This is a genomic window from Cupriavidus gilardii (assembly GCF_008801915.1).
Taxonomy (GTDB): Bacteria; Pseudomonadota; Gammaproteobacteria; order Burkholderiales; family Burkholderiaceae; genus Cupriavidus; species Cupriavidus gilardii.
In genome coordinates this window covers 227757-269776 of record NZ_VZOV01000005.1, presented here as the reverse complement: position 1 = coordinate 269776, position 42020 = coordinate 227757, and the positions used below count along the sequence as shown (strand labels likewise).

At 67.6% G+C, this 42020-nt stretch carries 30 protein-coding genes and 1 pseudogene (1 of these 31 only partly in view); 22 read left to right on the top strand and 9 right to left on the bottom strand.

Going from position 1 to position 42020, the window contains the following annotated elements:
- Window positions 1–300 precede the first annotated feature (300 nt).
- The 3 genes and pseudogenes from F7Q96_RS09720 (at window position 301) to F7Q96_RS09710 (ending at window position 6049) form a co-directional block, all read left to right on the top strand.
- Window positions 301–1686: pseudogene (locus F7Q96_RS09720) on the top strand (ISNCY family transposase).
- 743 nt (window positions 1687–2429) lie between these two features.
- Window positions 2430–5156 (top strand): DUF6351 family protein, encoded by a 2727-nt coding sequence (locus F7Q96_RS09715; RefSeq protein ID WP_144425949.1) that lies wholly within the window; start codon window positions 2430–2432, stop codon window positions 5154–5156.
- Window positions 5156–6049, top strand: coding sequence for an IclR family transcriptional regulator (locus tag F7Q96_RS09710; protein ID WP_144425948.1), 894 nt, complete (start codon window positions 5156–5158; stop codon window positions 6047–6049). The genes F7Q96_RS09715 and F7Q96_RS09710 overlap by 1 nt, the downstream gene beginning before the upstream one ends.
- A gap of 6 nt (window positions 6050–6055) precedes the next feature.
- On the opposite strand, the gene F7Q96_RS09705 is transcribed toward F7Q96_RS09710, so the two are convergent.
- The 5 genes from F7Q96_RS09705 to F7Q96_RS09685 all read right to left on the bottom strand — a co-directional run bounded on the left by F7Q96_RS09705 (window position 6056) and on the right by F7Q96_RS09685 (window position 9660).
- Window positions 6056–6346 (bottom strand): DUF1330 domain-containing protein, encoded by a 291-nt coding sequence (locus tag F7Q96_RS09705; RefSeq protein WP_053823888.1) that lies wholly within the window; start codon window positions 6344–6346, stop codon window positions 6056–6058.
- Between the two features lie 153 nt (window positions 6347–6499).
- On the bottom strand, window positions 6500–7297 hold the full coding sequence (locus F7Q96_RS09700) for a metallophosphoesterase family protein (protein ID WP_053824615.1): 798 nt from the start codon (window positions 7295–7297) through the stop codon (window positions 6500–6502).
- 2 nt (window positions 7298–7299) lie between these two features.
- Entirely contained in the window at window positions 7300–8280 is a 981-nt protein-coding gene (locus tag F7Q96_RS09695) for a diacylglycerol/lipid kinase family protein (protein WP_053823887.1), read from the bottom strand.
- A 52-nt stretch (window positions 8281–8332) separates the two neighbouring features.
- Window positions 8333–8824, bottom strand: a complete 492-nt coding sequence (locus F7Q96_RS09690) for a VOC family protein (protein ID WP_053823886.1) — start codon at window positions 8822–8824, stop codon at window positions 8333–8335.
- A gap of 161 nt (window positions 8825–8985) precedes the next feature.
- The gene (locus F7Q96_RS09685) at window positions 8986–9660 is read right to left on the bottom strand and encodes a glutathione S-transferase (RefSeq protein ID WP_053823885.1); all 675 of its coding nucleotides are present in this window, start codon (window positions 9658–9660) and stop codon (window positions 8986–8988) included.
- A gap of 188 nt (window positions 9661–9848) precedes the next feature.
- Here F7Q96_RS09685 and F7Q96_RS09680 point away from each other — a divergent pair, with 188 nt between their 5' ends.
- On the top strand, window positions 9849–10448 hold the full coding sequence (locus F7Q96_RS09680) for a TetR/AcrR family transcriptional regulator (protein ID WP_053823884.1): 600 nt from the start codon (window positions 9849–9851) through the stop codon (window positions 10446–10448).
- Window positions 10449–10572: 124 nt separating this feature from the next.
- On the opposite strand, the gene F7Q96_RS09675 is transcribed toward F7Q96_RS09680, so the two are convergent.
- Window positions 10573–11964: a sensor histidine kinase gene (locus F7Q96_RS09675; protein WP_053823883.1), complete on the bottom strand. Its 1392-nt coding sequence runs from the start codon at window positions 11962–11964 to the stop codon at window positions 10573–10575.
- 184 nt (window positions 11965–12148) lie between these two features.
- Here F7Q96_RS09675 and F7Q96_RS09670 point away from each other — a divergent pair, with 184 nt between their 5' ends.
- The 6 genes from F7Q96_RS09670 to F7Q96_RS09645 all read left to right on the top strand — a co-directional run bounded on the left by F7Q96_RS09670 (window position 12149) and on the right by F7Q96_RS09645 (window position 18461).
- Complete coding sequence (locus F7Q96_RS09670; RefSeq protein ID WP_053823882.1) at window positions 12149–12589, top strand: helix-turn-helix transcriptional regulator; 441 nt, start codon at window positions 12149–12151, stop codon at window positions 12587–12589.
- Window positions 12590–12665: 76 nt separating this feature from the next.
- Window positions 12666–13076 (top strand): VOC family protein, encoded by a 411-nt coding sequence (locus tag F7Q96_RS09665; RefSeq protein ID WP_053823881.1) that lies wholly within the window; start codon window positions 12666–12668, stop codon window positions 13074–13076.
- Window positions 13077–13392: 316 nt separating this feature from the next.
- Window positions 13393–14046: a (2Fe-2S)-binding protein gene (locus F7Q96_RS09660; RefSeq protein WP_212762891.1), complete on the top strand. Its 654-nt coding sequence runs from the start codon at window positions 13393–13395 to the stop codon at window positions 14044–14046.
- The gene (locus F7Q96_RS09655) at window positions 14043–15176 is read left to right on the top strand and encodes an FAD binding domain-containing protein (RefSeq protein WP_053823880.1); all 1134 of its coding nucleotides are present in this window, start codon (window positions 14043–14045) and stop codon (window positions 15174–15176) included. Before F7Q96_RS09660 ends, F7Q96_RS09655 begins: the two co-directional genes overlap by 4 nt.
- Complete coding sequence (locus F7Q96_RS09650) at window positions 15173–17467, top strand: xanthine dehydrogenase family protein molybdopterin-binding subunit (protein ID WP_053823879.1); 2295 nt, start codon at window positions 15173–15175, stop codon at window positions 17465–17467. Before F7Q96_RS09655 ends, F7Q96_RS09650 begins: the two co-directional genes overlap by 4 nt.
- Before the next feature lie 235 nt (window positions 17468–17702).
- Window positions 17703–18461 carry a MetQ/NlpA family ABC transporter substrate-binding protein gene (locus F7Q96_RS09645; RefSeq protein WP_390884868.1) on the top strand — a complete coding sequence of 253 codons (759 nt, stop codon included), beginning with the start codon at window positions 17703–17705 and terminating at the stop codon, window positions 18459–18461.
- 215 nt (window positions 18462–18676) lie between these two features.
- Here the strand turns inward: F7Q96_RS09645 and F7Q96_RS09635 are convergent, their stop codons facing one another.
- Window positions 18677–19456, bottom strand: coding sequence for a tetratricopeptide repeat protein (locus F7Q96_RS09635; RefSeq protein ID WP_226994926.1), 780 nt, complete (start codon window positions 19454–19456; stop codon window positions 18677–18679).
- Between the two features lie 46 nt (window positions 19457–19502).
- Complete coding sequence (locus F7Q96_RS09630; protein ID WP_053823877.1) at window positions 19503–21566, bottom strand: bifunctional 2',3'-cyclic-nucleotide 2'-phosphodiesterase/3'-nucleotidase; 2064 nt, start codon at window positions 21564–21566, stop codon at window positions 19503–19505.
- A gap of 309 nt (window positions 21567–21875) precedes the next feature.
- On the opposite strand from F7Q96_RS09630, the gene F7Q96_RS09625 reads away from it, so the two are divergent.
- The 12 genes from F7Q96_RS09625 (at window position 21876) to F7Q96_RS09570 (ending at window position 41957) form a co-directional block, all read left to right on the top strand.
- The gene (locus tag F7Q96_RS09625) at window positions 21876–22397 is read left to right on the top strand and encodes a sigma-70 family RNA polymerase sigma factor (protein ID WP_053823876.1); all 522 of its coding nucleotides are present in this window, start codon (window positions 21876–21878) and stop codon (window positions 22395–22397) included.
- Window positions 22398–22425: 28 nt separating this feature from the next.
- Window positions 22426–23457, top strand: coding sequence for a FecR domain-containing protein (locus tag F7Q96_RS09620; RefSeq protein ID WP_053823875.1), 1032 nt, complete (start codon window positions 22426–22428; stop codon window positions 23455–23457).
- A 106-nt stretch (window positions 23458–23563) separates the two neighbouring features.
- Window positions 23564–26023, top strand: a complete 2460-nt coding sequence (locus tag F7Q96_RS09615; RefSeq protein WP_226995072.1) for a TonB-dependent receptor — start codon at window positions 23564–23566, stop codon at window positions 26021–26023.
- A 21-nt stretch (window positions 26024–26044) separates the two neighbouring features.
- Window positions 26045–26779 (top strand): DUF4198 domain-containing protein, encoded by a 735-nt coding sequence (locus F7Q96_RS09610; protein WP_053823874.1) that lies wholly within the window; start codon window positions 26045–26047, stop codon window positions 26777–26779.
- Complete coding sequence (locus F7Q96_RS09605; RefSeq protein WP_053823873.1) at window positions 26780–27079, top strand: DUF3649 domain-containing protein; 300 nt, start codon at window positions 26780–26782, stop codon at window positions 27077–27079.
- A 71-nt stretch (window positions 27080–27150) separates the two neighbouring features.
- On the top strand, window positions 27151–28737 hold the full coding sequence (locus F7Q96_RS09600; protein ID WP_053824611.1) for a PepSY-associated TM helix domain-containing protein: 1587 nt from the start codon (window positions 27151–27153) through the stop codon (window positions 28735–28737).
- The gene (locus F7Q96_RS09595) at window positions 28734–29021 is read left to right on the top strand and encodes a DUF3325 family protein (protein ID WP_144425947.1); all 288 of its coding nucleotides are present in this window, start codon (window positions 28734–28736) and stop codon (window positions 29019–29021) included. The genes F7Q96_RS09600 and F7Q96_RS09595 overlap by 4 nt, the downstream gene beginning before the upstream one ends.
- A gap of 278 nt (window positions 29022–29299) precedes the next feature.
- Entirely contained in the window at window positions 29300–31561 is a 2262-nt protein-coding gene (locus F7Q96_RS09590; RefSeq protein WP_151022551.1) for a DUF6603 domain-containing protein, read from the top strand.
- Window positions 31562–31563: 2 nt separating this feature from the next.
- Window positions 31564–34110 carry a hypothetical protein gene (locus F7Q96_RS09585; protein ID WP_151022549.1) on the top strand — a complete coding sequence of 849 codons (2547 nt, stop codon included), beginning with the start codon at window positions 31564–31566 and terminating at the stop codon, window positions 34108–34110.
- Entirely contained in the window at window positions 34107–37937 is a 3831-nt protein-coding gene (locus F7Q96_RS09580; RefSeq protein ID WP_053823869.1) for a hypothetical protein, read from the top strand. The genes F7Q96_RS09585 and F7Q96_RS09580 overlap by 4 nt, the downstream gene beginning before the upstream one ends.
- A gap of 53 nt (window positions 37938–37990) precedes the next feature.
- Complete coding sequence (locus F7Q96_RS09575; protein ID WP_053824610.1) at window positions 37991–39553, top strand: hypothetical protein; 1563 nt, start codon at window positions 37991–37993, stop codon at window positions 39551–39553.
- Complete coding sequence (locus tag F7Q96_RS09570; RefSeq protein WP_170265918.1) at window positions 39546–41957, top strand: S8 family serine peptidase; 2412 nt, start codon at window positions 39546–39548, stop codon at window positions 41955–41957. The genes F7Q96_RS09575 and F7Q96_RS09570 overlap by 8 nt, the downstream gene beginning before the upstream one ends.
- 15 nt (window positions 41958–41972) lie before the next feature.
- On the opposite strand, the gene F7Q96_RS09565 is transcribed toward F7Q96_RS09570, so the two are convergent.
- Window positions 41973–42020 carry the 3' portion of a lysozyme inhibitor LprI family protein gene (locus F7Q96_RS09565; RefSeq protein WP_053823866.1) on the bottom strand. Its footprint extends 348 nt past the window's final position, so the window shows 48 of its 396 coding nt (coding positions 349–396); its start codon lies off the right edge, out of view — the gene reads right to left on this strand; its stop codon occupies window positions 41973–41975.

Genomic DNA, 42020 nt, shown 5'->3' with positions numbered 1-42020 from the left:
CACACGGCGCTCCCGGCATAGTCGCCGGCTGTGCCGTCATCGAAACTGCCAGCCTCCGAAAGGTAAGCGCCTAGGGGCGGGTAACAAATTTATGCAAAAACGGGTAACAAATTTATGCAAATTAACGCAAAGTGCGAACGCACTCCTGTCCGCGCAATGACTTCGAATTTTACATAAGAAGTATTATCGGCGGTACAGATGTTGGCCGTTTTTTCTAATGTCGTAGATGGGATAAATTCAAATGTCGCATCTGCCTGATCCTGCCACCCTGGCGGCGTTACAGCCAAGCTGGGGATTCATATGGGCCGAGCCGACACGATCACCATGACCATGCGGGAATTGGATCGGTGCAAGGTAGTCCAGGCGGTTGTCGAAGATGGCCTGATGGTGTGGCGCGCTGCTGAGAAGCTGGGCCTATCGAGACGCCAAGTTGAGCGGTTGGTGCAGCGATATCGGCAGGACGGTCCCGGTGGCGTCGTATCCCGGCGGTTTGGCCAGCCAGGTCACCATCAATTGCCGCCCGGCCTGGAATCGCGCATACGCGGCTTGGTCCGCGATAGCTACGCCGACTTTGGTCCAACCTTGGCTTGCGAGAAGCTACGCGAGCGCCATGGCATTGAGGTCTCTGCGTCGTGCGTACGCCGAATCATGATCGACGCCGGCTTCTGGGTCCCGAGGAAGCTGCGCGCGCCCAAGGTTCACCAGCCGCGGCACCGGCGCGCCTGCCTGGGCGAGCTGATCCAGATCGATGGCAGCGACCACCGGTGGTTCGAGGACCGGGGGCCGGCCTGCACGCTGCTGGTCTACGTCGACGATGCGACCGGGCAGCTGATGCAACTGCTGTTCGTGCCAACCGAATCGACGTTCTCGTACTTTGCGGCCACGCGGGCCTATCTGGAGCGGCACGGCAAGCCGGTGGCGTTCTACAGCGACAAGGCTGGCGTGTTCCGGGTCAATGCCAAGGATGGGCCGGATGGGCGCGGCTATACGCAGTTCGGGCGGGCGCTGTTCGAGCTGAACATCGACATCCTGTGCGCCAATTCGAGCCAGGCCAAGGGGCGCGTCGAACGGATGCATGGCGTGCTGCAGGACCGGCTGGTCAAGGAGCTGCGGCTGCGCGGGATCGACACGCCTGCAGCCGCCAACGCCTACGCCCCGGCCTTCATGGCCTAGTTCAATGCGCGCTTTGCCAAGGAGCCCAGAAGCGCGTTCAATGCGCACCGGCCGGTGCGCACCGATGAGGACCTCGAGCGGATCTTTACCTGGCGCGAATGGCGCAAGGTATCGCAGAACCTGACGTTGCAGTACGACAAGGTCGTGTATCTGCTGCAGGACTGCGCGGCGCATCGCAAGCTGATTGGCCGGACCATCGAGGTGGCCGAATACCCGGATGGGCGGATCGAGTTATGGGCCGATGGGGCTGCCCTTCCCTACAGCGTGTTCGATCCGCGCGAGACGATCCGACAGGCGGACATCGTGGAGCACAAGCGACTGGGGCACGTGCTGGAGATTGCGGCGCGGGTGCAGGCGTTGCGGGAGGATCGGCAGACGGCAGGCCCGTCCAGGACGCTCAATGGGGGCGCGGCCACGGCGATGAAGCCCACGCCGGGGGCCAAGCGCAAGCGGCAGATCAATCGGCTGGATCTGGACAGGGCGATCGCGGGGTCAACCGCCCCACCCTGTTGAGACGGCGCCGAGACCGGCCAGCTTGACTGCGTTACGTCTGACCCCGAAAGAAAAAAGCACGATCGGACTGACATTTGAAAGTAGCCAGCGGTCACACCTTTGAAAACCAGCTGGACAACAGATGTCAGGCATGAATAGAAGTGTCCGCTTCAAGAGGATTAGAGATGTCCGCTGTTGCTCAATGGCTCAATGACCGACACCTGGAGCTTCTCGCCCGGCGTCCGGAGATTGCCGTGGGCGAGCCAGAATCCATTGGCGCCGATAATACGAGGCGCCATAAATTGAATAATGGCCTGACCAATTCACATCGATATCGATGATTTTCGAACGTTGAATCGGAAAACCATATCCAGAACTTGCCGTCGCAGCAGTCCAACGGATCACGCGGTATTACCGAATAATCGACACCTATATATTCGGCCGTACTGTTTTGTCGTGTCGGCGCCCCACCCCTGCGGCCAGCGACCCGGCAATCCTCCAAGCTCAAACCGACACAAGACGCCGCCCACATGCCCTAGCGGTTCCCCCGGGATCATTGAACCATGCCACGCAACATTACTCCGTTGCATGGAATATATTCCAATTTGCAATACAGGTATCGGTTCGGGTGTTCCCCCATTGAGAACTTCCCCAAGGTTTATAGACTGAGGCGTCTGATAATAACAATGCGTGATGAATATTCCGTACCACGGAATATTCGGGACTATCGGGGTCGGCTTTCACTAGAAAATGAGGAGACAACCATGGATTCGCAAAGCGCCCCGCAAACAGAGGGCAATCGATCTGTCCGACCGAAAGGCCGACGTGGAACCCGGACCGCTGTGCCATTCGCTGTCCTGGCATCGACGGCGCTGGTGCTTGCCGTTTCCGGATGCGGAGGGGACCGTGACGAGCCGGCGAAACCCGCCAAGCCGGCCATTTCGGTGAAGAGCCTGTCTTCGCCCGAGGGCCTGGTCAGTGGCGACGACACGCTGATCGAACTTACCCAAGCCGATGGCGGCACGATCGGCGACGCGAAGGTGAAACTGAACGGCGTCGATGTCACGGCGAGCTTCAAGCAGGATGCCGGCAGAAAATCGATGCTGGGGCTGGTGTCCGGGCTGAAGCAGGGCGAGAACAAGATCGAGGTCACCGATGCGGCCGCCGATGCGAAAGTGCGCGGTTCCTTGACGCTGACTGCCTTCCCGATACAGGGGCCGATTCTCTACGCGCCTCAGGAAGGCAGCTTCCACTGCCAGACGGACACGTTCGCCGTCTATCCGGGCGGCCCGACGCTCACATCCGGTCCGAATACCGATCCCAATTGCGCTGCCCCGACCCGGGTCGATTGGGTCTATCACGATGCGACAAAGTCTGGAACCGCGGTCTGGCAGCCGTACGACCCGGCGAATCCGCCCGCCAATGTAGAGACAACCACGCTGCTCGATGGCCGAACCGTACCCTACATCGTCCGACTGGAAACCGGCGTCATCAATCGAGGCATATACCAGATCGCCGTGCTGGGAGATCCGGTGAAAAATCCGAATCCCAGCGCGTTGAATCCGCCCGGTAATTTCAACGGGCGGCTGGTCTACCCGTTCGGGCAGAGTTGCGGTGGCGGCTGGTACGTTCAGGGTAGATCGATGGGTCCGGTGGGAGGCTCGAGCAATTCCGCCAATGGCGCAGCCGGGGATTTCAACGCCTTGAACGACTTGCCGCTCAGCAAGGGTTTCGCGGTAGCCAATTCCACGCTGAATTATTTCGGCCAGAACTGCAACCACATCATCTCGGCCGAGACCATGATGATGGTCAAGGAGCGATTCATCGAGGCAAACGGGCCGGTGTTGTACACGATGGGCTGGGGTTCCTCCGGATCTGCCATGCAACAGAGCATGATTGCCGACACCTATCCAGGACTGCTGGATGGCATCGTGATGTTGGCCGGCTTTCCGGATAACGGCGGCCCCCAAAGCATGGAGGGCCGTCTCTTCTACAACTTCCAGCTCAATCATACGAAAGGCGGGACGACGCAGAACGGCACTTACTCCCCTGTTCCCAACAGTCCTTACGATCCGACTTACGACAACGCCACCGCCGCGGCCAGAGCCGCGGATCCGACGCTGCTGAACTGGACCAACGCGGAGATTGCCGCAGCCTCCGGTTATGGCACCTATCACAGCGTTCGCCAGCAAGCCAGCTTCTGGGCCGCGCGAACCGACTCGGTGCTGAGGCCGGCCAACCAGGGCGATCGCGACAACGTGATGGGCGGTGCCGGAAACAGTTCCGTGTTCAATGCGGTCATCGGCAATGCGGAGAAGTACAGCCCCGCCAACGTGGTCACCAGCGCTCCCATGGGCGTCCTGCCAGCGCCCCCTGTCAGTCTGCTGCCACCCAACCCCACCGGGCTTCGGCCTAACGTGAACGATCACAACAAGAATATTCTTGGCGTCGATCCTTCGACCGGATTCGCACGATCGTTCACCGGCAACGTCGGCGTACAGTACGGGCTAAATGCACTGAACACCGGCCTGATCTCCATGGCTCAGTTCATCGACCTCAACCGCAAGATCGGCGGCCAGGACATCGACGGCAATCTGCGTACGGAGCGCATGCGCGCGGACCCCGAGGCGCTCAAGCGCGCCTATCAAACGGGAATGATCATGTATGGCGGCGCCGGGCTTCGCAGCACCGCCATCCTGAACCTCGATGGCTTGAACAACGAGTTCACGGGCGCTGGTGACATGCATCTGAAGTTCTTCCACTTCATTGTCCGCGCTCGCATCGCGGCGGCGACGGGCCAGTTCGCGAACCATGTCATGTGGACGGGAACGGCCAATGTCGGCAGCTTCGCGCATGATCCGAATGCACACCACACGATGCCCGTCCAGGCTCCGCGCCCGGCTCACACCGGGCGGTCGTTGCCGGCGATGCAGAAGGCGTTTTTCGGCATGGACCGATGGCTGACGGCGGTAGTCAGCGACCGCAATGCCGATTCGCGCGCAGCAAAAGTCGTTCGAAACAAGCCGGCGGACATCGTCGACGGCTGCTTCGGTGCCACTACGGCTGGCGCGGCCGATGACTTTATCGCGGAGCCGCAGCAATTTGGCGGTTTCAGTACCGTGTTCCGCAAAGGCAATGGCAGCATTTCGCCGGCCGGAATCGTCGAGGTCAGCGAAACGCCGTCGCGCTGCAATTCGATGTTCCCTGCTTCCTCGTATCCGCGCTTCGAGGCCGGCGAACCGATCCATGCCCGCACCATGCAATGCCAGCTCAAGGCCGTGTCGGTCAGCGACTACGCGGGTTACGCGGAGCGCAATCCGTCGTGGACCGGCTCGCAGCGCGAAGCCGATCTGGCGGCGCTGCGCGCGGTGTTTCCCGGCGGGGTCTGCGACTACAGCAAGCCGGGGGAGCAGGAGCAACCGCTGGCAGGGACATGGATCCGGATCACGCCTGACAACGGGATGGTGATCGGGCATCCGCTCGCGCCGTGATGTTGGGGCGCGGCGGCGCCGGATCGCACCGCCGCGTCGCTGCATTTCCCATCGGCAATGATCTGGAGGAGTGGATGGGCCGCAGACGAATCGATCCAGCCGCCGCAAGCGATCCCGCGGCGGATCCGCGCTTCGTGACCGCGCTGGCACGCGGGCTGGAATTGCTGCGATGCTACCGGCCCACCGACCGCTGGCTCGCTCACCAGGAACTGGCTCGTCGAACCGGGCTGCCGTCCGCCACGGTCTCACGCCTGACATTCACCTTGTCGGCTGCCGGATATCTGAAACATCGCCCTTCCACTGGCGAGTACGCCTTGGCGCCAGGCGTCTTGTCGTTGGGCTTCAGCATGCTGACCAACTTCGACATCGGGCGTTTGGCTCGTCCCTACATGGAGGCGCTCGCGGAACACACGCAGTCGGCGATCTCGCTCGGGGTCAGACACGAAGCCTCGATGGTTTATGTCGCGCACTGCCGCGGCACGGCAAGGCTGATCCTGGGGCTCGACGTCGGCACGCGAATCCCGCTGGCGGTCACGGCGATGGGCCGGGCGATGTGGTCGGCCTCTACGGCAGGCATGCGCGAGATGATCAGCCGGCGGCTGCGAGCAGCCCAGCCGGCCGAATGGCCCGCGTTGCTCGATGGCCTGAAACGCGCAGAACGCCAGGTCGCGGAGCGTGGCTATACCAGTTCGGAGTCCGAGTGGGAACGGGAGATCGCTGCCGTCGGTGTTGCCATCGACCTCGGAGACGGCCGGGAACCATTGGCGCTGACCGTCGGCGGCCCCTCCTCCCGTCTGCATGGCACTCTACTACATGACGACTTCGCGCCCGCGCTGATGAACACCGCATGTGCGATCGTCGCTTCCATCCAGGCCGCCGAGTGGGAGGACTAACGGACGTCATTCGTATCCTTCAATGACGACGAGATCCGCCTGGGAATACGGTGTTCGCAGCGCAATCAATGCCTGATATTCCGGGGATTCGTAGCACTCCAGCGCGCGCTGGTAGCTGTCGAATTCGAGCACGACCACGCGCGATCGAGGTTGGCCCTCGACGACGGTCTTTTGTCCATTCCGGACCAGAAAACGGGCGCCGAATTTCTCGAATACCGTCTTGTTTGCAGCGATGTACTGTTGATAGCCTTCCATATCGGCGATATCGACCATCGCCACCCAATAACCCTTGGCCATACCTTCCTCCGAGTTTGAATTGTCGCGTCAGGCCGCGCGCCACCGCTGCCGGCGGAGCCGCCGCACGGGCTTCCCGATCAGTCTATGCCGAGTCTCGGAAAAGAACAGGCACCTGGGCGCCGCGAGAGGGTGCCCTGCCGTTTCGCCGGCTCGCTAGCGGCTCAGTGCCAGCACCATGCTTTGCACGGCGGCGAAGGCCTTGTCGCGCCGGTCATAATCCCAGCGCTGAACGGCGCAGCCGACGTGCCCATCGTCGACGTGGTACTCGATCACGTTCACCGAATTCGGGATGGATCCGCGGACCCGGTGCGATACCGCGGTTCCCGCTTGCACCGCCCAGGCACGGCGGCCCGAATTGGCGAGCAGCGGCGCCACATACGGAAGGTGTACATGCCCTCCCAGCACGATGTCCATGCCGGCATCCACCCATGCCGGTACGGCCGCTTCGCGGCCGATCAGCAGATTTCGCGTATCCGACTCGACGACCGCGCGCACCGGTTGATGGACAACGACGATACGTAGCTGGTGCGGGTGGGCTTGGCGCAGCTGCTGGCAAACGCGGTCGATCTGCTCGCGCGACACCTCGCCGTTCTTGTGTCGCGATGGCCGGGTCGTGTTCACGCCGATGGCAAGAACGCGTTCATTGCTGAAGACCGGCTCCAGCACCATACCGAGCGCTCGCTTGTAGCCGCCGTACGGATTCAGCATCCGAGCCGCCACGTTGAAGAGCGGAATATCGTGATTGCCCGGGATGACCAGCGTCGGCAGCCCCAGCCTGCAGAGAAACGCGCGCGCCGCCGCGAATTGGCCCGTTCTCGCCCTCTGCGTGATATCGCCCGACAGCACGACGACCTCTGGCATCAACTCGCGCGCCAGCGACAGCACGGCCTCCACGACCGGCGCTTGCTCGGTACCAAAATGCGTGTCGGACAGGTGCAGGACGCGAGCCACGCTCATGAGCGATCCAACCGGCTTGTGTCCCGCGGCACCAGCAATTGCAAACGCTTCGGCGATACCGAAAAGTGCAAGGGCGTGCGAGCCCAGTGGATCTCGCCGTCCATCGCCACCTTGATGCGCCGGCGCCCGCGCACGCGCACCGTCAGCGATTCAAAGCTGAAGCTGATGACTCTGGAGGTATCGCCCAGCCGGCCGATCGCACCCATCAGCAGCAATCCATACAACGCCAGCGTGCCGACTGGTTTCGCAATCATGGCGACAAGGCGATTGTCTTCCAGGTGGACAACCTCGGGAATGCCGACCTGCTCCAGCTGCAGGCTGTTGTTGCCGACCACCAGCGTCGGCGTTCGCATTACCTGGTGTTGGCCGTGGGACAGCAGGTCCAGCGTCAGCTGCGCCGGCGCGCGCGCCAGTGTGACGAGCGCCGACAGCAGCGCGACCCAGCGGCGCCGACCGAGCATTTTCTTGTAGACCTCGCGGTCTTCCAGCAGTTGTGGATACAGCCCCAGACTGGCATTGACCAGGAATGGCCGGCCGTCGAGCAGGCCGACCTGTACCGGTTCGATGCGGGCGTCCAGCACGCTGGCCAAGGCCTCGTCGGTTTCCCCCGAGATGCCGTAGGTGCGGCCGAAGTAATTGAACGTGCCGCGAGGCAGGATGCCGAAAGGCAGCCCCGTCGGCAACACGGCTGCGGCCACCGCGTTCAAGGTACCGTCGCCGCCCGCGGCGACCACGATGCCGCTCTCCTGCCTGGCACGTTCGACCGCGATCTGGGCGAACTGCGGCAACTGTTTGGGCCGGTCCACTGCGAAGATGGTATAGGCGCGCCCTGCTTCGCTCAGTCGCTGCTCGATCCTGGCGCGCGTCTCGATCGCGTCGCCGCTGCCGGAGCCGCCATTGAATACGACGAACAATGGCTCATTGCCAGTCAGGCGGGCAACGGATTCGGTCAGCGGCGAAGCGTCGGCGTTCGGCATGGTCAAAAGATGCGGGCAGGCAGTGTCGCGGCCCGAGTCCGGTCCTTTGACATCAAGCGTCAGACCGGCCGAGCCGTGCCGCCTCGATCGCCGCGATGTCGATCTTCTTCATCGTCATCATCGCATCGAATACGCGCTTGGCCGCCGCACGATCCGGGCCGGTGACCGCGTCAGTCAGGGCGCGCGGGCTGATCTGCCATGACAATCCCCACCGGTCCCTGCACCAGCCGCATTCGATTTCCTGTCCGCCATTGCCGACGATCGCGTTCCACAAGCGGTCGGTTTCGGCCTGGTCGTCGGTAGAAATCAGAAACGAGAAGGCCTCGTTGTGTTTGACCTGCGGGCCTCCGTTCAGTCCGACGCAAGGAATGCCGATCACCGTGAATTCGACCATCAGAACATCACCCTCCTTCCCGGACGGATAATCGCCCGGCGCCCTGTGGATGGCGCCGACCGCGCTGTCGGGAAAGGTTTGGGCATAGAAGGTAGCGGCATCGAGCGCGTCGTTGTCGTACCACAAGCAGATCGTGTTCTTGCTGAGCATGTCGTGTCTCCTGGAGCGTCAAGAATCCGCCATCCGACGCTGCGTTCGCGGCGGCCGCTGTCCACATTGGTGGGCCGGTCTATCGGATGGAACGGATGCCGTTGTCGGGCCCTGCCACTGTCGCACACTCTCGCGACAGGAGCGAGGCCAGCGCTCCACCATCACGGCTGCGATCTTCGAGCCGATGCGCGGGACAGCGCCGAGAACACCGGCTGGCTGCCGACCGTTGGGCGCTGCAGCATTCTCGCGTACCAGGCTCGCAATGCCTCGCACTCGGCAGGCACCGGCAGCTTGACCAGGGCGGCAAAAATCAATCCCCCGATCACCGCGATATCCGCCATCGAGAAGGCCTCGCCAGCGACATACGGCTGCCGTTTCAGGACCGAGTCGAAATAGTGCATGCCCTTCACTGCCTTGTCGCGCTGGCGCAAGCCCCATTCCGCGTTTTGATAGATTTCGACATCCGGCCCCAAGCCCGGGGTGGCGTGATGGAAATAGACACTGATGGCATCCAGCAATTCCAGTTCGGCGCGTTTGTTCATCATGTGGATGATGCCTTTTTCGCGCGCCGTCCGGCCGGTCAGAGTCGGTTGGCCATCGACTGCGTCCAGATATTCGGTGATGGCCGTACATTCCGCTATGCACGTGCCATCGCCAAGCTCCAGTACCGGCAGTGTGCCTGAGTAATTCCTGGTGGCAATGAACTCCGGCCTTTTGTGCTCGCCCTGGTAAAGATCGACCATCACGAATTCGACACGCGACTGAAGGTTCTTTTCGGCCAAGGCAATGCGAACGCGCGTTGGATAAGGCCCAGTCGGGAAATCGTAGATCCGCATCGGGGATATCGTTGCGGCGGTGGTACTGCCGGGATGGGAAGTCACGATTGCCGTTCTCCAAAATGAATCGCATGTCGGATGGAGGATGCGTTGACCCTCCGCAGTCTATCTACCTAACGATCGTTAGGTTCGACAATAGAAGGTACAATGCGGCACGTCAAGAACGTGCGGATGGAGAGAGGCAAACCATGACAAGGCACACGAGCGCGAGCGGGACCGCTGGCCCGTCCCCTGGCTCCAGGGAGCGGATCCTGACCGCGGCCACTCACATCGCGCAGGCGCACGGCTACGGCGGCTTGAATTTTCGGGATCTCGCGGAGGCGGTGGGCATCAAGGCCGCCAGCATCTACCACCATTTCGATGGCAAGGCCGATCTTGGCGCGGCCGTAGCGCGGCGGTATTGGCAGGGCACAGCGGACGCTCTTGAAGAACTGCTGGCAAAATCGCCGGATCCGCTATCGAGCCTGCATCGCTATCCCGAGTTGTTTCGCAAGGCGCTCGAAAGCGGCAATCGCATTTGCCTATGCAGCTTCATGGCCGCGGAAACGGATGACCTGCCGGAAGTGGTGAAGGCCGAGGTCAAGGCCTTTCAAGACGTGAACATTGCCTGGCTGACCAAGGTGTTGTCGGCAGCGGCCGTAGTGGATCCGGCTCAGAGCGGCCAGCGGGCACGCGCCATCTTTGCCGCCATTGCGGGCGCTCAACTCGTTGCAAGAAGCCATGCCGACATTGCTGTGTACGACGCGTTGGTCGACAGTTTTCGAAGCGCTGGTCTTCTACCGGCATAGCGTCTTTTCTGCTGGCTGAACGAATCGGGCCGCACCCATTTGCACAGCCCGTTTCATCGCACATCCGGCCCATGGAAGGCTGGCGATACGTGTTCGGCTACCTCTGCCAGCACCTCGTGCACGGTCACCCGGTGGCGGCCGTGGCCGGATTCGCCGCGGGCGGTGCGGTTCGCAGCGGCAATACCACCTTCGCGACGAGCCCCGGCCGGCCATCCGCGCGCCCCGTCAGTTCGACGCGGCCGCCCAGGTTCGCTGCAATCGTCTGCACGATGGCGAGTCCGAGTCCACTACCCTCTTCGTCGGTCGCCCCGCCGCGATAGAAACGCTCGAATACCCGCAGGCGAGCAGTCTCCGGGATGCCCGGCCCGCTGTCTGCCACTTCGATCACGACATTGCCGCTGCCACCGCCACCGCCACCGCCACCGCCTTCGCCGCGGCGCACGCTAAGGTCTACCCGCCCTCCCCGGCCGCCATACCGGATGGCATTGTCCGCCAGGTTCTTGATCAGCATGCGCAGATCCGTCTCCGTGGCGGCGAGCCGCACGTCGTCCAGCCGCTCCACGCCCAGGTCGACGCCGCGGTCAATGGCGAGCGGCAGCAGGTCGGTCACGACATCGGTGACGACAGCGGCCACCGCCACGTTGTCCAGCGCCCGCGGCGTGCCGATTTCCGCGCGCGCCAGTTCGAGCAGCCGGGTGATCAAGGCCCCGGTGCGCCGGATGCCGCGGCGCAGTTCTTCGAGTTGCTGGTCGATGTTGCCGCGCGGCGCCTGCATTAGATTCTCGACCTGCAGCTGGAGGGCCGTCAGCGGCGACCGCAATTCATGCGCGGCGTTCGCGATAAAGGTGCGCTCCGTGTCGATCAGGCCGGACAGCCGGACCATCATGCGGTTGACCGACTCCAGAAAGGGCCGCAGCTCCTCCGGCGCGGTGCCGATATCGATCGGCTCCAGGTGATTGAGGTCGGCCTGCGCGACGCGCTCGCCGATCACGCTCAACGGCCGCAGCGCGTCCCTGACGCTGACGCGGATCGCCCATATCAGCACCGGCAACAACAGCACCACGGGAACCGCGGCCCATGCCGCCACCCGCCGCGCATTGGCCGCGCGAACGGCACGCTGCTGGGCAATCTGCATGTAGGCATCGCCGGCCTGCATCGCAAACACGTCCCAGACGATTCCGCCGGCCTCCACGTCGGAGAAGCCCAGCGGCGCCCGCGGCAGCAGTACCCACGGCGCGCTGCTGTGCCCGGGGCGGACGCTATCCTCCGGCCCCCAGGTCTGCACCAGGACAGGCGGCGCCGCCGACGGCCCGCCGTGGGGCGGTGCCGGCATGACCGGCGGCGCCGCGCGGATCGCTGCAGCGGCGTGCCGCAAGTCGTCGTTGAACTCGCTGGCCAGCTGGCGGACCACGATCCACGCGCCCAGCGCGCCCAGAAATCCGACAAGGAGCGCCAGGCCGCCGAGCGACAGGCTCAGACGGCGGTGCAGCGATCCGACGGCAGCGGTCTTGGCCATATCCGACTCCGGTCCGGTTCACGGCCGCAGTGTCGGCGATCGGCTCTCCGATGCCAATCGGGTTGGCCCCGCGCATTGCGCCAGAGCGGGCGCAATCTCGGGCCTGAAAGCGGCCCTGAAGGCGGATCCGATGTGTTTGAGCCTCGAGGTTGAGCCCCGGCGTTGCGCATGGCACGATACCGCGATGCCCGCCGCCGCCCCCGATACCACGCTCCGAGACCTCGCACGCCTGCGCCGCGTTCGCGACCGCATCGACCGCGACTACGCGAAACCGCTCGATGTCGAGGCGCTTGCCCGGGGCGTCCACATGTCGGCCGGCCATCTCAGCCGCCAGTTCCGACAGGCGTACGGCGAGTCGGTCTACTCCTACCTGATGACCCGGCGTATCGAGCGCGCGATGGCGCTGCTGCGCCGCGGCGACCTGAGCGTGACTGAGGTCTGCTTCGAGGTCGGATGCTCGTCGCTGGGCACGTTCAGCACGCGGTTCAGCGAACTGGTCGGTGTCTCCCCCAGCGTTTACCGGCGCGACTGGGCCGGCGAAGCCGAGGGCATTCCGGCCTGCGTCGCCCGGCAGGTGACGCGACCGATCAGGAATCGAGAAGCGACGGAAAAAGAGCCCGTCTAGACTGGCTCACATGGCTTCGAGCCCACGCCGCGACGGCGCGGCCGACGCCTGTCCTCAAACACCATGGAGCCTGATCTTGGACATCACCATCCACTCGACCTTCCTGCCCCACACCGACCCGGAGGTCTCGCTGGCCTTCTATCGCGACGCCCTGGACTTCGAGGTGCGCAAGGATGTCGCCTTCGGCGGCCATCGCTGGATCACCGTCGGTCCGAAGGGCAAGCCCGACACCGCCATCGTGCTGTACCCGCCCAATGCCACGCCCGGCGTCACCGACGACGAGAAGCGCACCATCGCCGAGATGATGGCCAAGGGCACCTTTGCGATGCTGCTGCTCGGTGCCGCGGACCTCGATGCGGTGTTCCAGCGTTTGCAGCAGTGGGACGCGGAGATCGTCCAGGAGCCGACAGACCAGCCCTATGGGGTACGCGACTTCGGTGCAAGAGACCCGGCCGGCAACATGATCCGGATCCAGCAGTTGAAGTGAGGTCGAATGGGCCGCGCATCCTGATTGCTGGATGACTCGCCGCCCCCCGGGCACCGCCCTCCTCCGGCGACCTTGCTTCGGCGCCTGACGTTTTTACCAACGGCGACGCGTCAAGATTGCATCGCCACGCCATATCGATCGCCCCACGGAAGCGGCCCCCGGATGTAGCGCGACGCACGTTTGCGCCGATTCGGGTGCCGGTCCGGCGGCTTGTCGCCATTGTCCCTGCCTTCCGCCGCATTGGCGCAGCCCTTGCGTGGCCGCCCAGAGTGCTCCGCCTTGTCGGGGCCCTGATGGCGACACACGGAGGACCGACATGCTGGCACCCGAGCCCAAACCGATCACCCGCTCCCCGCAGAACGAGCCCCGCCCGGTGCCCTCGCGGCTGCCGGTACGTCTTCGCATCAATGGCGCCGATTACACGTTGCACGTCGAGCCCTGGGTCACGCTGCTGGACCTGCTGCGCGAGCAGTTGGACCTGACCGGCACCAAGAAGGGCTGTGATCATGGCCAGTGCGGCGCCTGCACGATTCTTGCGGACGGGCGCCGCATCAATGCCTGCCTGGCGCTGGCGGTCGCCTACGACCAGGCCGACATCACGACCGTCGAAGGACTCGCCCGGCTTGCCGGCGACGGGGGCGCGCTGCATCCGTTGCAGCAGGCCTTCATCGAATGCGATGCGTTTCAATGCGGCTATTGCACGCCGGGCCAGCTCTGCTCGGCCGCGGGATTGCTGAACGAAACCCCGCCGCGCAACGTGCCGGAGATCCGCGAGCGCATGAGCGGCAATCTGTGCCGCTGCGGCGCCTATCCGCAGATCGTCGAGGCGGTGTCCCGGGTGGTGCTGAACGGCCGCGCACGGGATGAAGGCGCACGCCAAACGGAAAACGCAGGCGAAACCGCCGGCGAAACCGCCGGGATTCCTGCCGGCGCAACGCCGTCATCGGCAACACCGGAGCAGACGCCATGAACCCGTTTCGCTATGAACGCGCCGACACCATGCCGGTGGCGCTGGCGCTGATCCATGAGGCGGCCGAGCGCGCGTCGGGCAATGCGTCCGCACGCTGCCTGGCGGGCGGCACCAATCTGGTCGATCTGATGAAGGTCGACGTGATGCGCCCTGCCACGCTGGTCGACCTGGGCCTGCTGCCGCTGGCCGAGATCGAGGCACAGCCCGACGGCAGCCTGCACCTGGGCGCGATGGCCCGCAATGCGGACACCGCGGAGCATCCGCTGGTGCGCGAGCGCTATCCGCTGCTGCGCGCCGCCATCCTGGCCGGAGCCTCGCCGCAGATCCGCAATATGGCGACCAACGGCGGCAACCTGCTGCAGCGCACGCGCTGCTACTACTTCTACGATGCCGGCGTGCCGTGCAACAAGCGCGCGCCGGGCACCGGTTGTCCGGCCGCGAGCGGGCTGGCCCGCCAGCACGCGATCCTCGGCGCCAGCGAGCACTGCATTGCGACCCACCCATCGGATATGTGCGTGGCGCTGGCGGCGTTGGATGCGACCGTCCATGTCGAATCGGTCAGCGGCACGCGCGAGATTCCGTTCAGCGAATTCCATCGCCTGCCCGGCGATCGGCCGGACATCGATACCACGCTGGCGCCCGACGAGATCATCACGCATCTGTCGCTGCCGCCGGCCGAAGCCTTCTCCGCGCACAGTTGCTATCTGAAGGTCCGCGAGCGCGCCTCGTACGCCTTTGCGCTGGTGTCGGTGGCGGCGGCTCTCGATCTGGAGGCCGACGGCCGCATCCGCGCCGCCCGGCTCGCACTGGGCGGCGTCGCCCACAAGCCCTGGCGCGACACCGAGGCCGAGGGCTTGCTGGTCGGCAGGCCGGCGGACGCCGAAGCGTTCGCCGAGGCGGCCCGCTTCGTGCTGCGCGATGCGCGAGCCTGGGGCGGTCCGGCGCTGCCGGAAAGCTGGGCGGCTAGCCCACCCGACGGCGGCCCCAACAACGGCCCCAACAGCGGCCCAAATAACGGCTTCAAGATTCCACTGGCCGAGCGCGCGATCGTGCGCGCGCTGGAAATGGCGGCCGCCGGCATCCTGACCAACACCGGTCAGGACGCATACCGCGAGGAGGCGCTGGCATGACCAAGACCGTGCTCGAACCGATCGACGAAAATCAGCAGCCAGTGGCGTTGCCCGGCTCCGGCCAATCGGGGATCGGCACGCCGACGCCCCGCATCGACGGCGTCGCCAAGGTCACCGGCCACGCTCGCTATGCGGCCGAGCATCCCGCGCCGGATCTGGCCTATGGCGTGGTGGTCAACAGCACCGTTGCGCGCGGCCGCATCGTGTCGATCGACGCAAGCCAGGCGCTGGCAGTGCCCGGGGTGATCGACGTGATCACGCACCAGAACCGTCCCAAGGTCCGTTCGCTGCGGCTGTTCTACAAGGACATGACGGCGCCGGCCGGCTCGCCGTTCCGGCCGTTGTACGACGACGAGATCCACTACAGCGGCCAGCCGGTCGCGCTGGTGGTGGCGGAGACCTTCGAGCTGGCGCGCTACGCCGCGATGCTGGTCCAGGTCCAGTACGAGGCCGCGTCGCACGAAACGAACCTGCTGGCCAACTTGCAGCACAGCCACGAGCCGTCCTCGCTGAAGGCCGGCTATTCGCCGACGCCGAAGCCAAAGGGCGACGCCGATGCGGCCTTCGAGGCCGCGCCGGTCAAGATCGATGCCGAGTACTACGCCGGCGTCGAGCACCACAATCCGATGGAGATGCATGCCAGCACCGTGATACGCGACAGCCGCGGCCATCTGTTGATCCACGACAAGACCCAGGGCTCGCAGAACTGCCGGTGGATGGTGTCGCGCGTGTTCGGCCTGCCCAAGCGCAAGGTGGTGGTGCGCAACCAGTTCGTCGGCGGGGCTTTCGGCTCGGGGCTGCGGCCCCAGTACCCGCTGCTGATGGCGGTCATGGGCGCGCTGAAGCTGCAGCGCTCGGTGCGCGTGGTGCTGACCCGCCAGCAGATGTTCACCTTCGGCCATCGTCCGGAAACGTGGCAACGCGTACGGCTCGCCGCGGACACCGAGGGCCGGCTGAAAGCCGTGATCCACGAGGTCGCCGCGGAGACGTCGCGGCATGAGGACTACGTCGAGGTCGTCGCGAACTGGTCCGGACAGCTCTACGCCAGCGAAAACGTCCGCCTCGAATACCGGCTGGTGGATCTCGATCACTACACGCCGATGGACATGCGCGCACCGGGCGCCGCCCACGGCGTGCATGCGCTGGAAGTGGCGATGGACGAGCTGTCGTACGCGGCCGGCATCGACCCGCTGGCGCTGCGGCTGGCCAACTACGCCGAGCGCGACGGCAACAAGGGCCTGCCCTTCTCGACCAAGTCGTTGCGCCAATGCTATGACGAGGGTGCCCGGCGCTTCGGCTGGAACGAGCGCCCGCTGCAGCCGCGCTCGATGCGGGACGGCCACGAGTTGATCGGCTGGGGCATGGCCACGGGCACGTGGGACGCGATGCAGATGGCCGCACGCGCCAGCGCGACGCTGCATGCCGACGGCCTGCTGGAGGTCGCCAGCGCGGCCAGCGACATCGGCACCGGCACCTATACCGTGATGACGCAGATCGCGGCCTCCGCGATGGGCCTGCCGCTGGAACGGGTGGTGTTCCGCCTCGGCGATTCCGAATTGCCGTTCGCGCCGATCGAGGGCGGCTCCTCGCATGTGGCGACCGTCGGCTCCGCCGTCGATGGGGCCTGCGAACGCCTGCAACGCCAGCTGTGGCGCCTGGCCCGAGGGCTGCGCGACAGCCGCTTCCAGGGCTGCGGCTTCGAACAGGTGGCATTCCGTGACGGCATGATCTGCCTGCGCGCCGATCCCGCCGTCGCGATGCCGCTGACCGATGTGCTGTCGGCCCACGGCAAGGACAAGTTGGGCGTGCGCTATCTGCTGGTCCCCAATCTCGCGGAACAGAAGAAGACGGTGCGCGCGGTCCATTCCGCGGTGTTCTGCGAGGTACGCGTCGACGAGGCGCTGGGGCTGGTGCGGGTGATGCGCGTGGTCAGCGCGGTGGCCGCCGGCCGCATCGTCAATCCGCTGACCGCCCGCAGCCAGGTGATCGGCGGCGTGGTCTGGGGCATCAGCCAGGCGCTGCACGAGGAAACCCATGCCGACCACGCGCTGGGCCGCTTCATGAACCACGACATCGCCGAGTACCACGTCGCGGCCAACGCCGACATCCGCGATATCGACGTGGTCTTCATCGAGGAGGACGACCGCATCGTCAGCCGCATCGGGGCCAAGGGCGTCGGCGAGATCGGCATCGTCGGCGTCGCGGCCGCGATCAGCAACGCGATCTTCCATGCGACCGGCAGGCGCCTGCGGACGACGCCGATGACGCCGGACAAGGTGATGGCGCGGTAGGTCGGCCCCCGGCACAGCCCGTTCGTTGCGCATATGCGCTCGCCGCATATGCGCATGCCAATTTGCAGCTTCGCTCCCGTCTCGCCCGTCCCTACAATGGGCCGGCATGTTCCCCGGCGCAGCCGCGCCGCCGCGGAACAACACGCAGAACAGAATCGAGAACCAACGGGAGAATTCGATGCGAGTCGCAAGCCGAGTCCGGATACTGGCCACCCTGTTGCTGGCCTTCGGCGCCATGCAGTCCGTCTGCGCGGCGGACCCTGACAAGAAGGAAATCCGCTTCGGCGCGACCGCCGGCCCCTATGCCGACCAGATCCGCTACGGCATCAAGCCGATTCTCGAAGGGCGCGGCTACAAGGTGACCATTGTCGAATTCAGTGACTACGTCCAGCCAAACCTGGCACTGGCGGACGGCGCGCTCGACGCCAATGCCTTCCAGCATTCGGTCTATCTGAAGACCTTCTCCGCCGACCGCAAGTTGCAGCTGTCCGAGGTGATCCACGTGCCAACGGCACCGATCGGCATCTACAGCCGCAAGCACAAGGCGTTGAGCGACGTGAAGCCGGGGGCGACGGTCTCGCTGCCGAACGATCCGACCAATCTCGCACGCGCGATCGCGATCCTGCAACAGATCGGCTGGGTCACGGTCAAGCCCGGCACGGACGCGGTGCGTGCATCAGAGCGGGACATCGCCGGCAATCCGCACAAGCTCAAGCTGGTGCAGCTGGAAGCGGCGCAACTGCCCCGCTCGCTCGATGACGTCGACTATGCCTTCGTCAACGGCAATTTCGCACTGGCCTCCGGGCTGAAATTGACGTCGGCGCTGGCGTTGGAAAAGATCCCCGACTACTACATGAATCTGGTGGCCGTCAAAACGAGCGATCTGAACAAGCCCTTCGTTGCCGATATCCGCGATGCCTACCGCTCTGCCTCGTTCAAGGCCGTGACGCAGCAGCGCTTTGCCGGCTTCGTGCTGCCGGCATACCAGAAGTAGCGCACCGTCGCGGCCGCGTCGGGCTGGCGGGACAGCGCGCCGCCAGCAGCGGCCGAACCGCGACGGCCGTCAGCACCAGCGAGATCATTGCCAGCGCGACCACCGTATTGGCTGACACCGGCTGCCGATAGACGAACGTCGCCACGACGAACTGCGTGGTCGGCAGGCTGAACTGCAGCGGGCCGCTGATCGACAGTGTGCAATCCGGGGCGGTTTCAGGGCTTGAGAGCCGGATGCTTGAGCGCGTGCGCCGTCTCGACCAGATGGAAGCGGAAGTTGCGCTCGTCGGGGTCGAGGCCCAGCTCGCCATGGCGGTAGGCGATGGCGAGCGCCTGGATCGATTCCGGGTGATCGCGCTCCGCGGCAGCTTCGTACCAGGCCACAGCCTTGTCGTCGTCGCGCGCGACCCCGCTGCCCTCGCGATAGGCATTGGCCAGCATGAACATCGCCTGCGCCACCCCGCCTTCGGCCGCCACCGTGAACCAGCGCGCCGCTTCGGCGGGGTTCGGCTGCGCGCCGTAACCGCCGCGATGGAGCAGGCCCAGGTAGTAGGCCGCGCCGACATGGCCCGCCTCTGCCGCGGCACGAAGATGCCGCCAGGCCGCCTGATGGTCGGGCTTGCCGTTTACCGCCGCGCCGCCGTCGCCGCCAGCATCGCCAAGGAACGCGGCCTTGCCGAGCACGAAATTGGCACGCGCGTCGCCCGTCGCCGCCGCGCGCTGCAGCCACCGGCGTGCCTGTTCTCGCTCCGAGGCATTTGGCCGCGACAGCAGCGTTTCGCCCAGCGCGGTCTGCGCGGCCACCTCGCCGCGCTCGGCCGCGGCACGCAGCGAGGCCAACGCGTCGGGATCGGCGGCCGCCGTGGCCAGGGTCTGCCATTGCGTGAGCTGCATCCGCCGGGCATCGTCATGTTGCGCGGCATGATGGCGCCAGACCGCTGCGCCGGCGACGCAGGCGCCCGCCAGCAATACCGCGGCCGTGGCGATGACAGGCAACGGATTCAGGCGGCGCCACGCGAGCGGCTTGCCGCCGCCCCGCCACTCAACTGTTGAGGTCGATCGCATATTTCGCCAGGTTCTTGCCGGAGCCGTCGTCGGCGCTCTCCAGCGTGATATTGGACAGACCGGCGGCCTGCGCCTGCGGCAGCTGCCCCGGCGCGGAACTGAACACCACCTTGCCCGCGGTCGCGACCTTGGTGAAACGCCAGCTGCGTGCCGAGCCGTTGGCGGCACGGGTGATGGTGCCGATCTTCTTGATGTAGGCAATCAGCACGTCGCGGTTCGCATCGGGCGAGGCGTAAACGGTCTTGCTGCCGTCCAGCCCCGGAAAGTTGCCGCCGCCGCTGGCGCGGTAGTTGTTGGTGGCGACGATGAACTGCTGGCTGGCGGTCACCGGTGCGCCGAGATAGCTGAGGTTCTTGATGCGGCTGCCGACCGGCTGGGTCACGTCGATCTCGTAGCTCAGGTCCGCGCTGGTGAACATGTCGAAGTTGTAGCCCGGGAAGCTGCTGATCAGCTGCTGCTCGGTGCTCGCCGTGGTGCTGATCTGGTTGAAGCGGCGAGCCGCGGTCTCGAGCCAGGCCTTCATCTCGTCGCCATTGACCTTCACCGCGTAGACCGTATTCGGATACAGGTAGAGATCGGCGGCGTTGTTGATGGCCAGGTTGCCGGCCTGCACGTCCGTGTAGTCGCTGCCGCCGCCGAAACCGCTCTTGAACGGCGCCGACACCGACAGCACCGGCAGCGACGCCAGGTCCGGCAGGTTGGCGGCGATGTAGTCCTTGACGTAGGCCGCCTGGGCCTGATTGACGATCTGGATCGCCCCTGGATCGCCGACGTCCGCGAAGTAGCTGTTCATCCGGTAGTCGGTGGTGCCGATCGGCGTCTTCACGTAGGCGATGGTGGCCTGGTGCTCTGCCTCGATGGCAGCGGCGACCTCCGGGTCGGCCTCGACATAGGTCTTGTCGGCCTTCTGGATCGAGCGCGCCTGCACCGTGGTCGCATTCTTGTCGACCGTCCAGCGCGTGCCGTCATGGGCGAGTTCGAGCTTGATCACGCCCAGGTGCTTGCCCCAGTAGTTCGCCATTACCGTCGGCACGCCGTTGACCAGCCCCCTGGCCTTGTCGACGCCGGGCAGGTTGAACTGCGCCACGGTGCTGTTGGCGTCGGGGAAGATCTGGTGCGAATGCCCGATCAGCATCGCATCGACGCCGGGCACCTTCGACAGATGCCAGCTCGCGTTCTCCATGTTCGGCGAATACGTCGACGCATCGAGGCCGCCATGCGAGATCACCACCACCAGGTCGGCGCCCTTCGCCCGCATTTCGGGGATGTACTGCTCGGCGGCTTCCCTGGCGCCGACCGTGTAGACCTTGCCGTCGAGCCAGCGCTTGTCCCAGGTCATGATCGCCGGCGGCGCGAAGCCGATGATGCCGACCTTGACGGGCACCGTCACGGCCTTGCCGTCGGGCGCGGTGGCGCTCAACTGCCGCGTGATGATCGTGTAGGGCTGGAACAGCGGCGCCTTCGACTTGACGCTGTAGACGTTGGCCAGCACCTGCGGAAAGGTCGGGCCCGCGCACGCGGTCTGCGCGGCCGGCTCGGGCAGCCCGTCGACGTTGAAGCGGTTGCCGGTGACCTGGTTCAGGAACGGCAGGCCGTAGTTGAACTCGTGATTGCCGATACCGCCGCCATCGAACCTGGCCGCGTTCATCACCTTGTACATCGCCAGCGTATCGCCGCACGACAGCGGGCTGACCTGCGCCTGGTAATCGGCCAGTGCGGTGCCCTGGATCGTGTCGCCGTTGTCCAGCAGCATCGTGTTGGGGAATTCGGCGCGCGCCTGCTTGATCAGCGTCGATACGCGCTCGAAGCCCATGGTCTGGTCTTCGGCCAGCTTGAAATAGTCATAGCTGCGCACGTTGCTGTGCAGATCGGTGGTCTCCAGCAAGGCCAGCGTGGCCCGGGTGCCCGGCGCGACCGCGGCCGGCGGCGGCGTGCCCGGACCGGGATTGCCCGCGCCATCGTCATCGGAACCGCAGGCAGCCAGCACGGTAACGGTCGCCAGGGCCGCCAGCCTGGCCAATGTGGATCGGAGTGGGGACACGGGTCTGCTCCTTCGCTGGGTGAGAAGCCGAAGATTGTCGCGGCCAACTATGGCGGCGGCATGGCAGAAATGTGGCAGCCGGCGGACGGTGCGCGATCCGGCTCCCTGCCCTGCCTCGTCCGCGCGCCACACGCCTCGCGCCCCAGACCCATCGCGCCTTGACAGATTTCGTTTAACTCTGTTTTTAATAATGATTACTATTTGCATCATTCTGTTTTCGTCACCTTTCCTTGCCATTCCGCCTTCCGCTCTGCCGTGTCCGCCTCCGCCCCGCCGGAGCGGCGGTCGAGCGGAATCTCCTGCTGCAACATGCCTACGCCGGTCTGCCTGCCACCCACGAGCATCGAGTCGCTGTATTGCGACCACCATCTATGGCTCAAGGGCTGGCTGCACCGGCGCCTGGGCAGCGCCGAGCAGGCCGGCGACCTGGCGCACGACACCTTCGTGCGGCTGCTGAACAGCGATCGGGTACCGAGCCGGCTCGACGAGCCCCGCGCCTACCTGACCACGGTCGCGCAGCGCCTGGTGTCCAACCACTGGCGCCGCGAAAAACTCGAACGCGCCTATCTCGAGGCCCTGGCGCAGGCGCCAAGCCGCGTCGAACTGTCGCCGGAGGAACGAGCGATCCTGCTCGAGACCTTGCTCGAGCTCGATTGCCTGCTCGACGGCTTGCCGACGATCGTCAAGGAGGCCTTCCTGCTGTCCCAGCTCGACGGGCAGACGCACGCCCAGGTCGCGCAGGCGCTGGGCATCTCGGTCCCGACGGTCAAGCGCTATGTCGTCAAGGCGCTGCAGCGATGCTTCTTCGCGGACCTGTCGTTCGTCGGATAACGACCGCATCAACCCGGATATCGCCGCCTTGGCTTCGACCTGGTACCAGACCACCGCCGACGCCGCCAACGTTCCGGCCGACGTGGCCGAGCGCGCGCTGGAATGGCTGCTCGAACTGCAGGGCGAGGACGTGGCGCCCGAGGTCGTCGAGGCATGGCAGCGCTGGCGCGCCGCGCATCCCGATCACGAGCGGGCCTGGCAGCGGATCGAGTCGGTCAAGGACCGGCTGCGGCCGCTATCCTCGCCGGTGACCGCCGATATCGCGCGGGCCGCGCTCGCCCCGCCGCGTTCGCCAAAGCGCCGGCGCGCGGTCAAGGTGCTGGCGGTCTCGCTGTTCGCTGGGGGCCTCGCCTGGAGCGCGCGCGACCATACGCCGTGGCGCCAATGGGCGGCGGACCATCGCACCGCGGTCGGCGAGCGCCGTTCGCTGGTGCTGGCGGACGGCACGCAGCTGTGGTTGAACACCGCCAGCGCGATCAACATCGAGTTCGACGCCGCGCAGCGGCGCGTCAGGCTGCTGGCCGGCGAAATCCTGATCGCCACCGCGAAGGACGATGCATCGCCATCCCGGCCCTTCCTCGTCGAAACGGCGCAGGGCACGGCGCAGGCGCTCGGCACGCGCTACGTCGTGCGCCAGCGCGGCGACGATACCGACGTCAGCGTGTTCGAGGGCAAGGTCGAAATCCGCCCCAATGGCAACGGCAACGATGGCCGCTCGATCGTGCTGCCGGCCGGCTATCGCGCCAGCTATACGGCGGACAGCATCACGTCCCCTGGCCCGGCCGAAAGCGACGGCGCGACCTGGGCCGAAGGCTTCATCGTCGCCCGCAGCATGCGGCTGGACGATTTCCTTGTGGAACTGGGCCGCTACAGCCACGACGCGTTGTCCTGCGACCCGGCGCTGGCGGGCCTGCGCGTGTCCGGCTCGTTCCCGCTCGACGACATCGGCAAGGTATTGAGCGCGCTGGGCACGACGCTGGAGGTCCGCACCGAAGTGGTGACGAGGCTGTGGGGGCGACGAGAGATCCGGCTGACGCGGGGCCCGGCCGCAAGGGGGTAGTCCACGACGATCCGAAAAAAAATTTGCCGCGAGCTGATCCGTTTTGGTTTTTCGCGGGTCATGGAGGTGAGCACTCCAACTTCTCCTCCTTCAGAAAGGTCAGATCATGGCTTCCCTCCGGGTCCACGTCACGGCGCCGACGCGCCAGCCCACTCACCGATTCCGGCGCAAGTTGCTGGCCCGCGCGGCGCGGCAGATCGCCTGCGGCGCCGCCATGGTCCTGCCGGCGCTGTCCGTGCCGGCCATCGCCCATGCGCAGCCTGCCTCCGCAAGCCGCAGCTATGACATCCCGGCCGGCACGCTCGAATACGCGCTCAGCCGCTTCGGCCGCGAGGCCGGCATCATGCTGTCGTTCAAGCCCGAACTGACTGCCGGCCGCAGCAGCGCCGGCCTGCAGGGCAACTACACGGTGCGCCGCGGCCTGGACACGCTGCTGGCCAACTCCGGGCTGGTGGCCGTCGAGCAGGCGAACGGCACCTACGTCGTCAATGCCGCGCCGCGGTCCGCGGATACCGGCGATGGCGTCGCGATGCTGCCCACAGCGACCGTGGTCGCATCGGCCAGCGACGGCGCGCTGCCGGCGCCCTATGCCGGCGGCCAGGTCGCGCGCGGCGGCGGCCTGGGCGTGCTGGGCACGGCCGACGTGATGGACGTGCCGTTCAGCACCACCAACTACACCGCCGAGATGCTGCAGGACACCCAGGCCCGCACGCTGGCCGACGTGGTCGTCGGCGAGGCTTCGGTGCGCACGCTGACATCGAGCGGCGGCTTCGGCGAGGACTTCCAGATCCGCGGCTACACCGTATCAAGCGGCGACGTCGGCTTGAACAGCCTGTACGGCATGGCCTCCGCGAGCCGGATGCCGGCGCTGATGATGGAGCGCGTCGAGGTGCTCAAGGGCCCGGGCACGCTGATGTACGGCATCGGCCCGAACGGCAGCATCGGCGGCGCGATCAATGTAGTCACCAAGCGTGCCGGCGACGAGCCGCTGACCCGCCTGACCGGCACCTTCCAGAGCAAGTCGCAGCTCGGCGTGCAGGCGGACATCGGCCGCCGCTTCGGCGACAACAAGGAATGGGGCGTGCGCTTCAACGGCGGCTACCAGAACGGCAAGACGACGCTGGACGATGGCCGCGCCGAACAGACGGTCGGCGCGATCGGCCTCGACTATCGCGGCCGCAAGCTGCGCTGGTCGCTCGATGCCTACAGCCAGCACGAGGGCATCGACAATTTCCGGCCGCAGATCGGCTTCCTGGCCGGCGTCACGTCGATCCCGGACGCGCCGTCCGGTCACCGGAATTTCTACCCCGGCACCAAGCTGAACCTGCACGACACGGCCGTGATGAGCCGGGTCGAATACGACCTCGCGCCTAACCTGATGGTATGGGGCGCGGCCGGCTATCACGAGGGATCGACGTATCAGGACTTCCCGTCGGGACGAGTCGATGCCCTGGGCAATTTCACCGTCAACAACGCCTGGTACGACGCGTACAGCAAGACGCGCACGGCCGAGGTCGGCGCGCGCGCAAGCTTTGCAACCTGGAACGTCGGCCATACCGTGACGTTCAGCGCGACGCGGCTCGATCAGGAGGCCGGCAACTTCTATCGGGCGAATCCGCTCAGCGACGGCGTGCCGTCCAGCATCTACCACCCCGTGCCGATTCCGCCGGTGCGCGGCACCCGTGACGAACCGCAGCGCGCCTCCGAAACCGAACTGACCAGCTTCTCGCTGACCGATACGCTGTCCTTCGCCGACGATCGCGTGCTGATCACCGGCGGCCTGCGCCACCAGCGCGTGGCGCTGGAAAATTTCACGGCTGGCGTGCAGTCCGGCAAGTACGACGACAGCGCGGTCTCGCCGCTCGCCGGCATCGTGATCAAGCCGCTCTCCAATGTGTCGGTCTACGGCAACTACACCGCGGGTCTGACGCGCGGCGGCGTCGCACCGGCCGGCACCGAGAACGCGGGCGAGGTCTTCGCGCCGTACAAGTCCAGGCAGTACGAGGCGGGGGTCAAGGTCGACTGGAGCCGCCGCGTCACCACCACCGTCTCGGTGTTCCAGATCGAACGCCCCAGCGCCGTCACCGACCCCGCCACCAACATCTACAGCTTCGACGGCGAGCAGCGCAACCGCGGCCTGGAACTGTCGGCCTACGGCGAGGTGATGCGCGGCCTGCGGCTGATGGCCAGCGCGACGTTCTTCGATGCCAAGCTGACCCGTACCGCCGGCGGCGTCAACGACGGCAAGGACGCCAACAACGTGCCCAAGCGAACCTTCAACCTGGGCGTCGACTGGGATACGCCGTGGGTGCAGGGCCTGAGCCTGTCCGGCCGCGTGCTCCATACCTCGTCGATGTATTTCAACGCGGCCAATACGCTGAGCCTGCCCAGCTATACCCGCTACGATATCGGCGCACGCTACCGGACCCGGATCGGCAGCACGCCGGTCGTGTTGCGCGCCAATGTGCTGAACCTGTTCAACGACAACTACTGGCTGGCCAGCGGGACCTATGTCACCGCGGCCGCTCCGCGCACGCTGATGCTGTCGGCGCAATTCGACTTCTAACGGCTATCCAAGGGCTATTCCATGAACGCTTCCACCACGCTCGCCGTCGCGCTGATGGCCTTCGCCACCGCGGCGCATTCTCACCAGATCTGGATCGAGCAGGCGCCGGGCCAGAACGCCAGCGTGCGCTTCGGCGAATTCGCCGAGAACCTGCGCGAGGTCTCGCCCGGCACGCTCGACAAGCTTGGCGTGCCGAGCGCCGCGCTGCTGTCCTCCAGGGAAGAGCGGGCCGCCGACGGCGTCAAGACCGGCGACGGCTATGCCCTGCCCTTCCGGGCCAAGGCCGGCGACGCGATCGTCGCCCAGGCGCCCCACTACCCGCTGTACCCGTTCAAGCGCGGCGATCAGCAGCTGACCGGCTGGTATTTCCCCGCCGCGCGGCTGGTGACCGAGCTGGCGCCGCAGGCGCCGAAGCTGGTGCTGGACGTGGTGCCGGCCGGCAAGGCTGGCGAGCTGCAGGTCTTCTTCCGCGGCAAGCCGCTGCCCAAGGCCAAAGTCGCGCTGGTCACGCAGTCCGGCTGGGCCAAGGAGAAGCAGACCGACGAGCAGGGCAAGGTCGCCTTCGACATGCCGTGGCAAGGCGTCTACGTCGCCGAGGTCAGCCACCAGGACGAAACCCCGGGCGAGCGCCAGGGCCACGGCGGCCCTGAGCGATACCATCGCGTCGACTATGTCAGCACGCTGACCTACGTCAAACCCGACGGCCTGCCCGCCGTGCCGGCCATTCCCGCACCGACCAAGAAGGCCAGCCACTAAATGCCAGCCGCCGTGCCCCGAGCCCTGAAGATCGGCTCGCTCGTTTCGCGCATCGTCGCCGCCGTGCTGGGCGGCTATGCGCTGGCGGCGCTGGCCAGCGTCGCCGCGCTGGCGCTGCCGATCAGCAAGCCGCAGGCCGTGCTGACCGGCATGCTCGCCAGTTTCGCCATCTATGCGGGCGCCGTGATCTGGGTCTTCGCGGTACGCAGCGCACGGCGTGCGTGGGCCGGGCTGCTGGTTGCGGCCGCCCCGTTGCTGCTGGCCGCCTGGTATGCCGGCGCCGTAGGGAGTGCATCGTGAAGTCCAACGCGAAGACCTGCAACACCAACGACAGCGCCATCGCCGCCAAGGGCCGCGGCATCCGCCAGACCATGTCCGACCTGCATACCTGGGCCGGACTGCTGGTCGGTTGGATTCTGTACGCGATGTTCCTGACCGGCACCGTCAGCTATTTCAAGGACGAGATCTCACAGTGGATGCGGCCGGAACTGGCCCATCAGCTCGAGGTGCCCGATCCCGCGGTGGTGGCCCAGCGCGTGGCCAATACGCTGGGGACCGTGGCCGCCGGCAGCCCGCTGTGGGGCATGGAAATGCCGACGGACCGGCACAACGTCGTCAGCGCGTTCTGGCGCACGCCGGGCGCGCCGGCCGGCAAGCGCGCCTTCGACAGCGGCACCTTCGATCCCGCCACGGGCGAGAAGGTCGCGGCGCGCGATACCAACGGCGGCGAGTTCTTCTATCGCTTCCACTTCCAGTTCCACTACATGCCGGTGCTGTGGGGACGCTGGCTCGCCGGCTTCTGCGCGATGTTCATGCTGGTGGCCATCGTCAGCGGCGTGATCACCCACAAGAAGATCTTCGTCGACTTCTTCACCTTCCGCTGGGGCAAGGGCCAGCGCTCCTGGCTCGATGCGCATAACGCACTGTCGGTGTTCGGCCTGCCCTTCCACCTGATGATCACCTATACCGGCCTCGTGACGCTGATGGCGATGTATATGCCATGGGGCCAGCAGGCGGCATTCAAGACGCCAGCCGAGCGGCAGCAGCTGACCGCGCAAATGAATGCCTCCCCGCCGCCCGTCAAGCCCAGCGGCGTGCCGGCCCAGCTCGCCCCGATCGACGACATGGTGCGCGAGGCGCAAGCGCGCTGGGGCCAGCACAACATCAGCCGCGTAACGATCGCCCATGCCGGCGATGCCTCGGCCCGCGTCACCGTGTTGCGCGGCGAGGCCGCGCGCGTGTCGATGAGCCCGCAGTACCTGGTGTTCAACGGCACCACCGGCAAGCTGCTCGAGGCGCGCGACCGCGTCGGCCCGGCGGCCGAGGTGCGCGGCGTCATGTATGCGCTGCACCTGGGGCGATTCAGCGATCTGCAATTGCGCTGGCTGTACTTCATCGTCAGCCTGGCCGGCACGGCGATGGTCGGCACCGGTCTGGTGATGTGGACCGTCAAGCGTCGCCAGAAGCTGCCGAATCCCGAGCGGCCGTATTTCGGCTTCTGGCTGGTCGAGCGGCTCAATATCGCGGCGATCGCCGGCCTGTCGATCGCGATGACGGCGATGCTGTGGGGCAATCGCCTGCTGCCCGCCGAACTGGCCGCCCGCGCCGCATGGGAGATCCACCTGTTCTTCATCGCGTGGGCGGCGACGCTGCTGTACGCGCTGCTGCGTCCGGCAAGGAAGGCCTGGATCGAACTGCTGTGGCTGGGCGCCCTGCTGCTCGCGCTGCTGCCCGTGCTCAACGCGCTGACCACTGACCGGGGGCTGTGGCGCAGCCTGGCCGACGGCGACTGGGTATTTGCCGGCTTCGATCTGATGATCTGGGCCTTCGCCGCACTGCACGCGATGCTGGCGGTGCGGACCGCGCGTCATCGGCCGAAGAGCAGGCCCGCCCCAAGGACGCGCGCGAGGTCCGTCACCACCACGGCCACCGCCACGCTGTCGGAGGACGGAGCATGATGGACCTGCTTGCCTTCTTGTCATGCATCGTTGCCTTCGGCGCGCTGGCGCTGGCGATGGAGCGCCATCAGCAAGCGATCTTTGCCGCTTTGCTGCCACCCTTGCGCACTCGGCTGCTGCGCGCGGCCGGCTGGCTGGGCCTGCTGCTCGCGTTGTGGTTGCTGGTTGCACACCGCGGCTGGGCGCTCGGCCTGGTCCATTACAGCGGGCAGACCAGCGTTGCCGCGGGACTCGTCCATGGCGTGTTGATCTGGCGGGAGCGGCGGCACGCGGCTCGCCGGTAACGAGGTCTCGATCGCTACGGCGTAAAAACCCCCGCGCCCTCGCACTGTTTCAGCGTTGATACGAATAAAACCGCGCGAGAACCAGACCTGCACAGAATTCATTTGCGTCCATCGTTGCTGTCGCCTCAGATAAGACGTCCCTGTCCTTCCATCGTGTGAGGCATCGGGGGTGCCGCGCGGCAACACGCGGCACTGCCCCACCCGGATCGCACGGACCGCCTGCTCGCCCGGCCTGATCGGGCGGTCCTCGATTGACGCAGTCCGCCAGGGCACGACGCATGGCCAGCAGCGAAGTCATCCGATACGCGGTGGAATTGGGGGACAGCCTGCGGCGCACGCTCGGCCCGGCGGCTCCCTCCGCGGATCTCGATGCGCTGCAGGCCGCCGCGCAGCAATTGGACGCCTTCGCACAGCAGGCCCCGTCCGCCAGCGACTGGACCGCGGCGGTCGATGCGTGGACTGCCGCCCGCAACAGGCTTGCGGCCCATCTGAACCGGTATCTGCTCGAAGGCTTGCCCGATATCCCGGGCCTGCAGGACCTGGTGCGCGCGCTGAACTGGGACAGCCCCCATGGCCTCAATGGCGAACTGCCGCTCGGACCGCTGAAGCTGGCGCTGTCCTCGTCCGCGCTGGTACTGCAGCCCAGGCTGCCGGACGGCACCACGTTGCCCCCGTTCTCCGCCGGCCCCCGGCAACCGTCCGGCATTGCCGTCTCGTTGCCCTCGCCGTTCGGCGGCGGCCTGCCGGGCGGCGGCGCGATCGTGCGCCTGCCTTCGGGGACCGGCTTTGGCGGCGCGCTGAACGTGCCGCTGGGCGCGGTATCGGTCAGCGCGTCGGCCGTCCTCGAGCGCCTGCCCGACGGCGTGCCATTGTTTCTGGCGCTGATGGGCGTGTCGTTCGTGCCGCCGATCCAGCTGTCGTTCGGCTTCTCGCTGGACCGCGTCGGCGGCCTGGTCGGCGTGCACCGTCGCGCCGATACCGATGCGCTGGCGGTGGCCGTGCGGTCCGGCGCGGCGGCCGATACGCTGCTGGCCACGCGCCCGCCGGCGAACCCGAGCCTTGCGATCGAGGCGCTGCAACGGTTCTTTCCCGCGTTCCGCGGCAGCCATCTGGTCGCGCCGACCTTGCGGCTCGCGTGGCTGTCCGCGGGCGCGGGCAGCTTCCTGTCGCTCGATCTCGGCCTGGTGGCCGAGGTCCCGAGCGGCAAGGTCGTGCTGCTCGGCGTCGCGCGTGCCGGCATTCCCGGCGTGCCTGGCTTGGTGCAGTTGCGGCTGGACCTGCTGGGCATCGTCGATCCGGCGCAGGCGCTGGTGTCGCTCGACGCCAGCCTGGTCGACAGCCATGTGCTCGGCGTCTTCTCGGTGTACGGCGATGCCGCGATGCGGCTGCACTGGGGCAGCCAGGCGTATGCGGTGGTGTCGATCGGCGGCTTCTATCCAGGCTTCAACCCGGAGCCGGCGCAGTTGCCGGCCTTGCGCCGCGTCGGGCTGTCGATGCAAACGCTGGGCGGGCCGCTGTCGATCCGCGCCGAAGGCTATCTGGCATTCACGACCAACACGATCCAGCTGGGCGGGCGTTTCGATATCACGTTCTCGATGGGGCTGACCGCGCATGGCTTCCTGCAGATCGACGCGCTGGTGCAGTTCCGCCCGTTCGCCTTCGTCGCCAATGCGTCCGCGGGCTTCGAGGTGCGCGCCGGCGGCTTCAGCTTCGGCGGCGTGCGGCTCGACGGCACCGTGTCCGGTCCCGGACCGCTGGTGATCCGCGGCCGGCTGACCATCGAGACCTTCCTGTTCGACGTCTCCTGGGACGAGACCTTCTCGCTGGGCAGCGGCCCGGCCGACATGGCCGCGAGCCCAGGCGAGCTGCTGACGATCCTGCAGCAGGAGATCGTCCGTGCCGGCAATGTGCGGGCCGCGTCGATCGACGATCCGGCGGTGGTGCTGGCCCCTCGCCCCACGCGCCCGGGCATCGCCGCGGTGCCGCCGACCGGCGCGCTGCAATGGTCGCAACTGCGCGCGCCGCTGGGCTTGCCGATCGACCGCGTGGACGGCCTGCCGCTGCCCGCACGCGGGGGCGCGCGTGTGTTGACGCCTGGCGAGCCGGTCCTCGAACGCTTCGCGCCGGGCCACTACTGCAACCTGAACGAAGCCGAGCAGCTGAACCGTCCGCCGTTCGACGTGCTCGATGCCGGCGTGGTGTTGAGCGGCGGCCCGCCCCACGACAGCGCGGCGCAGAACGACGACCGGAAAGTCGACCTGGTCGTGATCCTGCCCGGGCTCGAGGACGAATGGATCGCCCAGCGCACCGATCTCAGGGCGATCGCGCATCTGGTCGCGGCCAGCCATCGTCCCCCCGCGCTCGGCAACACGGCGCAGCTGATCCACGCGGCCCGCGAAGTGTGGACCACGGTGCCGCCGACGGAATTCGCGAGCTACACCAGCGCCACTGCCGCGCATGCCTTTGCCCGCCACAACAGTACCGGCGGCGCGGTGCCGATGGCCGACCTGCTGTCGCCGGTCGACCTGTCCGGAGTCTGAGCATGGCAAAGTTCCTTTCCTGGCGGGTCACCGCGCTGCGCCACGGCGCCAACGGCAATGTGGTCGCGGGACGCCTGCAGGCCGGCGCCACGCTCACGCTCGAAGAGATCGTCACCGGCGGAACGCCGCGCTCGATCACCGCACCCGCCCCCTACGAGCTGTTCGGCCCCGGCGACGTGCAGCGGCTGGCGCCCGGGACAATCACCCGGCGCTACCCGCCGCCGGGCGCGTCCGATGCGGAGAACACCAAGCGCGCGCTGGTCGAGTTCAGTCACCCGGATACGCTGGACCTGCCGTGGCGGTATTCGCCTGATCCTGCGCTGCCCGGCGCGATCCGGCCATGGCTGGTGCTGGTGGTGGGGCTGCCCACCGACGTCGTGCCCGGCGGCGATGGCCGCGTTACGCTGTCCGCGCAGGCACAGGCCAGCCATCCGCTCGGCGACTCGCACCAGTGGGCTCATGTGCATGAAGTCGACGGCGACTGGTACAGCCGTATCCTCAGTCCGCTGAAGCTCGAACCGCAAACCGCCTACGTCGCCTGCCTGGTACCCGCGTATGTGGTCGAGCCCGACGGCACGCTGCGCGATGCGTGGCCCGTCGCCGCCGGGCAGCCGGTGCGCGTGACCTGCTACGACAGCTGGGGCTTCCGTACCGGCGAAGGCGGCGATTTCCGGGACATCGCCAAGCGGCTGCGCACGCCGGTCGACGGCGAGCTGAAGGAGGACTTCGGCCGCGCGAAGCTGCGATACCAGCGGCGAGGCTCCGCTGCCGCCGGCGAGCCCACGACGGTCGCGCTGCCGATGGGCGGTGCGCTGCAACGGGTCAGCATGGTCGGCGCACCAGGCGATCCCCTCGCGCCCTGGCTCGCCGCGGAAACCGCCGCGCTGACCGCAATGCCGCCGGTGCCGCCGGGCCGCTGGCTGCTGACCGCGCCGCGCTACCACGCGCCGTTCACGATGCCGGGCTCCAGTCCTGCGGCCGGATGGAGCGCGCAGCTCCATACCGATCCGCGCCATCGCGGCGCGGCCGGTCTCGGCGCATGGGCCGCCATTGCGTGGCAGGACCGCATCGCCAAGGCCGCCGCCACGCGTGCGGGCGATCTGGCGATTGCACGCGAGCGCATCGGCAACGTCGCGCTCGGCGTCGAGGTGTCGCGCTCGCTGTGGTTCCGCCATATGCCGCCCGACCCCGTCGACAAGCTCGCAGTGCTCGGCGCCATGCTGGGCCGCATGCCGGTCAGCGCGCAGCAGACAGTGTCGTCGGCGTTGACCGGACGCACGCCCGGCATGGTGCCGGCGATCTGGTCGTCGGCCGCGCGGCGCGCGCTGCGTCCGGGCCCTGCGCGCTCGGTGCTGACGCGCGATGGCGTGATTGCCCATCGCGTGCTGCTCGAGGCGGCCGCCGCCTGCCCGGCGCCGCCCGACGATCCCGATGCGATCTGGCACCGGCCGCGCGGTGACGCCGCCCCCTTGCTGAAGGACGCGGTGCGGCGCGCGTTCGACGACGAGCGCCAGGCCGATGACATGTTCCGGATGCTGATGGACAGCGAAACTACGACGGACCTGAACCGCCTCGCCGCCGCGCTCGATGCGCTGACGCCCGATGCCGATGGCCGCGTCGACCCGGATAAGGTCATTCGCGCCGTGCGGGAACCCGGACAGCGGATCGACGAGCCGGCCACCGCCCAATGGGTCGACACGCTCGCGGGGAGCCGCCCGCGTTGCCGGCCGGTGGACCTCGACACGCTGGGCCAACGCGTTGCGGACGCCGTCAATCCGTTCGCCGCGCGTCCGCCGGCGGTCGATCGCGTGCTGGCCACCCTTGTCGGCATCGACGACATCGGCCCCGTCGAAATCGAACCCGAGCTGGACCTGCCGCTGTGGCAGTTCCTCAACGAGGCCGCGCCCGACTGGATGCTGCCTGGCATCGGCGACCTGCAGCAGGACCGCGTGGTCGGGCTGGCCACGCACGCTGCCTTCGTCGAAGGCGTGCTTGTCGGCGCCAATCATCAGGCGCTGGGCGAGCTGCGCTGGCGCAATGTCCCGATCGCCCCGCGCTGGTCGCCGCTGCGCAAGTTCTGGCAGCGCAACGGCGGCCAGTTCGATATCCATCCGATCCGCCAGTGGCCCGCCGATGCGGCCCTGGGCGCCGCCGCGCTGACGCCGACGCCGCTCGCCAGCGAGGCGGTCGTGCTGTTCAAGACTCCGCTGTTCCGGCGCTATCCCGACACGGTGGTCTATCTGTACAAGGCCGAGGCGGATTGGTCCGTGCCGGACCCGGACGAACCACTGGACGAGTCGCGCAAGCAGTATCCGACGTTCCCCGGCAGGATCGGCCGCGACGTCGCGTTCTTCGCGTTCAACGTGGCGCCCGCGGATCTGGCCAACTATTGGGTCGTACTGGAAGAGCCGCCGGCCGGCTACCGCTTCTACAGCCGGCACGACGATCAGGACCGGCCCATTGGCAGCGTCGCCGATGGCGCCGCCTACGCCCTCGAAACCTTCGCCCGGCCGGTTCGCGTGATGATCGGCAAGCTGGAGCTGGCATGAGCGCCGTCGAGGTGCTGGCCCCGCTGCGGATCGAGACGCGCTTCTACGCGCCGGACGGTGCGCGGCCCGGCTGGCTGCTGCGGCTGCGCGTCTGGCCCGACGAATTCTCGATGGCGCGCCGGCCCATCGCCCCGTCGCCGGCCGAGCTCGATCTCTACGACGACGTGCTGCGCCAGTTCCCCGCCGATGCCGGCATGCAATGGCGCATGCTGGCCGCGCGGCTGGGCGTCGAACGGGCGCTATGGCTGCGACGGACCGTTGCCATCGTGGCCGATCCGGTGCCGCGCACCGATCGCGGCATGGCGCAGCCACGCGATCCGTCGGCCTGGCCCGACACGCACCAGCCCTTCGGTCTGCCGCCCGCGATCCACGTCTGGTTCGTTCAGGCCGGCCAGGTGGGACCTCCGATGCTGGCTGGCACGATGCGTCCCAGGCGCGAACGGATCGCCGAACAACTGGGCTTGGCCGCCTTCGAAAACCCTGCCGCCACCGGCGAGCTGCCGCAAACGTGGTGGACCTCGTTCGAGGTCGCCATGGACGTCGAACTGGCGATCGAAATCGCCTTTCCCGCCGGCGTGCAGCCGCCCGCGCTCGACGCCATCGTGGTCGCCGGCATCGGCGACGTCTCGCCGGAACCGCTGATCGCGATGCACGCCGCCAGCGGGCGGCTGTCGGTGCTGCGGCCCGGCACGCCGACCAATACGGTGGACGGCGAGGCCACCGCCGAGGTCGCATCCAATGCCGGCGCCGATCCGGCCGCATGGGAAGGCATCGACGATGCGCCGCCAGCCGCGGACAGCGCCTCGGCCGCCGTGATGCAGGCGCTTGCCGGGCCGGATGCGGTACCGATCAAGCTGCAAGGGGGCGACGTTGCCGCAAGCGGATACGACCCGTTGGTCGTGCATGCGTTATGGCCGGTGCTGTGGGGTCATGCGCTGCGCGATGTCGTCGGCGCGGGCGAACAGGAGGCGCGCCTTGCGGAATGGGCCGAGGCCTGGCTGGCGCCGCAGGGCCCCTACCCGGCGATCCGCGTCGGCTCACAGCCCTACGGCCTGTTGCCGGCCACCGTACTCGCCGGCTGGACCGGCCAACACATCACGGCGGGACAGATCCGCGCTTGGGCCGGCCCGTGGCGCGATGCGGCCGCCGCCGATGCCGCGGTCTACCCCGGCACCGTGGTGGGCGCCTCCGCGCAGCGGGCGGCGGAACTGCTGGGCGAGGATACGCCCACGCGCCGCTGGGCCGTGCGGCTGGTTTCGCCCTTGCCCGTGGTCAACGCGATCCGTGCGATGCGCGGAATGCCGCCGCTCCAGCCGAGCGCGTGGGAAGACGACACGGCCTCGATCCTGGCCGGCCGCAAGACGCCGCTATCGCCGCTGGGCGCCTTCTCGGAGCAGGCCCCTGTGCCCGCCAGCACGCCCGAAGCCGACAGCGACGACCCGGAAACGCTGCGCCTGCTGCTGGAGGACGACAGCGAGATCTTCCCGCAGCGCTGGGACCACAAGCTGGGCCTGCTGGGACATCTGATCTTCGAAGCGCTGTGCCTGCTGCGCGCGAGCGTCGGCCAGGCGCGCGAGTCGATCGAAACGGGTCAGTCCGTCGACCCGCACGCGCCCTTGCCGATGCAGGCGGGTGCCGATGCGCTGGTCAGGCTGGTGCGGCGCGGTTATCCGGGCACGCCGTCGCAGCCGCAACTGGACGATCTGTTCGCCTCGCCCGACGCCGGCGCGCAGTGCGTCGCCAAACGGTGTCTGCGCGGCATCGAGGCGCTGGCGGCGCTGGTGCAGGCCTATGCCGACGATTCCGACGGCGTCTTCGGGTGCGTGCTGGCCGCCCTGGACACGGCCAGCCATCGCGTCGATCCGTGGATCACGGGCCTTGCCAGTTCGCGCCTGCGCGAGCTGCAGAACGCGCGGGCCCCGTGGCGGCTCGGCGTCTACGGCTGGGTCGATGCGCCGGCGCCCTACGATGCGGGCAATCCCGGCCATGGCCTGCCGCCCGGTCCCACCGCCGCCGGCCTGCTGCACGCGCCGTCGCAGACGCAGGCGATGACGGCCGCGCTGCTGCGCGATGCGGCGGTCCGCCATCCCGGCGATGCGCGCTGGCGGATCGCCATCGATTCGGCCAAGGTGCGCGCCGCCATGCGGCTGGCCGAGCGGGTTCAGCTCGGCGTGCATCCCTACGAGGCGCTGGGCCTCGAGGTCGAGCGCATCGTCGGCGACTGGGACACCGTGCGCAAGCTGCGCGAGGACTACCCGATGCGCGACACGCATGCGGGCACGCGATGCTGCGACGGGGCGCGCGTGCTGCGGCTGCTGTTCCGGCATCAGGCGGGCGATCCGCCGCCACCGGCGCTGCCGGCCGGCGTGCGGGAAGCCCTGGCGACCTGCGATGCGGCGCTCGACACCTATGCCGATCTGCTGGTGGCCGACGGCGTCCATGCGCTGGTCAGCGGCCATGGCGGCCTGGGCAACGCGGCGATGGAGGCCGCGGCGGGCCTCGGGCGGCCGCCCGAACTGCGCGCGATACGCACGCCGCGGCAGGCCGCCAGCGTGCGCGTATCGGCGTGGGCGGTGCTGCCGCCCGGCGATGCGGCGCAAGCAGGCGGCCAGACAGGCGCGCCGCCGGCCGTGCTCGCCGATCCCGCGTTGGCGAGCCTGCTCGACCGGGAGTTGGGCCCGGCAAGCGGCTGGACCTGGACCGTCGGAGCCGATGCGGTAAGTCTGGCCGACCTCGGCCTGCATGCGATCGAGGCGCTCGCACTGTCGCCGGCGGAACTGGCGCATCGCCTGCGCGGCCAGCGCGACGCGTCGCTGCCGCTCGCCTCCGGCACCGGCGCCGGCAAGCTGGCCCGCGCCACGCGGCTGGCCGAGCTGCTTGGCGGCGGCGACAGCGATCCACCGATCCCGGGGACGATCGATGGCCGCGACGACGATGCTGCGCCCGGCTCGCCCCTGCGTGACGCGATGATGGCCGACCTGGCGGGCCGGCTCGGCGTGCTGCGAAACCGGCTGACCTCGCTGCTGGCTTCGCTCGCCGCGCTGGATCTGAACGACCCCGCCGCGGTGACATGGTCGCTGCAACAATGCCGCGCCTGGGGCGCCGTGCAGGCCGACGACGCCGAGCCGCTGGCCCAGGCGCTCGCCCGGTTGCAAACGCGCCTGACGGCGACGCCGGAAGCCGCAGTCGATGGTCCGGGCGGCCTGCGTGGATTGCGGCAATCGATTCGCACGCTCGTTGGCCACCCTCGCCTGCCGGTGCTGCCGCTGGTGCCCTCGCTGGCCGTCGGCCCGTTGCGCGCGGCAATGCGCGACGACGAGGGACGCCCGCGCACCGACCGGGATTGGCTCGAGATCGTCGCCGCAGTGCGCCCGCGTCTGGCGAGCCTCGAAGCCTGGCAGCTCGATCCCGCGACGCAGCCCTGGGGCGCCGCCGTACGGACTGGCGATGGCTCCGGCAATCCGTGGAGCCCGGCAGGACCGGTGGTGGTCGCGTATGGACCCGACCCGGCCGCGCTGGCCGGCAGCCTGGCCCGGGTCGCGATCGCCGGTCTGGACGCCTGGCAGGACGCGATCCCTTCGGCCCGGCACACGACCAGCGCGGCCTTTGGCTTCAACGGCCCGAAGTCGCGCGCGCCGCAGGCGGTGCTGCTGGCGGTGCCGCCGGACCCCAGCCAACGGCTGAACGACGCGGAACTCGTGGCGCTGGTGCTGGAGACGCGGCAGCTGGCGCGCGCTCGCGCCTGCCGTCCGCGGCCGGGCAGCCGGATCGCGACACCGGCGGCGCTGTCTTCCTTGCCGGATATGTTCTGGGGCCATTGGACCTGAGGCCGCCCACCCGCCTGCGACGCCCGCCGATGGCCCCACCGATCGAGACCGCCATGTCCCTGCATTTCCGCCTCGAACCGCTGAGCCCGCCGACCGACTTCCATCGCGGCCTGCGAGCGCGCATTGCCGATCCCGTCTGGTTCCTGACGCGGCAATGGCAGCTCGGCGAACTGCAGGGCGAAGACGTGTCGAGCCCGGTCTCGGTGGCGGTCAGCGTCACGCATGAGCCGTTGCGCTATGCGCCGCGCCGCCCCGATCTCGATCCGGCGCGCATACCGGCAGAAGCGCTGGTCGAGGCCGAGCCCGGAGACTGGTGGACCATCGGCCGGCGCATCCGCCTGGGGCGTGCCGCCGCGCCGCTTTTGCCTGCGCTGCCGCCGCAGCGCCTGCAGACCTTGCGCCTCGGTCCGCTGCCCGCGCCCTACGAAGCGCTGTCGGAAGAACTGGACGGGCGCGCGATCTTCACCGCGGGACTGCTCGCCGGCCATGCGTTGTGGAACGAGGTGCCATCGCCACCGGCCGACAACTGGTCGTCGCGCCGCCTGACGCACGATGCGCGCTTCAGCGCGGGGACGCGCGCGCTGGAGATTCGCGATCACGATGGCGGCGACGTGGACTGGTACTCCGCCGACGCGGGCGGAACGGTGCTGCGCGCGGACGCCGGCGCGGCCGCGCCGCTGCCATCATCGCGGCAACTGCTGGTCAGCCGGCTATCCTACCCGGGCGCGCCGCATCCGCGCTGGTGGCAGATCGAAGACCAGGCCGTGGACCTGGGCGCCTTCTCGCCGGACCGCGCGCATCTGGGCACCGCGCTGCTGCTCGATGTGGCGCTGGCCCATGCCGACGACTGGTTCTGGTTCCCGGTGCCCGAGCCACCGCCGGCGACGAACGGGAAACGACCGCCTTCGTCCGGCATGCTGGTGACGCTGCGCGAGACCGTGGTGCACGACAGCTTCGGCGATATCTGGACACTGGCGCCGCCGCCGGTGGACGGGCAATACGCTTGGTCGCTGTTTCGCACCACCGGCATGGAAGCCGGCGCGCTGCTGATCTGGCCGGTCGCGGTCGCGCCGCATGCGGGCCCGTGGCTGGACGACGTGTCGCTCGGCATCGACGAGGACGCGAACGTGGCATGGGCGGTCGAACTGCGCGCCGATGGCCGCGTGCTGCTGGCCGACGATACGAGCGAGGCCGCCGCGCGCGAGACCACGCGCACCGGTACGCGGCAGTTCCGCTATCTGCCGATGACGACCCTGCCCGCGCACTGGCATCCGTATCGGCGTACCGGCCCGGACGGCATCCATGGCGACTGGCAACAGGGACTGGTGGCCGATCTCGGCGGCGTGCTGCCGCGCGTGCGCGCGGGTCCGGCATCGCGGCTGATCGGCGGACCGTCGAGGCCCGGCTTCGGGCGCGGCCACGAGATCGCTGCCGAGGCGATTGCCAGCAGCGGCGCATCGCTGCGCCGCCGTGCCCGCCTGGCGCGCGATACCGAGGGCCGCCCGGTGCTGTGGGTCGAGCGCAGCCGCATGCCGCTGGCCGGACCGCCGGTCTCGCATCTGCGCTTCGACGTGATGGCGGAGGATGAGGTGCCCCCGGGAGACGGCGATGGCTGAGGCCTATGTCGACGTGAAGCTGTTCGACGGCTTCGTACTGCCGTACGAGAGCGGCGCCGACCAGTATCTGGGCGAGCTCAAGCCGTGGTGGGACGAGCTTGCCGCGAGTTATCCCGGGCTGCGGCTCGATCCGGGCTTTCCCGTCGAGCAGATTGGCTTGCTGGCCCATATGGTCGATGCCGCGCGGATGCTGGGCGGCGAGCCGCCCGATCCGTTCGCCTGGTTCGAGGTGCCATGCGAAGCGGCGCAGCTGGAGGCGCTGGTGGGTTTGCTGTATGCGCTGCCCTTCGTGGAATGGGCCGAGCCGCGGATACAGAACTATCCCGCTGCACGCGTCGCTTACGGGACCAACGAGGATGCGCTGGCTTCGAAGCAGCTGCGTGCGGCACCGGTCGGCATCGACGCATGCTATGCGTGGCGCGTGCCCGGTGGCGCGGGACGCGGCATCCCGCTTGCCGATGTCGAGCATGGCTGGAATCTGCAGCATATCGACCTGGCCATCGTACCGATCACGCCGTTCTCGGTCTTTGGTGCCCCCACGCAGAAAGACATCGACCATGGCACGTCTGCTCTCGGCATCGTGGTCGCGGGCGACAACGGCGGCGGGATCGTCGGTATCGCACCGCAGGCGCATGCGCATGTCGTGACATCGATGCGGCAGGATGGACAGCATCGGCTGGATACCGCCATTGCGGTCGCCGGCGATGCAGTGCGGCCCGGCGGCGTCGTGCTGATCGAACTGGGCAGCGCGCGGCCGTGGGCCGGCGATAACGAACCCGGGCTCCCCGTCGAACTATCGAGGAAGGTCCAGACCACACTGCAGCTGCTGGGATTCTTCGGCATCACGGTGATCGAGCCCGCGGGAAATACGGGAGAGAACCTGGACATTCATCACGAATGCAACCACTTCAATCCCGCAGATCCGGGCTTTCGCGATTCGCTGGCGATCATGGTCGGCGGGGCCACGCAGGATCCACCCGTTGCAGGGGTGTACCAGCCATGGCAACGCGGTTCCACGTTCGGCACGCGCGTGGACTGCTTCGCCGCGTTCGCGGGCGTGCGTGCCCCGTACGATCATGCCCCCTATCCCTATCACGAATTCGGCGGAACGTCCGCCGCCTCCGCGGTGATCGCCGGCGTGGTTTGCGCGATTCAAGGCATGCAGGCCGCCAGGGATGGACAGTGCCTCTCCCCTACCTCCATTCGCGATCTGCTTCGCAACCCTTCCCTTTGCACGCCGGCCGCGTCCGACCCGCCGGGCAATATCGGCGGCATGCCGGACCTGCGCAAGGTCGCCGTGCATATGGGCTGGCCGCGCATTCTTCCCGCGCCGGCCGCCGCGGCCATCGTCGGCGACAGCGCGCTGCTGGTGGGGCTTGGCGCCGACGACCGCCTCAGCCTGCGGATCTGGTCGCGCTTGTTCGGCCCAGGGCCCGAACTGCCCCAGCCGGACAGCAAGCCGTTCGACCTGTCCGATTGTCAGCCTGCTCTGTTGGTATCGCTCGAGACCGCGCCGCTGCTGCGTACGGTATTCGAGGTCCTGATCACCGGCGTCGACGGGTCCTTGCGGTACTACTACTGGGACACGCTCGGCAATACCGGCGATATCGCCAGGGAACGGACAGAACTCGGCAGCCTCGCCCCCGGCTACGACGTGGCCGCTTGCCATCCGTTGTACGAGCTGACGACGGTGGCGGCTATCCAGATGAGCGGCCAGTTGGTGGCGGTGGAGTACGACGCGACCGTCATGGGCAATCACGACTTCTCCGACGCGGTGCAACTCGATGCGTTCAGCACTTACCGCCGTACCCCCGGTCCCGTGATGCTGTCGCGCAAGCCGCGCACCGTCGATGTCGTCGCCATCGACGACGGCGGCGCGCTGCGCTGGATTTCCGGCATCGTTCCGGATGGCGGTACCACGACGTTCTGGCGCGAATCGGTGGCCGCGCAGTGCGATGTGCCGATGGAACCTGGCGTCAAACCCGGCATCGTCGGCACGCTCGATGGCGTCGCCGTAGTGGCCGTCGGCAGCGACGGGCTGCTCTATGGCTGCGGCTTCGGTCTGCAGCCGCTGCTGTTCGAGACGCTGATTCCAATCGGTCCGGCCCCGGCCTTCGCCGCGGAAGGCCATCTGGGCCTCGCGCTGCTGCACGACGATACGCTGGTGACGGTTGCCGTCAGCGCCGACGGCCTGCTGCATGCCGCCTTCCGACCGCTGGTACCGGGCGGCGAATGGACGCCATTGCTGGCGATCGATCCTTACACCGCGGTCAGCCCCGCCGGCGGGGCCACCGTCATCACGCAGGGCGACACCGTGATGGTGTTCGCCGTGCTGCCCGACGGCCGCGTCTGCCGCAGCGACTACACGCCGGAGCGCGGCTGGTCGCCGCTCATGGCGGGATGATCGACTGCGACCGCATCAGGGCCGGCGGCAGCTGACGTCACCCTCCTGGCAATCCGTCAGACG

Bases quoted from the DNA above. Each gene is read 5' to 3' on its own strand.
- F7Q96_RS09600 (WP_053824611.1), top strand. From the start codon at position 27,151: ATGTCCGACCTGCATACCTGGGCCGGACTGCTGGTCGGTTGGATTCTG.
- F7Q96_RS09615 (WP_226995072.1), top strand. From the start codon at position 23,564: ATGGCTTCCCTCCGGGTCCACGTCACGGCGCCGACGCGCCAGCCCACT.
- F7Q96_RS09660 (WP_212762891.1), top strand. From the start codon at position 13,393: ATGCTGGCACCCGAGCCCAAACCGATCACCCGCTCCCCGCAGAACGAG.
- F7Q96_RS09655 (WP_053823880.1), top strand. From the start codon at position 14,043: ATGAACCCGTTTCGCTATGAACGCGCCGACACCATGCCGGTGGCGCTG.
- F7Q96_RS09595 (WP_144425947.1), top strand. From the start codon at position 28,734: ATGATGGACCTGCTTGCCTTCTTGTCATGCATCGTTGCCTTCGGCGCG.
- F7Q96_RS09690 (WP_053823886.1), bottom strand. From the start codon at position 8,824: ATGCTCAGCAAGAACACGATCTGCTTGTGGTACGACAACGACGCGCTC.
- F7Q96_RS09710 (WP_144425948.1), top strand. From the start codon at position 5,156: ATGTTGGGGCGCGGCGGCGCCGGATCGCACCGCCGCGTCGCTGCATTT.
- F7Q96_RS09625 (WP_053823876.1), top strand. From the start codon at position 21,876: ATGCCTACGCCGGTCTGCCTGCCACCCACGAGCATCGAGTCGCTGTAT.
- F7Q96_RS09575 (WP_053824610.1), top strand. From the start codon at position 37,991: ATGTCCCTGCATTTCCGCCTCGAACCGCTGAGCCCGCCGACCGACTTC.
- F7Q96_RS09590 (WP_151022551.1), top strand. From the start codon at position 29,300: ATGGCCAGCAGCGAAGTCATCCGATACGCGGTGGAATTGGGGGACAGC.
- F7Q96_RS09580 (WP_053823869.1), top strand. From the start codon at position 34,107: ATGAGCGCCGTCGAGGTGCTGGCCCCGCTGCGGATCGAGACGCGCTTC.
- F7Q96_RS09705 (WP_053823888.1), bottom strand. From the start codon at position 6,346: ATGGCCAAGGGTTATTGGGTGGCGATGGTCGATATCGCCGATATGGAA.
- F7Q96_RS09670 (WP_053823882.1), top strand. From the start codon at position 12,149: ATGCCCGCCGCCGCCCCCGATACCACGCTCCGAGACCTCGCACGCCTG.
- F7Q96_RS09695 (WP_053823887.1), bottom strand. From the start codon at position 8,280: ATGCCGAACGCCGACGCTTCGCCGCTGACCGAATCCGTTGCCCGCCTG.
- F7Q96_RS09570 (WP_170265918.1), top strand. From the start codon at position 39,546: ATGGCTGAGGCCTATGTCGACGTGAAGCTGTTCGACGGCTTCGTACTG.
- F7Q96_RS09585 (WP_151022549.1), top strand. From the start codon at position 31,564: ATGGCAAAGTTCCTTTCCTGGCGGGTCACCGCGCTGCGCCACGGCGCC.
- F7Q96_RS09675 (WP_053823883.1), bottom strand. From the start codon at position 11,964: ATGGCCAAGACCGCTGCCGTCGGATCGCTGCACCGCCGTCTGAGCCTG.
- F7Q96_RS09610 (WP_053823874.1), top strand. From the start codon at position 26,045: ATGAACGCTTCCACCACGCTCGCCGTCGCGCTGATGGCCTTCGCCACC.
- F7Q96_RS09650 (WP_053823879.1), top strand. From the start codon at position 15,173: ATGACCAAGACCGTGCTCGAACCGATCGACGAAAATCAGCAGCCAGTG.
- F7Q96_RS09715 (WP_144425949.1), top strand. From the start codon at position 2,430: ATGGATTCGCAAAGCGCCCCGCAAACAGAGGGCAATCGATCTGTCCGA.
- F7Q96_RS09605 (WP_053823873.1), top strand. From the start codon at position 26,780: ATGCCAGCCGCCGTGCCCCGAGCCCTGAAGATCGGCTCGCTCGTTTCG.
- F7Q96_RS09645 (WP_390884868.1), top strand. From the start codon at position 17,703: ATGCAGTCCGTCTGCGCGGCGGACCCTGACAAGAAGGAAATCCGCTTC.
- F7Q96_RS09680 (WP_053823884.1), top strand. From the start codon at position 9,849: ATGACAAGGCACACGAGCGCGAGCGGGACCGCTGGCCCGTCCCCTGGC.
- F7Q96_RS09685 (WP_053823885.1), bottom strand. From the start codon at position 9,660: ATGCGGATCTACGATTTCCCGACTGGGCCTTATCCAACGCGCGTTCGC.